This window comes from Pseudobutyrivibrio ruminis CF1b (assembly GCF_000424005.1).
GTDB classification, from domain to species: Bacteria; Bacillota; Clostridia; order Lachnospirales; family Lachnospiraceae; genus Pseudobutyrivibrio; species Pseudobutyrivibrio ruminis_C.
The window spans coordinates 57,672-115,342 of sequence record NZ_AUJB01000011.1 but is presented as its reverse complement, the minus strand read 5'-3'; the positions used below and the strand labels follow the sequence as shown (position 1 = coordinate 115,342).

Genomic DNA, 57,671 nt, shown 5'->3' with positions numbered 1-57,671 from the left:
GAATCCGGTAAGAGTCACATACTTATCAATAATCACTTCTGCGATTTTCTGCCCCTTGATAGTGAACTCAATCTCTCCGTCTTCCTTCATGACGATGATATTGTCTTTACGAAGGTTCGACATGGCTCTGGAAACACTGGCTCTGGAAAGTCCTAGTTCTTTAGCCAAATCAACAGAATGAAGATGGGCTTTATCTTGCTTAAGTATATATATGTTTTTGATATAATCCTCTGATGCCTTGTTCATTTTGTCCCTCAATCACATTTATCTACTGTTATTTAGATGATGTGGAATTACAAGATGAGCATCCACTGCATCCTGAACATCCACAGCCGCAGGAAGATCCACCCTGCTTCTTTGTCTTAATCATTGAACGAATAATGCCAGCAACGATTAAGATAAGCACTGCTAAAACAACTATTGTTCCAATATTTTCTGTAATCCATGAAATCATATCTATTACCTTCTTAATTATATCTAAGCAATCTCAAGCTTTGATGCCTCTTTGTACTTCTTGAAGAAAAGCATGTAGATAATGCCTGCTAATAATACAATTGATACGATAAGACCAACAATATTTACATTACCTGTCAATGCATTTCCAAACTGTGTAATCATTAATGCTACTACATAAGCGAATCCACACTGGTATGCGATTGCAAACCATGTCCATGTTGCATTGTTCATCTCTCGCTTAATAGCACCGATTGCAGCAAAACATGGTGCACAAAGGAGATTGAATACGAGGAATGAGAATCCTGTAATACCTGTAAATGCCTGTGAAAGTGCCTGCCAAGCAGTCAACTCTCCACCACCATAAAGGATACCCATAGTACCTACGATGTTCTCCTTAGCTACAAGACCTGTGATTGATGCAACAGCTGCCTGCCAGTTACCCCATCCAAGTGGAATGAAGATCCAAGCGATAGCATTACCAATCTTAGCAAGGATAGAGAACTCAAGCTCATCCTCTGCAAGCATTCTGAATCCATCCTCTGCGAATCCGAAGTAGCTTGTAAACCAAACAACGATTGTTGAAAGTAAAATGATTGTACCAGCCTTTTTGATAAATGACCAGCCACGCTCCCACATTGAACGAAGTACGTTACCAAGTGTTGGCATATGATATGCAGGAAGCTCCATAACGAATGGTGCTGGATCGCCTGCGAACATCTTTGTCTTCTTAAGCATTACGCCTGAGATAACGATTGCTGCCATACCAATAAAGTATGCTGATGTTGAAACCCAAGCTGAGCCACCAAAGATAGCTCCGGCAATCATTGCAATGAATGGAACCTTGGCACCACATGGAATAAATGTAGTTGTCATGATTGTCATTCTTCTGTCACGCTCGTTTTCGATTGTACGGCTGGCCATAACACCAGGAACACCACAACCTACACCAACAAGCATAGGGATGAATGACTTTCCTGAAAGACCAAACTTTCTAAATACTCTATCAAGAACGAATGCGATTCTTGCCATGTAACCACATGCCTCAAGGAATGCAAGCATAAGGAAGAGTACAAGCATCTGTGGAACGAAACCAAGAACTGCACCTACACCAGCTACAATACCATCAAGGATAAGTCCCTTAAGCCAATCAGCAGTACCTGCTGCATCAAGTGCTGACTCAACAAGAGCAGGAATACCTGGTACCCATGTACCGTACTCTGATGGATCTGGCTCATCGCCGATTTCTTCAAGAGTCTTTACAGCAGCTTCATAATCAGAAATACTTGCTGTCTCTTCTGAAATTTCAAGTGTCTCCTCATCCTCTACTTCGTATGTGAACTCATCAACAGGAGCACTTCCATTTTCCTCTACAAAAACGTCATATCCATCAACGATAGCTGATGCTTCAGCATAGCTTTCTGAGATATCACCATATCCGCCATCCATACCGAAGAGGTGGAAACCATCACCAAAAATACAATCGTTTGTAAAATCAGTAGCAGGTGCGCCTACACCTACCATTGCTATCCAGTAAACTAAAAACATTACTGCTGCAAAAATAGGAAGACCAAGCCATCTGTTAGTTACGACCTTATCAATCTTATCTGATACTGAAAGAGAGCCTTCGTTCTTTTTCTTGTAGCAAGACTTGATTACCTGAGCGATATAAACATAACGCTCATTTGTGATAATACTCTCCGAATCATCATCCATTTCTGTTTCAGCAGCCTTGATATCTTTTTCAATATGCTGAAGCTTGTCAGCTGGGATATTTAACTGCTCGAGAACCTTATCGTCACGCTCGAATACCTTGATAGCATACCATCTCTGCTGCTCGTCTGGAAGATTGTGAACAACTGCTTCCTCGATATGAGCGATTGCATGCTCAACTGGACCTGAGAATGTATGAAGAGGAACTGTCTTGCCATTCTTAGCGGCCTTGATAGCTTCCTCTGCAGCCTCTGCTGTCTTGTCGCCCTTAAGTGCAGATATATCAACAACCTTACAGCCTAACTGACGAGATAACTCATCAATATGAATCTGGTCGCCATTTTTCTTAACGATATCCATCATATTTACGGCTACTACTACTGGAATACCAAGCTCTGTAAGCTGTGTTGTAAGATAAAGATTTCTCTCAAGGTTTGTTCCATCGATGATATTTAAGATAGCATCTGGACGCTCGTTGATAAGATAATTTCTGGCAACAACTTCTTCCAAAGTGTAAGGTGAAAGCGAGTAGATACCAGGAAGATCAGTGATAACTACGTCATCATGTCCCTTAAGCTTACCTTCCTTTTTCTCAACTGTAACACCAGGCCAGTTACCTACGAACTGATTTGAACCTGTAAGTGCATTGAATAATGTGGTCTTACCGCTGTTTGGGTTACCTGCAAGTGCAATTGTTATGCTCATAATTAATTCTCCTCCACTTCTATCATTTCCGCATCAGCCTTGCGAAGTGATAATTCATAGTTTCTAACTGTAACCTCGATTGGGTCACCAAGTGGTGCAACCTTGCGAACGAATACTGGTGTATTCTTAGTAATACCCATGTCCATAAGTCTGCGCTTAACAGCGCCTTCACCATGTAGCTTTACAACAGTAGCTGTCTCTCCGATTTTTACATCTCTCAATGTTTTCAATGATTATTCCTCCTCTTACTAGATCATAATTTTTCTAGCCAGTTCATCGCTGACTGCCACTCTGCTCTCTTTAACCTTTACGATAAGATTCTCGCCAAGTGTACTCACTACGCTAACCTCTCCGCCTACGTTAAAGCCTAGGTGTTCCAAATGTTTTTTCACCTCAGGGCTACCACCGATTTTTTTAATTATCTGAGGTTCCCCTGGTTCTGCATAAATCAATGGCATCATACATTTCCTCGCTTTTATTTATCTAATTTCGATTAGTAGATACTAACCGTATACCCTAAAATATGGTTAGCAGTTGCTAACAACCACTAACCATTACTAAGTATAGTTAGCACGTGCTAACTTGTCAAGTATAATTGCATATTTATTTAAAGTTTTTTCTTCTTAACAAAATTGCACCACCAACACCTGAAATTGCCAATACTAAAACAATGATAAAAATGATTATTCCAGTATTTGATTCTGCCTCTGCTGCAGCTGGTACAACCTCTGGAGAAATATCAACAACTGTATCTTTTGCATCCTCTTCTGATTCAGCCCCTTCTGAAACAGCATCCTCCGCAGATTCATCATCTTCATTTTCAAGTAGTGATTCTGTTTTTACCACTGACTCTGAATTTCCATTATTCTGTAACTTAACATTAGATTTTGCTGTAATCTTTTTTCCTGCCATAGGCACCTGTACTTCTGGAATAAGAGCTGTATTGTTATTTCCAAGCTCTGCAATTTTAGTTGTAGAGCTTACCGCTGACGATGTTCTATTTGATGTATCTGAAGAGCTTTCTGATGATTTTTCAGTTGAGCTATTTATAGTATCAGATTGCTTGTTATCCTCTTTCTTTATTTCTTTGGCTGTTAGTACTGCAATACCGTTCTTTACACCCCAGTTCTTAAGGCCTGCTGCACCCCTGTTGTAGTAAATACTCATAATACCACCAAGCTCGTTATCAGCAGTCTCAAGTTCGCTGACTACATTCTTTACATTCTCATTAAGCAAGGCAGCAAAGTCTTTTGAACCAATTTCTTCTTTTGGCTTCCCAAAAGTAACATCTTTACTGCTTCCCGTACCATCTGCGCCAGTGTAAACAGCTTTAATCTCGCTACCATTTTCGATAATTTTTGCATCCTGATTGAAGTAGCAATTTCTATCATAGGCTATGTTGGCAATTCTGCCGTCCATAATACCAATATCTACTGTTGGGCGATTTGAAGTAACATTTCCCATAGCGTAACAGTTGTACTGAAATGCTCCAGCCATTCCTGTAAATCCACCGATGTGAACCTTGTTGTTTGTATTTGCATTACCATATACATCACCAAGAGCATAACAATTTAATACGTTTATACGATTTGTTACTGAGAACATTCCACCAGCATAAACATCACCTTCTTCGGTAATTGCTCTGATACTTACATCTGTATAGCAATTGGTAACCTCGCCTCTAAGCATACTTGCTGCCAGACCTGCACCACGAGATGCAATATCATCTGCTTTTACAGAAATCTTACCTGTCACAGAACAGTTATCTATGAAGACACCATTCTGGCCAGTACCTACAAGACCTGCTGTGTATGTGTCATAAGAAACCTCATTGTTGATATAAATATCACGAAGGTTAATATTCTTTAATTCAACCTTTAAAGTATCATCACCATATGTAAGATTTGTCTCGTAATCTCCACCTGTAAATCCAAACATTGCAGCGGTGTACTGGCTTGCTGGATTGCTTCTTGTTCCAATTGTTAAACCTGTAATTGTGTAACCATCTCCATCGTAGTTTCCTCTGAAAGGATAAGCTGAATACAATATAGGATCACCCTTAATCTTTGCTTTAATTGCAAATCCTATTGGAAGCCATTCTTTATCAGAAAGCTTTATATCTGCTGTCTGCTTAAAGTATTTGCCCTCCCATGTTTCATCAGCATTAATTGCCTCAGCTAGATATCGAAGCTGTTTTTCATTTGAAATTAGATAAGGACTTTCTTTTGTGCCGTTACCTCCTGCAAACTGTTTTTCATCTCCTGGGCCATAACCTGTTCTATCTCCATAGATAGCCTTATCCTTAGCACGTGCAAGAGCCTTCTCATAGTTTTCAGAATCAGATTTACTTCCAGAAATTATACTTTCTGAAACAAGCTCATTATTTTTTACTGTAATTTTTACAGTAACCTTTCCAGCATTATCTCTTCCATACCAGTCTCCATCTCCCATAACAATAGGAGTAACTGGTACCTTCTCCTCTTCTGGCTGAAGGTATATCGTATTTACGAATTCATCTGAAAGAGTAACTATATTGTTTTCTAATTTCCACTTTCTAAAGCAATCATTCATCAAACCATATTTTGAGAAATCAATTCCAAAGGTCTCAAAATTTGAATTAAGCTTTTCTACCAATTTGCTATATGTTTCAGATGTGAAACTCTCAAGGCTTCCTACTACACCACCTTCGTATGCCACTCCTTCTTCATTTACACCACCAACTGTTTTAGTACCGTAAGGCTGAACCTGTGCTTCTTTTCGACCTGCAATTTTCATTGTCTTTTCGATATCGAAATAACTCTGATATGCTTTACCGATACCCGTTACCCAGCCAGTAATTGCTCCTGTGTAAATACTATAATGCTCTGATTCTGTATCACCTCTACCATAACAGTTAACCAAATCTCCGGCATTTACACCCACGATAGCACCTACCGCTGACATACCTTCTATCTCATTTTCAATATCACGAGCCATACTTCCAAAATATGTTCCAGTAGAGTAACAGTTCGCCACAAGACCTCTGTTTGTCATACCTGCGATTCCACCAACTGAAGCAATTGATTCTCCATACTCTACCTTTGAACGTAAACTTACATCTGTATGACAATTGATGATTGCACCCTTATACTGTCTGGCTGCTATACCACCTACATAAGCATTCTTTTCAGCAGTTGTTGATTCAATAGTTCCCTGCACGGAACAGTTATCAATAACTGCGCCCTTATAAGAAACACTGTCACTAAGTCCCTGCATATACCCTACAATTCCACCTACAAAAGAGGCATCTTCACGATATGCGTAAATTGCAACATTTGTAAGATGTAAATTCTTAACAACAGCGTCTACACCAATATTTCCAAAGAGTCCAAGAGCATTTGAAAAATCGTCCACATTCTTACTAAGTCTTCTTGGATTTGACTTTGTTCCTTCTCTCAAACCATTAATAGTATGTCCCTTACCATCAAAAGTTCCATTAAAAGCATACTGACTACCACCAACTGGCTCCCAGTTATCTATTCCGGAAATATCAATATCCGACATAAGTTCCACATACTTATTGTCATATAAAACAGATTCTTCTAAAGATCCTGCAAATGCTACAAGCTGCTCTACATTTGAAATCTGATAAGGATTCTCTTTTGAACCATCTCCTGCTTCAAAGATTGATGAATCTACATCCTTATTTTTCCACTCATCACCTATAGTGTTAGTAGTACCATCTGTCTTTATGGTCATTTTAGAAACAACATTTTCTGTAGTTCCCATAGCAGTACCAACGATTCCACCTGCATTAACACTTGTATCACCTTTTGCGCTAATAGTTCCTGCTGAAGTGGAATCAATTATTTTTGAGTTCATCTTGGTAAGACCTGCGATTCCACCAATATCTGCCATCACCCCATCATTGAGTTCTGCAATGATATCTACATCAGAATAGCAACTCTTTACCTCTGACTTAACCATCATGTTACCGGCTATTCCACCCACAGAAATAGCCGTTGAGTCAGACTTTACATTAATCTTTCCACTTACCTGACAGTTTGAAATTATAGCTGTTCTCTTTAAATCTCCAGTAATAATACCTGCATTCAAGCCATAGTCTGGTGTGGCCGTGATTGATGCGTTCATTACCTTAAGATTCTTTACCACAGCACCTGCCTTCAAAGCTGTGAAAAGACCTTCGTCAGATACATTTTCACTATTAATTGTCATGTTATAAATTGAGTAATTATTTCCATCGAAGGTTCCGGCAAAAATATCAAAACCATCAGATGTTCCTATAGAATTGAAGTTCTGTGAAGACGATAAAGTTATATCATTTGTAAGACTTACATACTCACCTGCATATGAATTTCCTTCATCAACGTTCTTGGCAAAAAGCTCTAACTGCTTCACATTGCTAATAAGATAAGGATTTTCTTCTGTTCCTTCACCCTTGATAGTATCATCAGAGTCTGTTGGGTTCTCTGGGTTTTCTGGATTCTCCGGATCCTCTGGAGTACCTGGATTTTCTGGTTCCTCCGGCTCTTCAGGATTGCTCTTTTTCTCAGCCTGTGAAAAAGCATCCTTTACTGCAGCCTTTATGGCATTAGAACTAATAGTAGCTCCGCTGATTCCGTCTATTTCATCAATCTCCGAAAAGGTTGGCTGTTTTTCGTTTATTGTAGTAAATAAAGCTGTAGCCTTAGCCCATAGCCCTGGGGTTTCCTGCTGTGAAACTTCAGATGCTTCTACCACCTTTCCATCCTTTAATGTGACTGAAACGGATACATCTCCATTCTTGCCAGTTGCGACACCAGTGTAGGTGCCATCTTCGTAAGAAATTATTTCTTCCGCTGAAACGACGACATTTGCGGAAAATGAAGACACAAGTAAAGCAGCTGCCAAGGCACCTGCTTTTACTTGCTTACATAATCCCTTATTTTTCATACATGCTCTCCTTTTGGTTTTATATTTCTGATTAGAGTTATGCACATCTAACCGCTAATTCAAAAGAATAACACAAGTTAGTTAAATCTACAATAAGTTTTTTATGCCAATTTCCACCCATCAGTGACCATCTGCTTATTAAGCATATGAGCATACACTCCCTTGGTTCCGTGAAGCTGCTCAGGTGAGCCCTGCTCTGCCACGATACCATCTTTCAGAACAACAATCTTGTCTGCACCATCTACTGTACGCATACGATGGGCAATAACAAGAACTGTCTTGTTCTGAATCAAAGCTGAAAGCGCCTCCTGAATAAGGGATTCATTGTCAACATCAAGGGACGCTGTAGCCTCATCCATAAGAATAATTGGTGCATCCTTAAGGAATGCTCTGGCAATGGAAATACGCTGACGCTCACCACCTGATAACTCTGAACCATTCTCACCAATCAATGTGTTATAGCCATCAGGTAACTTCTCCACGAACTCATCACAGTGGGCAAGCTTTGCTGCTGCCATAACCTGCTCATCTGTTGCATCCTTGTTACCAATTCTGATGTTCTCCAAAACTGAGTTATTGAAAAGAGTTACATCCTGGAAAACGATAGAATACATTGATAAAAGTGTTTCTGGATCAATCTTTGATACATCCATTCCGCCAACAGTAATCTTTCCACTGTCGATGTCCCAGAATCTTGCAGCAAGTCTTGACACTGTAGTCTTGCCACCACCTGATGGTCCAATAAGTGCTGTTACTTCACCCTGCTTTGCCACAAAGCTTACATCACGAAGAACAGCCTCGCCCTCCTCGTAGGAGAACTTAACGTTCTTAAACTCAATATCATATCCGTCATTAGATAACTGCGAAATGCCTGTCTGTTCTGGATGTGAAAGGATTTCATCCATTCTTTCACACTGAGTATCTGTTGCGATAAGTGCTGCAAAATTCTGTAATGAAATCTGAAGTGGTTCATACATTCTTGACACTACAAGAAGGTACATGAAAAACGTAATTACGTTAATCTCTCCCTTTATAAGAAGTGATGATCCAACAACCGCTACAGTTCCTATTCCAAATTTTAGAATCATCTGCGCATTACATACGAATGCTGCATTAGCAAACTCGGATACAATGTTGTGAGTCTCCACAGCCTTAATCTTTTTTGTAAGTCCAACCATGTATGCTTCCTGTGCATTGTATGCTCTTAAATCTCTGACAGTCTCCAAAGCTTCCTGAATTCCATCAAGGCATGCAACTTTATATCTGCTTCCTTTTCTGTTAAGCTTGTGCATCATTGTTCTGGAATAGAAAACTATGAAGAATGAAATTGGTACTACCCACACTGCTGCAAGAGCCATTCTCCAGTCAAAGAAGAATAAGCTGATTACGATAATGACAGTAGATATCATGGCGCCAACCAATTCTGGAAGCCAGTGAGATGAAGCCGTCTCAATAATTGCACAATCCATCATGATTGTGTTAGTCAGGTCTGCTAAATCCTTTTTCCCAAAGAAGGAAAGTGGAATTCTTCTAAGCTTTTCAGCAAGGCTTCGTCTTCTAACGCCACTTTCTATATATGTAGAATAGAAGGTTGCACCGTACTGGTAATACTGAGATATAAATACTGCTGCAAGGCAAATCAGAATTCCTACAATGTAAAACACAGGTCTTTCAGCAGGAGATTTTCCACTTAACAAATCAGATGAAAATGAAAACAAAACTCCTACTGGTAGCATCTGGGCAAGATTTCCAATTGTACAAGCCACAAATGCTGTTACCATATCCTTTGCACCTTTTTCAGAAAGGGCATATTTGTGTTGTAACTTTTCTTCTAATCTCATGCTCCCTTACCTACCTTCCAATTGATTGACTTGTTATACTCTGACCACATGTGGTTGTAAATTCCAGCTTCTTTTATAAGACTTTCATGTGTACCGCTTTCTACAATTTTTCCACCAGAGAGAACGCAAATTTTATCTGCATCCACAACAGTTGAAAGTCTGTGAGCAATCATAATCACCGTCTTGTCCTTAGAAAGATTTGCAAAAGCCTGCTGCACCTTTGCCTCATTATCTGGATCCGCAAATGCGGTAGCCTCATCTAAAATAAGAATTGGTGCGTTCTTTAAAAATGCTCTTGCAATGGAAAGTCGTTGTGCTTCTCCTCCGGAAACATACACACCTTCTGTTCCAATCATTGTGTTAACTCCCTCTGGGAATTTTTCAATGATATCCATACACTGGGCATCCTTTAGTGCCTGCACAACCTGCTCATTAGTAGCATTAGGATTCCCCATTCTGACATTTTCCAAAATAGACATTTTCAAAAGCTTACTATCTTGGAAAACGTAGGATACATTTTGCATCAAGTCTGGTGTAGCAATATCCTTTACATCCACGCCCCCGATTTTGATAGAACCGCTTTTCACATCCCAGAATCTTGCAATAAGTGAAGCAAGTGTTGTCTTTCCACCACCAGATGGTCCTACGAATGCGATGTGCTCACCAGGATTAATTGAAAGACTAATTCCGTCAATGGCATTTCCCTTTTTATCATCATAGGAGAAATTAACATTATCAAGAACTATGCCTGCATCCTTAGGTGTCTGTGGATTGCTAGCCTCAGGAAGGGGCTCGACAGCAAGAATAGAATCCATTCTGTTTAATGCATCCATTACAATCATCTCGCTCTCACCTGAGTAAGCCACCTTCATAAGTGTGACTGTAAGGATTGGTGTGATGATAATATAGAAAAGGATGTTAAATATAAACGTATTTGCGATACCCTCTCCACCAAAGATAAAGACACAGGCAACAAGTGCTGCAAAAACTGCATTTGCCAAGGTTACAAAAGCAGTCATAGGAATTCTTACCGCTGTGGTATAACCAACTGTCCATGCCTCATATTTATCAATGGCTTCTTTGAAACGCTTGAAAGAAAATACTGTCTGTCCAAAGGTCTTAACAACAGGAATACCTCTTACATACTCTACTGCCTCTGATGTCATCTCTCCTAATGCATCCTGATATTCTGCCATAGCCTTTTTCATCTTATCGCCCATCATAAAGCCCATTGATAAAAATGCTAGCAGTGCAGGAATGAGACAAATTAATCCAATTCTCCAATCAAAATAAACCAGCATAAAGATTAGCCCCACTGGAGTAACATAGCTTACTGCTTTATCTGGAAGTGAGTGAGCCAAAAATGTTTCTGTAGCAGCGCTTGAATCTGCCACAATCTTTCTAATCTTTCCACTTCCCTCCGACTCAATGTATCCCATAGGAAGCTTCATGATATGTTCCATCATTGCAACTCTCATATTTACCTGAACTCTAAAGGCAGCAATATGAGAGCACATCAAAGCCGCTATGTATACCAACATGGAAAGGAGGGACATCCCAACTGCGGTCCAGCCATATGCCTTGATGTGAACTGCCTGTGAAAAATCAGATCTCACCTCAATTACCTCTCTGATAATTGCCCATATGTAGTAGAATGGCGCCAACGCTAAAAGTGCTGATATAGCTGCCAATATCCATGAGGCAATGGTAAGATACTTGTGGTTCTTCGCATATACGAATAATTGTTTTATTACCCCTTTGCTGTCTTGCTGTTTCATTGTTTTTCTCCTTATATTCTTTTTATTAAGAGATGCTGCTCATCTCCCACATTCTTGAATATTTTCCAGCCTTTTCAATAAGCTTTTCATGAGTGCCAAATTCGGAAATACCTTTGTTGTCAATTAGGAAAATCTGATTGGCATTTCTTACAGTCTTTAATCTATGTGCAATAACAATCAGCGTCTTTCCTGTTACCAATTCGTTAATCGCCTCCTGAATTGCCTTTTCGTTATCTGCATCAACCGAGGCCGTTGCCTCATCCAAAATAACAATTGGTGAATCCTTTAAAAGACATCTGGCAATAGATATACGCTGTCTTTCTCCCCCTGAAAGTGTTGCACCTCCTTCTCCTAAAACAGTGTCAAAGCCATTTGGTAATTTTTCAATAAACTCCAAACATCTTGCCTTTTTCGCCGCCTCATAAACCTCTTCCTTTGATGCTGTTGGTCGTCCAATAGCAATGTTGTTATAAACAGTATCCTGGAACAGATAAACTCTCTGGAAAACTATACTGATATGATTCATCAAATCAGATATAGGCACATTTCTGATATCCACACCTCGAATTTTTATGCTGCCAGACTTTACATCCCACAATCTTGCAAGAAGACTGGCTATAGTAGATTTGCCACCACCTGATGGGCCAACTAAAGCTATCATCTCATCCTTCTTCACAGAGAATGATACGTTCTCGATTACATCTTTTTCGTCATAAGCAAATGTGACATTATCATATTCAATCTCGTTGCCATCATATTTATCAGGAATTACTTTTGTGCCATCATCAGCCATTTCAAGCTCATCAAAAATAGCATCAATTCTATCTAAGGCTGCGTCGGTAATTGTTATTCTGGCAATCTGCGCATAGAAAGATTTCATGGCAATAAGCACATCAAACATAAACATGATAATACCTAGAAGATATACTCCTGTAAGACTGCCCTGAAGATATAAATAGCTGGCCAATCCTAATATTGCAGTGGTACCAATTCCATATGTCAAAGCACAAGACAAATCCCATGGTGCATAATCAAATTCAAATTTTATATTCTCTTCACAGCTCTTATCAAAACTTAATGAAAGATCTTTTGATTTTTCTCCAAGCATGTTATATGACTTGATGATTCCAATTCCCTCAGCAAAATCAATTACTGCTTTTGCCTGCGCCTCCGCACATTCCTGTCTAACTACGGAATGATCCAGCGTATTTCTCAACATCCTTCTACCGATAAAAATGTGGAGCGCAACAAAGATAACTGTCAGTATTCCAATCCTGTAATCAAGATAAAACATCATGGCTGTCATAACTGCCTGGGATACCAAAAAGGCTACAAGCTCTCCCATAACTGTCATACAGTTTTCTTCGATGAAACACATATCGGTTGCTAGAACAGAACTAATCTTTCCGATATTTCCTTCAGTGAAATATCCCATTGGAAGCTTTCTTAAATGTTCGCCCAGCTCCAAACGTTTATCCGCAAATACCATATATCCAGCTGCAGATTGTAAGACGTTTGTGATATGTTCAAATAAAGCCTGAAGTAAAACACATGCTAGTATTGCACCTCCAAGCATATAGCACTTTCTTACATCCATTATTCCTTCCATGAAGAAATCAATAGTTATGAAGCAGATAAACATTGGCAATCGCATCAGGATACCTTTTATTATGGATGTTAAATATGACCATCGAATTCGAGTTTTGTATTTACCAGTGGATTCAATGAGTCTATGCATTATCTCTATCATGCGATACCTCCAATCTTCCATGAGCTAGCAGATACAGATGCCTCCCAAAGTTTTGTATATTCAGGACAGCTCTCTATCAGTTTTTCATGCTTGTCAGCTGCAATGCATCTGCCCTCCTTCATAACACAAATCTTATCTGCATTTTTAATGGTAGATAATCTATGAGCTATTACTAAAACGGTCTTATCTTTAATTATTTCAGCAATTGCTGCATTCATTTTCTCCTCGTTTTCAGGATCCATAAATGCAGTTGCTTCATCTAAAACAATAATTGGTGCATCCTTTAAAATCGCTCTGGCAAGAGCAATGCGCTGGCGCTCACCACCTGAAAGCAACTTTCCAGAATCACCAGCCTGTGAATCGAGTCCGTTAGGAAGCTTTTCAATAAAGTCCGTGCACTGTGCCCTTCTGGCTGCATCTTCAACCTGGGCCCTTGTAGCTTTAGGATTTCCAATGAGAATATTTTCATAAAGACTTGTGTTAAACAGGAACTGCTCCTGGGCCACATAGGCCACTTGATTATTAAGCTCTTCCAGTGATATATCTGTAATATCCTGATTTCCAATTCTTATTGAACCGCCATCAAGGTCATAATAATGAACCAAAAGCTTTGCCAAAGTAGATTTTCCACTTCCAGATTCTCCTACAAGCGCTGTAGTAGTGCCTTGTTTTAGTGAAAGACTAACACCATGGATTACCTCATCGTCACCATAACCGAAGCTCACATCACAGTATTCCACATCAAGATTTTTGCCCCTGAACTTGTTATTATTGCTCTTCAAAGGCTCATGACTAAGAAGCTTTTCAAGCTCATCAATCTTGTAATTTAGCTCTGGGAACTTTCCACCAAGAGTCATAGCTTTTATAATCGACGGGCCAACTGCAAAGGACATACATAAAACAAGAATGAATTTATCAAGGGTAAGTGTTCCATGAAGAATCATCAGTGAACCTACTGGCATGATAAACATAAAAATACATGGGAAAATACTCATGTAAAGCGCCATCCATGGCCAACATTCCTTATACCAATCGAGAGTAAAATCTCTATATGAAAGTACCTTATCTTTGAAGTTCATATATGATTCGCCATCTCTGTTAAAGACTTTTATAACCTCCATTCCGTTTACATACTCGATGATATTGTTATTCATGTCGGCAGCGGATTTATAATACAAATCCATTTTTGCCATACCTCTTTTCATCATCATACCCATCGAAAGGATCCCCAATATAATTGGCACAAATGTAAGCAATGCCAATCTCCAATCAAAAACAAACATTAAAACAAGGATTAACATTGGGATGAAAATATTTGCTATACCCTCTGGTATAGCATGAGCCAAAAGAATTTCAATTAGCTCAATGTCATCATTAAAGACTTTCTTAATTCGACCTGTTCCAATATCCTCTATATTTCCAAGCGGCTGATTTTCAAGTTTCCCCTGAAGGGCGACTCTAATATTTTTTAATACGTGGTAGGCACTATAATGCGAAAAGCAAAGTCCTTTGTTATAGAGATATGCATACAAAATTTCACATACCAAAATGCCTAAAACTCTTGGCGCGATATAATCAACTGTGAGCACTTCATGTCGGCTAAGGGGTCCTAACAGCTGATATAGGATAAAATATGGTAACACGCTGGCCAACACACCGAAGCCTGCTAAAACTGCAGCTATTATGGTGTATTTTTTGTATCCACCAATATATGGTGCTACTTTTTTGAACATTATTTTTTCTCCTCTCGGCTATGCCATAGCAATATCTTTTTTCTCTAAATGCTTTCTTAGGATTACGTATCCCAGATAAACACCAGCTACCGATAACGCAAATACGATAATTGTTGATACCAATCCCATTACTCCAGAAGTGTACTTTATCATTTCATCCATCGCTTCAGGGGTTTGCCCTCTTGAAATCCATTCTTCTCTGTAACTATCAAGGAAGAACCAGGATGGAATTATGGCTCCCCAAGCCTGTCCAACATGAAATATTCCTGATGCTAAGGCAACCTTAAACACTGGTTGGTTGTTATCCTTTGATGCAATAAAATCTGCTATCAAAGCTCCCACCATGGAAGTCACTACCCATGGTAGATATCCTGCTCCCATGATGGAAAACAGAACCATACAAATTGCCTGCATCAACATGAACTGACCAAACTTTCCAATCTTTCTGCTAATGAAAAAGAAAATAGAGCCTGTTAAAAGTGCGCATATTCCGCAGCTAATAGAATGACCAAATGGACCAAGTGGTGCTATGATAACCATTGATAACATGTAAAAAACCATGTACAGTGCAGATAGCAAAGCTATCATTATTACGTCTTTAATCTTCAACTTTTTCATTACATCTTTCCTCCTGCATATGCTTAAAAATATTATTTAAATCAGATAAAGAATCCTCTGTCAGAACAAAATCTTTCTTTATGGTTCCTTCATCCAAAAATACTACCCTGTCTGCAACATGTCTTATGAATTCATAATCATGAGATATCACAAGTACTCCTGCATTTATTTTTAACTTCAGTATTTCTTTCACCACGCTGTGCATAGAATACACATCAAGTCCACTTGTAGGTTCATCAAATATAATTAACGTTTTCTCGCATAGAGTCGCCATTGCTATCTGTAATCTTTGCTTCTGTCCGCCGCTTAAATCAAATGGATGTTTATGTCTGTATGGAAGCAAGCCTAGATTATCAAGACAATTTTTTATGCTCTCTATGTCATTTTTCACAAGTGTTAGTTCATTAATTACTGAGGTTCCAAAAAGCTGGTAGTCAGGATCCTGCATAATAAAAAATGGCAACTCATCAGTATCAACAGTTCCTGATGTTGGCCTGTATGTTTTACACAGTAGCTTTGCAAGAGTAGTCTTACCTGCACCATTTGGTCCTACAAGAACAGTCACCTCGCCTTTGTGAAGCTCAAGATTTATATCCTCCAAGATATTTTTAAAGCTAACATTTTTCATGCTAGCAACAACACTTTCATAATCAATTCTTTTCCTGAAAGGTATATCAAGTGAAAAAATATTAAAGCTTCTTGTGTCATATCCACTACTTTTGAATTCATCTTCCGAATCATATAGCTTTAACTTACCTTTATCTAAAAATAGAACTTTATCTATAATTCCGTTAAGATAGAAGAATCTGTGGTCTGCCACAATTATCGTATATCCGTTATTTCTCATCTCCTTGATAATCTTGCCTAGGAGCATTGCGTTACCATAATCCAGATTTGCTGATGGCTCATCAAACAACAGGATTTTTTGATTCATGGATACCGCTGATGATAAAGCTATCATTTGACGTTCGCCACTGGAAAGAGTATAGATGTTTCTATTCATAAGCTGGTGTATGCCAAAAGTTCCCTGTAATTCTTCTAAACGTTTTTGCATATCAGCTTTTTTATACCCATAATTTTCCATTGGAAATACAAGCTCTGCAGTGGTGTTCTCAGTAAAGAACTGTGATCTTGGATTTTGAAAAACCGAACCTATTATTTTGTTTATCTGATGCATCTTTAATTCTGAATAACTGTCTCCATTAATTGATAGTTCTCCTGAAAGTTCACCTTCTGTAACAGTTGGAATTAAACCATTCAGACACTTTAATAATGTTGATTTTCCACAACCACTATTTCCTGTTAGTAGAATTACATCACCTTCGTTTATTGAAAAATTAATATCAGAAATACCTTCCGAACTTTCCTCGTAATTAAAGGTTAAATTATTTGCTACAAGTACATTCTTTTCCATAAAAATCCTCCAGCTAGTCCAGTCACAAATACTAGTAGCACCGCAGCATCAGACACTCTGATTCGTTCCTCATAGTAAGAGGTACGTTTCACAGGAACATCTATCCCCTTCACAAATCCTGCCGCGGTAACCTCCTCTGCGAGAGCTGCGCACCTGAACAGCTGAGGTACAATAAAATATTGAAAACTCTTTATCGGATGCTTCCATGTAAAACTGATTCCTCTTAGACGCATGGACTCTAATATATAACTGAATTCTCTTTTAAAAGTGGGGATATATTTAAGTGTGATTGTGACAGCAATTACCAGCACTCTTGGGATATGGATTGTTTCTAACGCCGATAACAGCTGTGCAGAATTATATTTACGAACTAAAATAGATGCCAAAGCAAGACATGGAACTGATTGTACTAAAACTATAAGAAATAGCCCTATAAACTGAAGCTTCTCATTATTTACCGTCATATAATATATGCCCATCATTCCAAAATAAACTATGAAGAGGACCGCCAGACTCTTAAACCTACCCATGAGAATTAAAAGCATACTGGCAAAAACAAAAAGAAAAGCTTGCAGATATTTTCCACTTATAAATATATACATGGATGGCGCTATAATATTTATTAGAATTAAAACTATTGGATTTAACCTCAATGACTTCATAACTAACATACTCCTCATATTAGATAAGCCTATCTTCTGTTAGTCCATACTAACCTTTCAGATAGAATCTACCCCATAAATTCGAGTTTGTCAACAAGAATTATGTTATAAAACGATTTTTGTCATTCAAAAAGGACGCCCTCATAAGGAGGACGTCCTGATAAAAAAGCGTTATTCTACGCTCTTTAGAGCATCTGTCATTGGTATTCTTTTGATTCTGCGCATATCAAGCAGTACTACTATCAAATAAGAGACTATAACCATAATTACCATCTTAAGATAGTCCTTTGGTCCTGAATAGAATTTAAACCATCCATTCATCTCATACATAATGATTTTCCAGAATTCACTAATAACAAAAGTACTAAGATTTGCTGTAATGGCTGCAAATATCACAACCATAATTGTTGTAAGTCGGATGAATACACTGTTAATTTCTCCAGAAGTGTAACCTAATACCTTTAGCATGGAGATTGAGACTGTATTCTTTTCTATGATGATTTTTGTAAGCAATAGTATCAAAAGTACCGCTATGGCCATACATGCGTATGAGAAATAATCCATGTATCCACCCATGGAATGATCAAGCTGTCTTACCATCTTTAAAATATCATCCACGGTAACTTCTGTAAGAATGTTATTCTCATCTAAATCATCCAGCTTTTTCTCAGACATGAAACCTGTAAAATGGTCATCATCATAGTCAAAGATCTCATTAAACTTGTCATTTGGCATAAAGATTGCCACTATTCCAGGCTGATTGTAGATTCCCTTAATTGTAAAATCATAGGTGTCGCTGGTGTAGTGTTCCTTTAAGGTAATCTTCTGTCCCTCCTGAAGAGAGAACTTATCAGCAAAAGGTTCAGACACCCATACCTCATACTTATCAGCCTTATAAGGAAGATTAAAATATTTGCTGTTATTCGTATATCCGTATGCTGTTACTTCCTCATCAACATGCACTCCATCTATTGTAAGAAGAATTCGGGAGCTGTATTCTTCGGCAGATTTCTCATCAGTTGTAATCTTATTTCCATCTGCATCCACAGATTTTTTAAGAATATACTGATGGTCAGCAATCATATAATCAATGGCGTTGTTCTGATAGTTCTTTAGTGTGGCTGGCAGACCCACTGCAAAGCTAAGAGAAATCATTACAAACCAAATTCCAATAAACAGGGTGAAATAGCCTGTCACATTCTGCATTAAAATTCTAAGTCTAAAGCGATTTAAAAAGCTCCAACGTGGCAAACGAATAGCCTTTTTTCTTTTTGATTTACTCAAATCTCTTCTTAAGAACTGTAATGGCGAATACTGAAGCTTTCCAGAAATAACCACAAAGTTTATCACTATTACAAGTAATACCGGATATACGGTAGTCTTGATAAATGCATCAGAATTCCACAGTGTCTCATAAGTAGGCAGACTATAGGAATTGTAATACATGTTTACAACTACGTTTTTAAAGTAAGAATATCCCAAAACATTACCGATAAGAGCTGCAAGCAAAGTTACTATTATAGGAACTGTCACGTAATGTCTTAAAAGCTCTCCCTTTGTGTAGCCCGAAGCTCTTAAGGTTCCGATTACCGATGCTTCATTTACGATAGTATTACTTACCGCAATGGCAAAAATAAATGCGATAACTGCTATAAGGATAATAAGTAAAACTTCTCCCATTATCTTATCTTTTCCAATATCATCCAGGGAGAAATGAATGGCCTCATTAAGATATTCAGGGAGATATCCTGTAACCTCATTTAGGTGCTCGAAATCAGGATTATCCTCGTCTCCTCCAGTAGCAGCAAGCTTATAAAGTCGCTCAACGATATCATCGGATTTTAATTTCTTATCCTCGGTATCCTTTGGCTTGTCATTATACGTAAATGCGTATTGATAAACTGTAGCGCCTTTAATGCTGTCAAAACCTTCCTGAGTTACAACAGCCACGTCAAAGGTTATGGCATTGAACATAATCTCGCTATTATCCTCGTATAATGCACTGTAATCAGAAAAGGCTACCAGACCAGTAATCTTCATATTGTTTCCATCAACTCTGATGTAATCACCAATCTTTACACCAACATTTTCAGCGTGCATTCTGTCTATAGCAATCTCATCCTTAGCTTTTGGAAATTCACCTTTCATAAGGCAAATCTTATTTACCTGTTCTCTGTTTACAAAAACTCTGATGTCAGATTTCTCTGCGTTTTTCTTATTTGGGATGCGTTCACTTACCTGCTTATAATACTGCTTATAAGTGGTAATACCCTCGTCTTCAATGGCATCGATAAGCTTGTCTGTAGCCTCGTCCCTTAAGTTAAAATATCCATCTGCGATATTGTATTTCTCAAAGGATTCCTTACCTGCTGTCTCCATACTATTGTTAGCCACAAACAGACCGCAAACGAATCCTATGGTGATTACCATAATTCCAAATAGGGCAAAGTATTTTTTCCATTCTCCAAGTAGCTCTCTTGGAATTCTTCTAATAAGTGGTGATCTCATATTATCACCCCCTTACCAATCCAAATCAGCTGCGCTAATCTTGTTCTCGTTTACTATGTTTTTACGGACAATACCGTCACGAAGCTTGATAGTATGGTCAGCCATGTGAGAAATCGCCTCATTGTGAGTAACCATAATTATCGTATTTCCGTATCGCTGGTTTACGCTTTCGATAAGTCCTAGGATTTCCTTTGATGTGTTGTAATCAAGGGCTCCTGTAGGCTCATCACAAAGAAGAATATCAGGATTCTTTACAATGGCACGGCCAATAGAAGTACGCTGCTGCTGTCCTCCTGAAAGCTGGTTTGGAAGCTTATAGCGATGTTCAAAAAGCCCCAGAGTGTGGAGCAAGTCATCAATATCAAGTGGATTGTCTGAAAGATATGCACCAACCTCAATGTTCTCCTTCACATTAAGATTTGGAATAAGATTGTAAAGCTGGAATACATATCCAAGGTGCTTACGTCTGTAATTGGTCAGCGCCTTTTCATTCATGTCCTCAAGCTTCTCGCCATCAATTGAAATGTAACCAGAATCTGCACTATCAACTCCCCCGATGATATTTAGCAGTGTAGATTTTCCTGAACCGGATGGTCCTAAGAGTACACAAAACTCCCCCTTAGCCACCGAGAAATCTGTTCCCCTTAAAACTTCCTGCCTACTGTCTCCCTCTCCATAGGCTTTAAAAATCTGTTTTACCTCTAAGAAATTCTCTGGCATAATAAGTCCTCCTTTCCAAGTGCGTCATAGTTAGTCTTAACTTACCTCTGAACGTATGATAATATATTCATATGTTATTTGCAATAACAATTACAAAAAATTCACATATTGATATGTGGATAGTCACAGTTAGATGCTATCATTATTAGGGGTTTATATAGAAAACACGTGTGGTGATATTATGGATTTATTCAGATTTAGTGATGATATTCAGAGTGCTTATGAGCAATTGCCTCATGCTCTGGCAATCTATCAACTTATTGATAATAGAATATTTGCTCGAGTTTTGTCTGATGGCTACTGTGAGACCTTTGGTTTTGAAAGTAGAGAGCAGGCTTATAAAGCTTTGGAAAAAGATGTGTTTTATAATATCCATCCTCAAGACGTATCTCTAATTGAAACTGAAGCTTACCGTTCTCTGGAAAATAGAGATACCTATGACATTATCTATCGCTCTCGTACTGCTGGTATGAAAATAGATGCAGAATTTAAAGTTATGCATGCCATTGGAAAACACGTGGACTTGGAAAACGGAGTGCACCTTATTTACATATGGTACACAGAGGCAGGTGACCAAGTTACAAAAAAGATTATGGATCTTCAGGAATCTGTTACTTCTCTTCTATCTAACATGCCTGCCATGACTTTTTCGAAGGACCTTACTACAAGAAGATATATCGCCTGTAACCAGGCGTTTGCTGATTATGCCCATAAAGAGACCCCTGAAGGTGTTGTTGGGCTTACTGATTTTGAAATTTTTGATGAGGCCACGGCTCAGCATTTTGTGGATGATGACAAGAAAGCTTTGTTAATGAATAAACCTTATATTTTTTATGAGGATGTTCCTGACGCTGCTGGAAACCCACGACGTTTTCAGACTACAAAGCTTAAATTTATGGATGCCACTGGAAAGACCTGCCTGCTTGGACTATGTCAGGATGTAACCGATGCCATGGTAATCAAGGAGGAATATAACAAGAAACTGGAAAATGCTCAGAACAGAGCTAACATAGACGCATTAACTGGTATAAGAAATAAAACTGCCTATGTAGAATTTGAGGCAAAGCTAAATAAAACCATCAATGATAAGGGTTGGGCTCAGTTTGCGATTACGATATTCGATGTCAATAATCTTAAGACTATCAATGATACTTTAGGTCATCAGGCTGGAGATGAATACATCTGTGAGGCTTGTAAAATAATATGCACAAAATTCAAACACAGCCCTGTTTTTAGAATCGGTGGAGACGAGTTCATCGCCATCTCCCAAGGGGCGGACTATGAGAACATCGATGAATTATTAAACTATTTCGCTGAGTGCAATATGGAGGCCACGAAGACCGGAGGCATTGTCATAGCCTGTGGCATGGCAAGATACAACAATGAAGGAAATGTATCCGCCGTATTCAAAGCCGCCGATGAAAAGATGTATGAAAATAAGGAGTACTTGAAAAAACTGGAATAAAAAACTGGTAGTCAGTTGGCTACCAGTTTTCTTAGTTTATAGCTTCTTCAAACTCTTCTTTTCTATCCATAAAGAACTTATAGTATGCCTGCACATTTTTCAGATTGTGCCAGTCATTAGGGCCGGCAGGGTCTTTATCCAAATCATACACATACGCATTTTTTATAGATAAAATAAATGGCGAATGAGTGGCAATGATAAACTGGCATCTGAATGCCCTGACAGACTGTTCCAGAAAATCTACCAGCTCAAGCTGCATCTCAGGAGACAAACTGTTTTCTGGCTCATCTAAAATATAAATGCCATTTTCCTTTATCTTACTTGTGAAATATCTAAAGGCTGACTCTCCATTAGAATACTCACGGACATTGTCCATCAGAGTCTTTCTTATAAATTTAGACTGAGTCTGGGATTTTGCTGCGTTGCGCTTTCTTAGCTCATCTATATCGTCAATTGATTTGAGCTGGTATGAATTGTACTTATAGTCCAGGTACTCTTCCAATCGCTCTTCCCTTTTAGTGTCTATTCCCTCATTTAACCTTCTAATATCCAGCATATAATCAAAGATATCATCGGAAGTGATAATCAGCTTCTCTTCCATCTGGGCATTAGCATAATCCATGTCACAATATCCCAGATAATCCTCGTAGAAATTAGAGCGATTGTATGGCGCCATCCTTTCAGCGCCAATTTTCTCAGCTATAATGTTTAGCATTGTGCTCTTGCCTGAGCCGTTGCCACCATAAAGGATAGTGACGTCCCTAAACTCCACTTCATCTATACCCTTCTGAGGCAATATCATAAAAGGATAAAAGCTGTCGTAGCAAGTTCTTTTTATATCATTTAAATACAAATCCTCAGCAATTCCTGAGGCAAAGTAAAAATTCTTTAAGTATACCAATTTGTATATGTCTCCCTAGCCGTTCGCAAACTTATGTTCTGTATTACATATTATCATAGACAACTATTGGTTGCACTACTTTTTTACACATAAAAGAAGATGTAAAACCTTCTTTACATCCCGTATTTTCGCGGTTTGTAAAGGATCTTTGATAGATAATGCGGTAGAATTCCGCTATTCTAAAATCACAAAGCAACAGACAAAAGGAAATCGAAATTGCCTTTTGCCATATAACAAATTCTTAAAATAATGGAGGATAAAAAATGAATTTCAAAAACAACTCAGAAAAATACTGGATCGTGCTTTCAATCGCATTAATGTTAATATTCTTATTTGATGGTATGTGTAGTGCAATAGGATATTTTCTATTTAGCTACAGCTTTTATGTAGCTTCGGCTGACATGAAGAATAAGAAGAAGAATGAATCTGAATTAGTTGAAGACAACCAGTAAATAAATTAAAGGCTATTGCGATTTTGCAATAGCCTTTATTATCCTCAACAGATAGAATTCTTTTGATTGAGTGCAATTTATCATAAGAAGCATCTGGCATGCAGGTATTCTCGTTAGCTTTTGATAAATTTTCAATTAGATTTTGGAAAGTTGCATGAATTATATCAATGTCCAATGGAATAATGCGGGTTTAGAAGATCTTTTTTGATAAATATTCTTTAATCAGATGAAAATCTGAGATATTTTATCAATGGTTAACGAAGATATGCGGGCTCCTGGGCTCTGTTTTGATAAACAAGCAAGAAACCTGCGGAAGATGGGGTGAAAAGAGCAACAAAAAAAGCAACCACCATTTGGTGATTGCTTTTTAATCAATGCGGAAGGCGGGACTTGAACCCGCACGCTCGCAATGAGCACAAGATCCTTAGTCTTGCTCGTCTGCCAGTTCCGACACTTCCGCATTTGCGTTAGTGACTGATGTCTCTTAACGACAAGAAGTATAATATCAAAGGAACCCAACATAGTCAACGCTTTTTGACAAATTAAACTGACGAACTTTATAAGAATAAATCAGAAAATTCCGACCTCTTAATCTACCACTCCGTTGAACAATAAATACTGGTGCCAAGGCTCATAGCAAGAGCCCTTTAAATGCACTCCGTCACCTGAAAGTGAGGCATCAAGATTACCCTCAGCATCATCAAGCATGTCGTTGATATTAAGGTAAAAAACATGCTGATAATCTATCAGATCAAACAGGGCTGCATTTCTAACATTAATGTTTCCATTATTGTAAAGTTCATCCCCTTCGCTCTTCTCTTTTGTCACATGCATAGTGCTGTTGATAAAGATAAGTGCCTCTGGCTGAATCTCACGGATTCTGTTAATAACATCTGCATAAGCATCATGATATGTCTCGTTTGTTCCGCGGCCTATTTCATTGATTCCGACCATAATATAAACCTTTGAGAAGGAAATCTTGGATAAAGCATCAAAGATAGTCTCCTTTGGACCATTTTCCACATCAATCCATGCATCCTTTTGCAGATTATAAATGGTAAGAGATTTCTTAGCGAAAAATGTAGCTCTCGAATCAATCTCAGGACAATACTGTGACAGACCTACCATTCGGGAATCGCCAATAAAAACAGCATCATCAAAGTAATCATCTTCAACCTTTGTAAATGACTTAGGCTCAACAACCTCAATCTTTGCCTCAGGCTGCTTTTCTTCATCCTTAGCCTGCTGCTCCTCAGGCTTGGAATCCTCTGCTTCCTCCACAGGAGTCCATGGAAATACACCTGCTGTTACGCCCTTTAACATAGGGGCCATAACAGGCTCCTTATCCACGCCCGCAGAATATTCCTGATATTTTGCAGGGGTGTAAATGTAGCTGCACACCGACAGCCCCACAGCAGATACCACTATTAAAATAATCAATAAATAACCTTTGATCTTCATAACCAAATCCTCTAGAATCTCAAATACATAAATGGATTACCAGCTGAATTTGCAAGACTAATAATTGAAATCCAAAACATTACAAATAAAACTAGTGTTACTAATATATTTTCCTTGTGCTTTCTGTAAAATGTCTGCACAAAAGGAATAACCAAAACCAATCCCATCAATAAATATGGCCAGTAAGATGGCAATAAATAGAGAATATCATTCTTATTTACTGCGATACCATTATTAATCACAGGGAAAAGTCTAAGGCCATATGTGCCAAGTTTACGCACTGAATGAATTGCAAAAATCACCCATGTACAAGGAATAAGAACCCACACATTGAGATGCCCTACAATCTTGTAAACTTTCTCCCACTTAGAAAGAATAAACTTTTCCACAAGTATTATCACAAGAAGTGCCATTGCCCACAAAACAAAGTTGACAGCCATTCCGTGCCAAAGACCTGTGATTAGCCATACTACAAGCAGATTAAATATGGTACGACCTGTGCCCTTTTTACTTCCACCAAGAGGAATGTAAATGTAATCCCTAAACCAGCTTCCCAGTGTGGCATGCCAGCGTCTGTAGAAATCTGATACGGAATTAGCCGCGTATGGCTGGATAAAGTTTTCAATAAATGGGAACCCCAACATCACGCCAAGACCTGCCGCCATAAGCGAATATCCCCAAAAATCAAAATAAAGATTCATGGAATAGGCGTAAGCTCCAAGCCATGCAAGTGGTGTGGAAATACTCTCATATCCGATAGTCTTGATATCTGACCAAAGAACTGCCAGATGATCTGCTATCATGACCTTCATAAAAAGACCAATAACAAAATACTTTAATCCATCCTCCACCATGGCAAGAATGGCCTGAAAACGCTGCCCCTTTGATGGACGTTCTTCTGCTGGTACAACTGCCCAGGCACTATTATTTTCCACATATGAAAATCTGCTGATAGGTCCGGAAATAATCTGTGGAAACATGGTGAAATAAGCGGAAATGTTCCTAAAGCTAACTTCCTTAATCTGCTCTCTGTACAAATCCACCTGATATGAAATCATCTTGAAAATATAAAAACTAAGTCCCAGAGGAAATGCGATTCCAAGCTTGAGTCTGCCTGCCACCTTGAAAAATGATAATAGGCCTGCGTTGAAAATAATAATAACTGCCAGAGCGGCCTTTTTCTTCTTTTCAACCAGTTTGGCAAATCCATAATTAATAATTGTGGCTCCCACAAGAAGAGCTACAAACTTCCAATCATTAACTACATAAAAGGCAAGGCTGGCAACAACAAGAAGCCAAGGTCTGAGCTTGGCTGAGAAAACATAATATATTAATAAAAATAGAGGCATTGCTCTAAAAATGAAATTCAAATCTGAAAAGGTCATAATATCTCTCCCTCATTCATAGCTATAGTATACCCCAAGAATATGGCCTATTCCACAAATTTTAAATTACCTTTTTATTACGAAAATCGAGTAGGAGGAATTTCTCACAAGTGAGAAATTCCGACCTCTCACACCACCGTGCGTACCGTTCGGTACACGGCGGTTCAATCAACTTAACAAGTAACACACCTTTCGGTGTAGTAATCTAACATTGAGACTAATCCAAATGAGGCTAGTCTCTTGTTGTTTATTGCTACATTCACCGCTCCCTTGCTGCAAACATAGGCTATTCTTTGACCTGTGTATGCAACACGTCTTGCAGTATCTCTGTCAATTCCAAGTTTTACAAGATTCTTTTCACGATTTTGTGGAGTTTTCCAGTTTTTCCAAATGCATATGCGGAGTCTGTATCGGATGTGTTTATCCAACTTCATACATAAAGTTTTCATACTTCCTATCTTGAAATAGTTAATCCAACCTCTGATGAGCTGATTAAGTTTCTCCACTTTATAGCTGTTACTGACGCCCCAACTACGGCAGGTAAGTTCTTTCATTCTCTTCTTAAACTTCGCTACTGATTTTGCATGTGGTTTTGCCTTAAACTGGTGTGCCCTTGAATCAAAGTAGAATCCAAATCCAAGATATTTAAGTCCTTGTGGTTTGTCCACTTTACTCTTGGTCATGTTGACCTTGAGACCTAGTTTCTCCTCAATGAATCGCGAGATATTTCTCATGACTCTATTAGCAGACATTTCACTTCCAACCATGATGATACAATCATCTGCGTATCTTACAAAGTTAAGCCCTCGCTTTTCCATCTCCTTATCAAGTTCATTCAACATGATATTCGCCAGTAATGGCGAGAGATTTCCTCCTTGTGGTGTTCCCACAATGGAGTCCTCGTACTCATCATCGATTATGATTCCGCTGGCTAGGTATTTTCTAACGATAGAAATAACATCTCCATCTTTTATGGTTCTACCTATGATAGTCATAAGTTTATCGTGATTGACTGTGTCGAAGAACTTTTCCAAGTCAATATCTACAATCCAGTCATTACCATCATTCATCATATCGAGCGCTGTTAGGATTGCTTGCTGTGCACATCTATTAGGTCTGAATCCATAACTGTGGTCATGGAATTGTTCCTCATAGATTGGTGTTAATACCTGTGCTATGGCTTGTTGTATGAATCTGTCTGTTACTGTTGGTACTCCTAGGTTTCTGACACCACCATCAGGCTTTGGTATCTCCACTCTTCGAACCGGCTGAGGTTTATACTTTCTTGTTCTCAACTGTTCCTTGATGATATCGCCGTTCTTTTCTAGATGTTCTTTGAGTTCTGTGTACTTCATTCCGTCCACTCCCTCTGCACCTTTGTTTCGTACGACTTGCAGATATGCACTATTGAGATTAGCACTAGACAGTATCTGCTCCATTAGACTACTTGTGTCCATGCGTTCTTTCCTTTTCGCCTCGCTTGATTTGACCACCCTTTTCCCGATTGATTACGGCAGATGTTGTCATCCCTGCAACACGAGACATACTCAAACTTGTTGATTGTTCACCCCTTCGCTCCATCTCCATTACAGAGACTTCTTTGCTACTATGGGTTCGGCTGACTTCTCACAGTTCGTTGTTACTAGGCTAATGGAACCTCTGTGAGACCTCCACGCTTAAGGTGCACGCTCTTTCTCTCCATATATCCGCCACATTTACTCTGCTACTACAAATGTGATAGTTATTAGACTTTGTTGCTATATGCCAACTTATCTCTCGTAGCCTAGCCTTATATGTGATTCCTGTCCGTCGGACCAGAGATTTGCTTACAGCTTCCTTCAGATTATCTGAGAACTCAGATAATCTGAATTATCCAAGTTGAATTATTATCCGAGAAGTTCTTGAGTTTGAACGAATAATTCAGTATTTTCAGACTTCTTCTCGGATAAGTTTTCTCCGATTATAATGCAGTATTATAGTACATTTAGAAAGGAGAAACTTATGGATTTTCAAATCTGCACTCAAGCAATCTTTGAATCACAAGCAGAGCGATTTCTGAAAGATTTTTTGGAAAGGGGGTACTCAAAATCAACTATTAGTGGTTACAAATCTCATCTTAACAGGCTAAAAAAATATGTCTTTTCATTGCCTGAACAAACATACACGGAGAAATCTGCCCATGTATTTATTGTAGATATTCTTCCAACGCTAGCTGTTAGTGAAAGCACCAGAAAACATATCCAGACAGCAATCCGACACTTTAATGATTATCTTTTACATAGACCATATAAATTTCGAATAAATAAAAGTGCACAATTACCACCGTTGATTTTTCGAAATATAATAGATGACTATGTAGCTGACATGGCTGCACAGGGATATAAACCTGCTACTATTGAAGTTAGAAAAATCTTTGCAATTCAGTTTTTGGTGTCTATTTATGAACAAGGCATTCGTTCACTAAAAGAAGTTTCCGGAACCCATGTAGGTTGCTCCGTTCTTTCAGCAGGTTCTGTGGAAGGCATGTGCCAGAAACTACCACATTTTTTAAGATACCTGCATAAAAAAGGATTAACGGATCTTGAACTTCAAAACGCCGTGCCCTCTGTGATTTCCGAAAAGAAACTGCCGTCTGTTTATGATACCCAAGAACTGGTTCAAATCTTAGCTGGAATTAATACTACGACTCTCATTGGTAAACGTGATTATGCAGTCTTAATTATTTTAATGACTTATGGTTTACGGGTGAAAGATCTCATTGAGCTTAAAACAGAAAATATAGATTTTCAACACGGTTATATATCTTTCAAACAGTCCAAGACTGGAATGCCGTATTGCGCAGAGCTTCTTCCACCAGTAAAAGATGCTCTGGAATCTTATCTGTCAGAGGTAAATCCACTGTTGGAAAACAGAAAACTTTTTTACAGTACCCAAGCTCCTTACCAACCATTGAGCAGAGGTGCTGTATGGAGTATTGTTTCGGGAAGGATACATTCTGCTGCTGTTGTTGCTGATGGCAGACATCAGGGACCTCATGCCATGCGTTCCAGTCTGGCAAGCGGACTTATAGCTGATAATGTCCCATATCCAATCGTGCAAAAGATTCTGGGGCATACCGATCCAAACGCTACCAAAAGATATGTTGCTATTGATATCGAACAGTTACGAAAATGTTCGCTCGAATGTCCGATTGCAACAGGGAAATTTCTATCCTATCTGGAAGGCGGTGAATGGAAATGAATCAATACCGTAATTCGTTATACGAAGAAATGCAACAATACCTTGAGCTTCGTCACAAAGCAGGGCATTATACAAAAAATATAGCAAGTTTATTCAGAGAACTTGACTGTTATATTCCAGACAATGCTGAAAAGAAGCTCTGCCTAAGCAAAGAAGTTATTTTTGAGTGGGATAAAAATCTTTTATGCTCACCGGCAACAAGAAAACGGAAATATATAGAACTAAGAGGATTCGCACGGTTTCTGCAGGCAGAGGGAATCATATGTTACATTCCAGAGACACCAAGGAAACCATCAAGTACCTATGTTCCATATATATTTAATGAGAACGAGTGGAATAGAATTATTATGGAAGCGGATAAACTTGCAGATTCATTAAAACGGGCAGGCACTGATATGCCGATTGTATTTCCAATGTTGATTCGTATACTGTATGTTTGTGGGCTTCGGGTATCGGAGGCATTATCTTTACAAGTGAAGGATGTTGATTTTACTCAGAATTCCCTGAATATCCAGAAAGCGAAAAGAAAACGTCAACGTCTAGTTCCAGTAAAGGAGAGCACTGCCGTTCTTTTGTATAAGTACTTGATAAGACGGGGGATGCTTTCCATGCCAGAAGTATATATCTTTGCATGTGAAGGTGGGAAACCTCCCAGTCAAAGCTGGATACAGCGTTGGTTTACAGTAACGCTTGAAAAAAGCGGCATCCAGCAAATACGCCAACATCCAGGAGAAAGAGGTATCTGCCCCCATTGCATAAGACATACATTTGCCTTTCGTTCTTTTCAGAATTCCGGAGATACGTTTGAAAACACTGTTCCATTCCTGTCTACTTATCTTGGACATGAAAATATCATGGAGACAGACCGGTATCTGCGTTTTTCTTACGAATTATATAATGAAGCGCACGAGAAGATATCCCAATACACGGAAGGCGTGTTTCCGGAGGTGACCAGATGAAGAAACAAAATGTATTCTTAGAGGTTCTGTCTGATTACCTTTCAAAATACATCACTGTCACAAAAGGATTAAGCCAGAACACTATCCGATCTTATACATATACATTTCAGTTGCTTTTTGCCTTTTTGAAGGAAACAAGGACACTGCCCCCGGAAAAAGTCAACTTCAATACTTTTGACCAGAATACACTTGAAGCATTTCTTGTATGGATGGAAGAAATGCGCGGATGCAGTATCAATACGAGGAATCAAAAGCTCAGTGGATTATCTGCTTTTGCGAAATATGCTATAACCAGGGAGCCTGTCATGGCTGCCGGATTCTACAGTGCGGTAAATGGAATACCAAAAAAGAAATCCGAAAAGACAATTCCTGTTTATTTTACCAAAGAAGAGATCGAGTTACTGCTACATATACCAAGCGGAATCAAAAGGATTGATATTAGAAATCGCACTTTACTCAGTGTCCTATATGCAACAGGTGCAAGGGCTCAGGAATTGTGCGACATTAAAGTCGGTGACATACACTTTGGAGATAAAACGTCCGTAAAACTTGTCGGCAAAGGCAATAAAGCAAGAAAAGTAACTATTCCTACGCAATGTGCTGTATTATTAAGAGATTACTTGTCATCTGAAAATAAACTGACTTCTTTGGAAAGCCATGCTTTTTCAAGTCAGACAAATGAGCATATGACAATCTCCTGTGTGGAGGAAATCGTAAAAAAATATGTGAGATTGGCTAAACAGGAAAACCCATCATTGTTCCGCGAAAAGAACTACTCTCCCCACTCGTTTCGCCATTCGATTGCAGTACATATGTTGGAAGCAGAGATACCACTTCCAGTGATAAAAAATTTTCTCGGACATTCATCCATAGAGACAACAATGATTTATGCAACAGTTAGCGATGAACTTAAAAATAGATATCTTAAAGAGAATGGAATTGTGGCTGCTCTTATGGTAGAAGAAAAGAAGAATGAAGCAAAACACTCTTATCCTGGTCTGCACTTTTTGAACAGAATATAAAAGTTATCCGGGAAAAAAGTTTGGAATTCTAAGTAATACAACATCACCAGATTTTTTCTCGGATAATATTTCTACTTGGATAATTCAGATTCCACCTCACGATGGACACCCTTGCTGTTCGGCTATACACTTCCCACTATCTGGGCGTGTTTGGGACTTACACCCGTTAGAGCGCGCCCATGGCGCGCAAACATATAAATAAGACAGCCCATTTTTAAGGCTGTCTTAATATTTTTATCTCAATGAATCCTGGTATTTATCTATTACCTTGTAAATTTCCTGATTTGGATCATCCACCATCTTAATTTCTGTATCAAGCTGAATCAGCTTATCCTGTGTGGTAGAGCGCATCTCCCATCTAGGAAGACCCTCTCCGTTTGGATCTCCAGTCTTGGCAAAGTTCACCCAATATTTCTGCATTATCTCAGAAAGCTTATAATCTTCCTCATCATAAAGTCCTGGATGTCTCCAGAGATTTCCATAAGCGTATGGTAACTCTCCTGCATGATAATTAGAAAGAATATTGTTTGTCTTTGTAAAATAATATTCGTAGGTAGGTTTGCCCTGCTCAATCAGATAATTGTTCCATAAATAATGAGAATAACTGAACCAGATTGCCGAGTAAGCTGTGTTAAGTGCTCCTTTGGCATCTCCAAGGGAATCTACAATGAAATGCTGGTCACGCTGTGGAGTGTCGGCCGGTACTACCTTTGCCATCTCCTCTGCCTGTTCTCCAATATCTTCCGCCAAAAGCTCCACATAATTATCCGCTGTAGCCTTTGTTGTCAACAGGAAAGCATCTGACTCCTTAACGTTGAATCCGTTAAGAAGAGCCTTCTCGTGATTGTTTCCTTTCTCATATGTAAGATATGGCTGCTCAACTATGGCATAGCCGTCCACTGTCATCGCCGACTGGTCGCTATCGGTCTTAAGAAGTTCCCATGCTGAAATATCTCTCAGCTCTGCTGAAGAAGATACACCAAAAGTATCACGTACTTTCTGGCCTTCCTCTAAAGCCACATCATATGAACGGAATGTATGGAATGGCTCAACTGCGCCGATTCCACTTGATTCTGCAATAGCGTAATTAAACATGCCTTCAGTAAGTGGTGAAACGCACAATGCATTGACACTTGATGATCCTGCAGATTCTCCTGCTATAGTAATCTGATTAGGATCTCCGCCAAACTGCTCAATATTCTCACGCACCCATTTCAGGGCTGCAATCTGATCCAAAAGGCCATAGTTTCCTGTAGTGCCATTTGGAGACTCAACTTTTAAATCATCTGCTGTGTAATAACCAAATACTCCAAGACGATATGCAAAGTTTACGAATACAACACCCTGCTTTGCCAAATCCTCGCCTCTGTACTCAGAATAAGAAGACTGACCTGTTGTAAGGCTGCCTCCGTGAATATAAAAGATTACAGGCTTAAGCTCATTATCCTCAGTGGCAGGTGCCCATACATTAAGATATAAACAATCTTCGCTCATCTCCTCAAGATACTCGTCACCAAACTTAACCTGATAATCATGCCAGCCAAGAATATGTGACAAGCTATCCATAAATGGATTGCTGCGGGCCTGCATGGCCATAGGGCCAAATTCATCACATTTCCTTATTCCACTCCAGCTTTTTGGATCTTGAGGTTCTTTAAAACGCAAATCACCAACAGGAGGTGCTGCATATGGAATACCTGCATAAACTCTTACTGTCTTATCCTCATTGTAAACGCCTCGAAGATTTCCCTGCTTGACCTGAACAACTTCTGTAATTTGTGGATTCTTTACTTCTACGGCTGGAACATTTTTGATTTGTGGTCTTGTGAATAACATATTTACAACCAAAACTAAAATAAAGCATCCCCATGTTATTAACTTAGACTTGCGGGATACAATATTCTGCTTCTTAAGCATATATCTTTCTGCCAGCATGATAATAGCGGCAAGAATACCAACTATCCATCCTATTACCATGTTTTTGGAAAGCTCTAAAATAACTAAATATAATAATGTGATTATTATTACGGATATCGAAAAAAACATATTTAACCCTTTCTTCGATTTTACACAATTCAATTTTGCATTAACTTTCTAAATATCATATCACATAATTCTTTTTTGTAAATAAAGAACCAATAAAAATTTTATAAAAAAAATGTGAATTTAGTGTTGACTATGGGGCGGGTCTTTGATATTATACTTCTTGTCGCTAACAAGGAAGAACTTCATTGAAGACTTGCCTTCGGCAAGGAAGTTCTGGGCAAGTAATTTCTTTCAGAAATTACTTACATAGCACGCGGAAGTGTCGGAACTGGCAGACGAGCAAGACTAAGGATCTTGTGCTCATTGCGAGCGTGCGGGTTCAAGTCCCGCCTTCCGCATGATTTTGAGAGCAACTAAGCATAGTTGCTCTTTTATTTTGACTTTTTACAGAGCAACCATTTTTGGTTGCTCTTTTTTAATTCACATTTTCGTAAATCTGTGGTATAATCCCCGATGTTGTTTATTTTTCATTAATATAATTAGCATTATTTTTATAGCAAAAGGAGATGTACCTATGAAATGTCCATGTTGTGGAAATGAAGTTTGCCCATTTAACGCCCTATTAAAATATATTGTTGATCAGGAATCAGCTTCAACAAAGTCTGATTATAATACTGAGAATGAGAACACTAAAAAATCACAGTGATATCCCAGTTACTTCACAATTAATACATACCTTTTGATGTATATTCTTATTACACACCTTAGGTGGTATGAGATTCATTTTTGGGAGATTAATGTTTTCTAATTACTTTCATAGTCTAACTAAAAGGAGGGATTTGCTATGAATGAAGAAAGCATTAAGAGAATGGAATCAAAACTTGCGAGAGCTTACAAAGAAGGTCATTATAAAGAGGATTTAGAAAAGATGATTGAGCCTAAGCCTTCGCTGGTACAGAAGATTATAGGAATTTTTAATAATTAAACAAAAACTAAAACAGAGTCTCAAAAGGGACTCTGTTTTTTCGTCTTAACATATCTCTGCTGAATCTAATACTATTGTAAATGGTCCATCGTTCAGGAGGGAAACCTTCATATCAGCTCCGAACTCTCCTGTCTCAACGTGGTATCCAGCCTCATGACACTGGCTGATAATATACTCGTACATTTCATTGGCAAAATCTGGTGCTCCTGCATCTGTAAATGATGGGCGATAGCCTTTCTTACAGTTTGCATAAAGAGTGAACTGAGAAATCAGAAGAAGCTCCCCTCCCACATCTGTAAGTGAAAGATTAATCTTATCATTCTCATCATCGAAAATACGAAGTCCTAAAAGTTTCTTTACCATCTTGTCGGCAATTTCTTTTGTGTCTGAATCTGACACTCCTATCAAAACAAGAAATCCTTTTTTGATGGCGCCGATAGTGTTGCCATCTACAGCTACTGATGCTTCATTTACACGTTGAATTACAAATTTCATTATTGATTCTCCTCTGGGCCGTGAACTGTTCCGTATAGCTTTAAATTAGTGTTCTGACGCTCTATTTCAGCGTTATAGCGGTCAGAAACCAGCTTCCAATATGAGTCAAGCTCTGCCTCACCTCTTCTGTCAGGAACCTTAAATTCCTCTGATAATACCTTTCCAAAATACTGAGACATTTTCTCTGCTCCAGCAAGGTTTAAATGAAGACCACCATCATATGTATCCTCATTCCAGTCAATTCCCATCTCATCCTGTAAATCAAGGAAGTTGATATAAGGCAAATCATTGGCAGCAGCATAGTCCACTATCTGCTCCTCCCACTGGCTGTACCAGTATGGATAAAGAGTAGGCGCCTTAACCAAAATAAGCTGCACATCATTGTCCTTGCAAAGCTTTGTGAGCTTGTCTAGGTACGTATATGCGTTAGAGCCAAACTGATAATCAGCAAGTGGCTTTCCCTCTGGAATATTCTCCGCAGGTTTTACATCCACACGCATGTAATATCCGTTGAAAGTGATCTTATCCCTGTGACCAAGGTAAGTAAGATCATCTGAATCCAAATCGCTCCAGCGTCTGTGATATCTAAGCAATGGGAAGACATAATCAATAAAGTGCTCTTCCTCTGTCATAGATGCGTTGATGGAGCCAATCTTGCTTGAAGACCACTTCATACCATCGATTGTCATACGATTGTAAGCTTCCTTCTGTGGCTCATTGTATTTCATGGAAAGAACATTGAATACAATAATATCTGGATGCTCTTTTTTGATAGTTTCCTCTGCAAGATAATAAGACTGCCAGATTAACTGCTGGGCACTTCCACGTATATACGAATTGATACCGAAGTTTTCCCAGAGATAAACTGGAGAAACATTCTCATAGAGCTCACAGTCGCCAATGAAGACTACGTTGTGATCTGTAGGGTCATCGTAGTACTCTTCTATCATTGCACCTTCTAGAACACCAGACATATACTTTGGTTCAAGGAGTTTGGTGGCGAAGGCAAGACCAGCGACCGCTATGAATATAGTTAATATAATTGCTAAAAGCTTTTTCATATTAATACACCTTAAAATTGATTATAAATAAACTGGCTTGCGGAATATCCGATTCCGTACGCCCCAAAGATTAGTGTAGCCATAAATAAGCCATACCATGCAATAAAGCGAACTGGCGCAGCCTTTGCTGCAATCTTTTCACGGACGCTTCCACTTCGCTGTACAAGGCTGACAGCCACAAGAACAAGCATGCCAATAAACACAACTGCATAATCATATGATTCAAGTCCCATGCTAATAAATGCGTCTGCATTAAGCTGAGACAGGCTTGACTTAGTGAAGATACTTCCAAACATTTTAAATGTAAGTGGTACATCTCGGTAGCAGTCAAACATACGAAGTGATGACATGATAAGTACTGTACGGATAATCTGGAACAATTTCCATCCGAAGGTTCCATCCACTTTTACCTTGCTGTGGAACCATCTGTAGAAAGGCTCAAGTTCCTGGGAAATCATGATAACAACGAAGTTGCCAAGTCCCCATACGATAAAGTTCCAGCTGGCTCCATGCCAGATGCCTGTTGTGAACCAAACGATAAAGCTGGAAAGATAAACAGGTACTCTCTTTCCAAGGTTATTTCCAAGACGGGCACGGGACTTCTTTGAAAGCTTCATCATAAACTGGCTGGCACTGATTGGATAGAAAATGTAATCAGTGAACCAGGTACCCATGGTGATATGCCATCTGTTCCAATATTCCTTGATATTCTTTGAGAAATATGGGCGTCTGAAGTTTTCAGTAACCTTAATTCCCATAGTCTCAGCTACACCGATTGTAATATCAATACCACCGGTGAAATCTGCATAAAGCTCAAGTGCATAGAACATAGCACCTGCGAAAGCATAGAATCCATTGTAAGTATCAGGTGACGCGATAATTGCCTGAACTGCCACAAGAATTCTGTCTGCAATGACAAGCTTTTTGAAGAAGCCCCACATGATGCGCTCCAAACCAAAAGAAACTGTCTTCCAGTCAAATCTGTGCTCCTCAAAAAGTGTCTGACTTAAATCAGCATAGCGGCTGATAGGTCCCTGCACCAGCTGAGGGAAGAAAGATACGAACAACGCAAACTTAAATGGGTTCTTCTGAGCTTCAAACTTTCCATTATAAACATCGATAAGATAACCCATAGACTGGAAGGTATAGAAAGAAATACCCATAGGGATAATCAAATCTACAAAAGAAAGAGTTCCCTGATTGCCAAAGGCACCTATTATTGAGTTGATGTTTGAAATGGTGAAATTGGTATATTTGGTAACTGCCAAAATACCAAGATTAAAAAGAAGGCAGCAAAGGAAAATCTTTTTCTCGTTGGCATGCTCTTTGGCTTTTGCCGCCTTGCGCTCTTCCTTTTCCATTTCCTTTTTGTGTTCCTTGAACCAAATGTCAAAGGACTGCTTTTTGTCGGAAATGGCTTTTGCTGCAAGATAAGTACTGACTGTAGTAATTGCGATGAAAATCAAATATCTTGGATCTGCCATGAAGTAGAATGCATAACTCGCAATAAGTAGGAAGGACCACTGGGCCCTTCCTGGCAAAAGATAATACATTATAAAAACTACTAATAGGAATCCAAGAAATTCGTAGCTTGTAAATAACATTTATTAATCCTCGTCATCTAATTTAGCTTTGATTAATGCATAGATTGTCTCAGCAGATGCAAAATTCTCTGGTGTAAGCTCTGCTGCGCTGATTGTTACATCAAATTCCTCGTTAATCTCAGAAATAAGAGAAACAATATCAAAGGAATCAAGGATTCCTCCTGTTACAAGATCCTTTGCGGTAGTGAAATCTACCTCTGGATGTAAGTCGCTTAAGATTTCGATTAATTCATTCATTTTATAATCCTCCGTTATTTACTTTCATACATTTTTGTAAGTGTTACTCTGTCTATCTTGCCGTTAGCTGTGAAAGGCATTTCCTCGAGACGATTTACCTTGTTAGGTAACATGTAGCGAGGAAGCTTTGTCTTTAATGCCTTGATTAAATCGCCTTCTGTGATGTCACCTACATAGTAGAGAACAATTTTGCCCTGTTCCTTTGCGTAAATACAGCCTGAAAGCTTAATCTCTGGCACAAGGTTAACATTTGCCTCGATTTCTCCAAGCTCGATACGGTGACCCATGTGCTTAATCTGGAAATCCTTACGTGAGTGGAAAATCAGCTCACCGTATTCATTGATGTGACCGATATCACCTGTTCTGTAAATGATTTCTGGATATGCTGTATTAAGTGGGTTCTGCACGTATGCTTCGCTTGTCTTTTCTGGGTTGTTGTAATATCCCAATGTTACAGATGTACCGCGGATGCAAATCTCACCCTGCTCTCCATCTGCAGCAAGAGTGTTATCTTCTTTTAATAGAAGAATCTCTGTGTTCTTGAATGGGAATCCTACAGGGATGACCTCGTCATCTGCAAACTCTCTCTCAACAGGATAATAGCAGCACATTCCTGTACCCTCTGTAGGGCCATAGAGATTGAAGAACTTTGCCTCAGGCACTGCTGCTCTCCAAAGTCTGAACTGCTTTATAGGAAATACCTCACTACCGAAAGCGATAGTCTTAAGTGTGTGAGGTACGACTGTGTCAAATGTTGCAAAAGCACTAATCATAGTAAGGGCTGAAACTACCCAGCATACAGTGTTAATGTTGTGCTCGTTAATGTATTCCACAAGCTTAATGGGAAACATGAAGTAAGAATGTGGAATAAGGTATGTGGTAGCACCAAACTTTAATGTAGGATAAAGCTCCTTTAAGCATGCATCAAAGTATAATGGTGTCTGGTTTCCAAAGATTGTGTCCTCATTGAAACCAAGTGTTTCTGAAAGCTGCTCGATATAATCGATAACAGAACGATGACATGCACAAACACCCTTTGGAACTCCGGTAGAACCAGATGTAAATACGATATAAATTGGGTCTGTATCGATGGCTTTCTTACGAACAAGTGCAAGCGCATCAACATCTGGCTTCGTATTTACGATATCTGAAAAGAGTACGATATCTGCCTTGTAATCAAATCCCTCTGCAATACCTACAGTGCTGTCGTCACAGATAATTACTCTAGGCTTGCAGTTATCAAGAATCAGATTGATTCGAGTGGCTGGCATCTCACTGTCGATTGGTACATAGTAGCAACCAGCATTGATAACGCCAAAGAAAGTAGCGATTGTGTTTGGACTCTTCTTCATGAAAACGATTACCGGCTCACGCTTACAACCGCGGTTCAATAATCCTGTTCCCACCGAATCCATAATTCTTTTTACGTCAGCAAATGAGAGGCTCACCTCATCATCTGCATATGCGATTTTGTCTGGGACACGGGCCAGACTTCCCTCTAAATAATCTAGTACATTATTTTGCATTTATAACACCTCTATCTAGTAATCAGATTGTCGCATTCTGGGCGTGGCTTGGCACATTTTTTAACGCAGTCTGCCGCCAGCACATCCACAATATCAAGGACCTTTGGTCCTACTTCATAGTCTCGCTTTACAATGGAAAGCTCTGTGCAGCCAAGAATAATGATATCTGCACCTGCTTCCAAAAGCTGCGACTTAACCTGAAAGAATTTCTCCATATCAACAGGCTTTCCAGCCTTAACATCATCATAAATAATGCTCATTACCTGCTTCTGACCTGCATCATCTGGATAAACACAGGTAATATCATAATCCTTAAACACAGAATCAAACAAGTGCATTGAAGCAGTGCCATCCGTGGCCATGATTCCCACCTTTGTAATGCCTTTCTCATATAGATACTGGGCTGCCTCCTTTATTCCATTGCTGACAGGAATAAACACACTGTCTGCCAGCTGGTCGTGGAAATAATGAGCCGTGATACATGGCATGGCTATGTAATCCACATTTGCATGCTCCAGATTATGAGCTAGCTCGGTAATCTTTGGCAGTGGACTCTCATCGCTTGTGCCAAGGATGTATCCGGTTCTGTCCGGAATAGATGGACAGTTGTATATTATCATTTCGATGTTTTCCTGATCGGTGGCTGCATCTGTCAGCTCAATGATTCGACGCATAAAATATGCAGTCGCCATAGGGCCCAGGCCTCCGATGATTCCTAGTTTTTTACTCATTGAAATATGTGTACACCTCTCGGTCGTAATTGTGAGAACGATAATGCTCACTTGAGTAAGCCATCAAATCCTCATCTGTAATATAAAATCCCTTAAAAGTCTTATCTGTACGTGGGGTGGTGTCAAAATGTCTCCATCCCTCTCCACAATCTATAACATTCCAGTAATGATGGCGGGTAGCTGTAGGGATAATCTCAATATCCTCATTTTTGATACCTGCCCTGGTGAGTAATGCTTTTGCTACAGCGAAGTAATTGTAGCAGTCACCGTGGCGATTCTTCAATCCGTCGTAAGCGCCCTTTAACCAGTCGCCGTGGTCTTCACTCTCGCTGTATCCAATGTTACCCTGAATCCATACATAAATAGCATGGGCTTTATCATAGTCTGACATGTCTGGCTTGATAATATCAGCTAGAACAGCATCTGCCAGCTCATTTACCTGATCCTCAGAGTATATCACCTCGATAACAGTGATGGTTCCTTCCGCCAAATCCATATTTCCCATGGAATCGGTGGCAGTATATATAATAGGATATTCTCCTGGAACATCTATATTGACATGGCTGCTGTCCACCTCAATCTCGATGTTAGTATCAACATTATCTGTAACAACTACGCCAGTTTTAAAGCTGACGCCCTGTCCTGCGTATACAATCTTATCCAGCTGACCTTCAATAATAGGCGGAGTGATATCGTATTCCTCCACAAGATGTAAAACTGTATCTGCTGTAGTTCTGTTTCCAGATGGGTCCTCAGCTGCAATTTTAACAGGAATATCACCGTAACTGTCGAAGTTTATTGACTCAGCATAATAAATGTTTACATCATTAGACAAGTCGCTGACTGACTCCACAAAATCCTTTGCTTCTGGTATCTCTTCCCGTGTACGGGTGAGGGGCTGCACAGTAAGCTCTGGCGCCACTGTATCCTGTACCTGCAGTGTACATTCATATGTAAATGGCTTTGAAATAATGCCAATCTTATATTCGCCTGCTAAGTCTGTGGAAAATATTGTTTCGGGAGTAAATTCCGCCTCCTTTGACTCATCCTTAAGGAAATCTCTGGCCTGAACTGGTTCCCCCAACTCCACCACACAGGTGCCGTAGACACGATTAGAATAATCATAATAAAAATAGGCTCCTACTCCGGCAAAGGCTAAAAATAAAGCCACTACGCCTATGAAAATAAGAAGCCTATTTTTTCTTTTTCTCTTATTCTTACGTCTTCTATAATTGACCGTTGATTCCATAATTATTATCTCCCGAGCGTGAAGTTACACTCGGATATAATTTTAACAATCATGGGGTATAGAGTCAAATTTTACACTACTTTAACAATGTATTTAAGATTCCTCTGAACAGCTGCGCACCTGTATTTCCACCAAGGGTCTGACCGAACTTACCTCCCAGCTGCTTGCCTACCTTTTTACCAACCTCACGGCCCACTGTTCCGGCAACAGTAGTTCCAACAGACTTGGCTGCACGCTTCTTGCGGTTTGCCTCTTTTTCCTTTTCTCTGGCCTCAGCCTTAGCTGCCGCTGCTTCTTCCTTTGCCTGCTGCTTTGCAGCTGCCGCTGCCTCTTTTGCCTCTGCTGCTTCCTTCTCCTCCTGCTCATTCTTTCTTCCAAGCATCTCGTATGCAGAATCAGGATCAACAGCTACAGCATACTTAGAATAAAGGTTGCTTGATTTGATAGCATTATCTCTAACAGAAGCGTCGATGCCGCCCATCTTTGACTGTGGTGGAAGGATAAATACCTTTTCAACGACAGATGGTGTGCCATCCTCCTGAAGGAATGATACCACTGCCTCGCCTGTTCCAAGAGCTTCGATAACATCAGCTGTCTTGAATGCAGGATTTTCTCTAAAGGAATCAGCTGCGGCCTTAACTGCCTTCTGGTCTGAAGGAGTGTAAGCATGAAGGGCGTGCTGCACCTTATTTCCAAGCTGAGCCAATACTCCATCAGGAATATCCCTTGGGTTCTGTGTGACAAAGTAAACACCTATACCCTTTGAACGGATAAGCTTTACAACCTGCTCAATCTTATCTAAAAGAGCCTTCGGTGTATCTTTGAAAAGAAGGTGTGCTTCGTCGAAGAAGAATACCATCTTAGGCTTGTCCAAATCTCCTACCTCTGGCATTGTCTCAAATAACTCTGATAAGAGCCAAAGAAGGAATGTAGAATAAAGTGTGCCGTTATTGATAAGGCTCTGGCTGTCAAGGATGTGAATCATGCCTTTGCCTGAAGCATCTGGTGTAAGCCAGTCTCTGATATCTAAGTCAGGCTGTCCAAAGAACTGGTCTCCTCCAGCCATTTCAAGAGCTACCACTGCTCGCTGGATTGCACCAACACTTTGCTTTGCAATATTTCCATACTCAGCAGTATATTCCTTATTATTTTCAGCCACCTCATTAAGCATAGCCTTTAAATCTTTTGTATCATATAAGAACCAGCCGTTCTCATCAGCAATTTTAAATACGATTGTAAGAATATCTTTCTGGGTCTCATTTAAATCAAGTATTCTTCCCAAAAGAAGTGGTCCCATCTCAGAAATAGATGTGCGAACCTGAATTCCATTCTTTCCATAAACATCCCATATAGTAGTAGGGTATTTCTGGTATGAGAAACCATGCTCTGCCAATCCAAATCTCTTGATACGTTCCTGCATATTCTCGCTGTCAACACCAGCCTCAAGCATTCCGGCAATATCACCCTTTACATCAGCTAAAAATACAGGTACCCCCATGTCTGAAAATGATTCTGCAAGAACCTTTAATGTAACAGTCTTTCCGGTACCTGTGGCACCTGCTATAAGACCATGTCTGTTTGCCATCTTCGGTAAAACAAAAACTGGTGAACCATCCTCGGTATTTGCAATCCAAATCTTACCATCTCTAACCATAATAACCCTCCCGAATTATTCGACTCTGAATATAATCTTGAGTATTATTATAACAAAAAGAGGAGGTGTTTACACCTCCTCAACATAACTTACAAAGTCCAAATTATTCAGTTCATCAAGCAGCTTTTGATGGGAATGTTTATTTCCAAAATCCAGTTCCACCATAAGTGCTGTATCTTTACCCGATAATGTTTTATCTTTTGTTTTATTAATGCTGGTAATCTGATAGCCCATCTCTGCAAACTTCTTACGAAGCTGTTTTATTCCATTGGTCTCCTCAACCTCGATGTACATGCTGACATATCGGCTGTTTTCCTCAATCTGCTGTGAAACTCTCACAAGTACAAGATTCGCAAGCATTACCAGTGCAAAACATGATAATCCAACTGTGATATATCCAGCTCCAAAGGCCATACCCATGCAGGATGCAACCCAAAGTGAAGCTGCTGTTGTAAGACCCTTTATCTGATTTCTTCCAGTAACAATAATGGTACCTGCGCCAAGAAATCCTATTCCACTTACAACTCCGGCAGGTATACGGCTTACATCTGCATCAAACCCTGGCATCCCAGCCAGATAAAGATTTAAAGCTGTTGCAACTGCAGAGCCAAGACTTACCAGTGAGAATGTCCTTATTCCCGCACTATGTCTCCTGACAACACGCTCCCAACCAATTAAACTGCCACAAACTGCAGCAATAATCAGTCTTAAAATAACCGCCATTTCATTCATACTCTGCAAATAATCAACTAGTGAATTAGTCATATGCTATTTATTCTCCGTAGCCTTCAAATGTCATTCCCTTGTCTGCTATATTTTCGAGAGTTTCATCAAGAAGCATTGGTTTACCAAAATAATATCCTTGAGCTCTCTCGCAATTGATACTCTTAAGGAACTGATAATGTTCTTCTGTCTCAACACCCTCGCAAAGAGGCTTGATACCCAAATCCGATGCACCCTTTATGATATAGCTCATAAGCTTTCTGGTCTGTGGATTATTATAACTTCTAAGGAAAATCAAATCCAGTTTCAAAACATCGAATTCATACTCCGCTATAGTGTTAAGAGATGAATATCCACTACCAAAATCATCTACCCAGACCTCATATCCGGCATTTCTAATCTTTGCAACCTCATGCTTTATGAGACCGGTGTTATCATTAAATGCACTCTCAGTGATTTCCACTTCAATCAGATTTCTAGGAATCTCGTAAATCTCACAGAAATCATCCAACAACTTAAGTACATCACATACATCAAAATCAAGTCGGGAAATATTTACGGAAACAGGGACTACAGGAAGTCCCTCATCCATAAGCATTCTCATATCCTGACAAACCTTCTTTACCATAAATTCATCAACCAGATGAATCAGATGGAAATGTTCAAGAGTTTCAATAAAATCAAGTGGCGAAAGCATTCCAACAGATGGATCAACCCAACGAACAAGTGCTTCCATTCCACAAACCTGACCTGTGGCAACTCTGATAATAGGCTGATAGAATACCTTAATAAAATCAAGTGCTATAGCCTCATCTATATGATCAATAACGTACTGCTGACGTCTAAGTTTATCTCTTAAAATGTCATCGTAAATACAATAATTTAAATCATGTCGATTCTTTATGCTGTTACAAGCAAGTCTAGCATGGTCACAGGCCAATCCAACTTCCGCGCGCTGGTCATCAAGAATATAAATACCAGCCTTGACTCTAACTTTCTTGTTAACATCATCAGCAAGAAGCATACGCTTATATACTTCTTCCACGTTTTCTATTACTGAATCCTTATTTTCGTTAATATATACTACGAAATGGTCATCAGAAAATCTTGCGACTGTACCTGAATAAAATACATCCTTTATAATTCTAGCCAAATCGCAAAGCAATTCATCACCCATTTTGAAGCCATGACGCTCGTTATATAATTTGAAATTAGGAATATCAAAGTGGATGAATGCACTCTCCTGTCTTGATATTTCTGCTGAATTTAAAAGCATCTGCACCTTATGATAGAAGAAGGACATATTAAATAATCCTGTCAGCTTATCTGTCTCTCTATCCGCAGCTAGTACTTCTGCTTCTGCGTAGGAATTACGGGCATTGTTTAGATATTCATTCTGATCAACATCTACAATAAATACATAGAAGAAACTCTTTCCATTCATCCAATGAAGGAGATGTCCAAAATCTTCTATATATCTTACTTCACCTTGCTTGGTTAAGATTCTATATCTAACGTAATCATGACGTTTTTCACCAAAAACAGTCTGAGCCTGAATCTGATTCTCTATTTTGTATAAATCCTCAGGGTGAACCAATCCTTTAAATGTACCTCCGACGAATTCCATAAATTCATCAAAAGTTTCGCAGCCAAAAAGATTGATGACATTTGAATCTGCAAAAAGAATCTTCTCGTCACCTTCAGCCTCATATATGAAAAAACCTCCCGGCAATCCAGTTGGAACTGCGCCCACACCGGTCTCGATATATTCCTCTTTTCCCATAATGCCCCCACTCGGAATAATAAACATTTACCAATGATTATTCGACACCTACACATAATATATTTTACATCATTAGTAAATCCTAAAAGGCTTTTTCACAAAAAGTTCAGTAATGTGGCTATTTGATGACTTTTCACTATTGAGTACCAGCAATGTGATTGATAAATTGCTGTGCTGTGCGACCTGACAGGCCACCCTGTTCAAGCTCCCAAATCTTTGCTTTGGCTATAAGTTCCTCCTCTGGCATTGTAATTCCAGCACGCTTTGCAAGCCCCACTACTATATCGATATATTCCTTCTGCATTGGCTTGCTGTAGCTGATTGTCACACCAAATCTGTGAACAAGTGAAAGCTTCTCCTCCACTGTATCAGAGTGGTGACGGTCATCAGTATTAGTCTGATCATTACGATCGTTCCAGGTCTCCTTAATAAGATGTCTGCGGTTAGATGTGGCATAAATCAGGATATTATCAGGCTTTGTCTCCACACCACCTTCGATAACAGCCTTAAGGAACTTATACTCTATCTCGTGCTCCTCAAAAGAAAGATCATCCATGTAAATAATATATTTGTAATTTCTATTTTTAATGTTGGCAATTATCTTTGAAAGATATCTAAACTGATGCTTATAAATCTCTATCATTCTAAGACCTTGGTCGTAATACTGATTTACAATGGCCTTAATACTTGTAGATTTTCCAGTACCGCTGTCGCCGAAAAGCAGCACGTTATTAGCCTTTTTACCCTGGACAAAACTCTCGGTATTTGCGATGAGCTGCTGCTTTTGATATTCATAGCCAATCAAATCATCCAGCACTACTTCATCCATATTGTTGATTGGGACAAATTTAATATCATTATTTCCGATTTCTTCCAATCTGAAGGCTTTGTTCAGACCGAACATTCCCACACCATAAGCCTTATAAAAATCAGTAATTACATTAAAGAATTCCTTCTCATCCTTTGCATTTTCAAGGGATTTTGAAAGATTTCTAACCTTTTCACTAACATTTCTGTTGTACATCTGCTGATTCTTCTGAACAGCACTGTAATTGGTAAATACTGAAAAACTCTGGATTCCAAGCTCCTTTTCAAGTGGGGAAAAATCGTAGTCAAAAAGCTCCTTTAAAATATTGAAATCATTTTCCACCAGATGATTTACAGAACCTGGCTTAACATCAGTTTTTTCTGTAACCAGAGAAAATGGATTCTCGTTTGTAATAATATAGAAGGCAATGTAATTGTGCCAGAGATTATCATCAAAGCCGTAATCTGTCGCAAGCATCAGAAGTTCCTTGGAAATCGCGTTAATCTCGCGGGTAATCTCTCGCTTGTTATAATCTCCTGATTCTACTGAATCTATTGCTCTTCCAAGCTTGTAAAGAATGCTTTCCTCAGTTAAATCTCCATACATAAGTAGTCTCGAAATCTTCTCGTACATAACTGCCTCCTAAAACATGTTGCCAATAGTATAAAACAATAGTAACACTTTAGCATGTTAAAGTGAAGACGGTAACAAAAAACCTCAGAAACAATTTCACTTGCTTCTGAGGTCTGTAAATTTCATTATTCAGCTTTCCATAAACCATGAAGATTGCAATATGCATATACAGCAGCAACTGCATCATCGTCTGTAAGAGCAAACTCAGCACATGGCTTATCTCCAGGATTGAGAACCTTTCTCTGGCCACCCTTCTTTGTCTCAAGAGCAATCCACTCAATAAAGTGCTCTTCAGCCATTGGATGCTCCACTGAACCGACAGTAACTGTAACCTTATTTCCTTCAACTTTGAAAACAGGTACATGTTTCTCAACGGCACCATCAGAAGTACCAGGAACAAGCTCTTTCATCATCTTTCCGCAGCATGACATTGGAGCGCCAGACTCAAAAATCATACCTACGAAATTTCCACATGATTCGCATACATAAAATTTCATAAGACCCCTCCTATAATACTTTTCCCATTGAAAATACTAGATGTTTACCTTCTATTTTACATAATAGCATTTTACACAATTTATATAAACAGATTTTCTGTGAAATTACTGTTACATAGATATAATCTCCTTTGTTAATTGGGAATAAATAATTCTATAAATTCTTTTCTACCTGGAACCCATGCCTTCTCGTAAATATGAGTAAAATGATTTTTCACTGTCTGCTCTGAAATACCTAACATATAAGCAATTCTACGATTTGAAAATCCTGATACCTTCATAAAGCCCAATTCCAGTTCACGCTTTGTTAGTCCAAATTTCTGGGCTACTGCAAGATATTGCTCTTTAGAGATATTGATATTATTCTCCAAAATCCATTTCCTCATTCATCTTGTGCTCAGCATTAAGCTTCAGTGGCAAAAGGAAAAATTCAAGAATCACCGCATACAACCCCGACAGAAAACATATTGCAAGATTAGCTCCTATGGTAGATAAATCATCCAGCTTTCCAAGTAGTAAAACTCCGGATATGATAATTGCAAACAATGCTGCAAAAACTGTTAATTTCTGAGCAGCTTCCACAGCCCCAATAATATTTTTCAATTCTAGTAAGCTATAAGGCTTTAATCCCACAGAAAAAGCCTTTGTAAAGTTCTTCCACTCTCCCATTATCAAAAGACCTGGTATAAGAACTAACGCAATTAGAAGAAAAGATGGTAGATCAATAAACCATAATATGGCACTAGCGCCCCAATTCCCACCTATAATATTTAGTGCAAATACGGCAACAAATAATAGTAATTCTCCTAACAGAACTAATCGAATATTCCTTTTCATGGCAACTCCTTTCACAATCAGGTTATCCTTGTCCTACCTTAACCGTATCACAAGCAGAGTTTAAAAAATATAGTACCTTTTTATTTACGCATTCATAATCTGGTACTGCTCAATGAATCGTGAAGTTATTTAATTGAAAAAAGTGTATTCTTTTCAAACAGGCCAATGGCAAAGCCCATTTTCATGAAAAGTGGCACATTCTCATAGGCCTTAAAGCTGGTTCTATCCAATAATTCCTCTAATGTAAGTTCCTCATAGTAACCGTAAGGATTTGCCACGGTAATTTTATCATTTGGAATATCTGCTCCAATGATTAATGAGTAGTGCAATGTCCACTCGTCCCCATACAAAGCTGCCCACTCAAATGGAACTGGCTTTCCTGAAGACAGAGTATCATACATAATGTCAATGAACTCAGTATTCTTCTGATACTTATGAATCTCTGTGTCATATTCAGTGAACTGCTTATTCATCTCCTCACAAAACTTGTTTCCTGTAGAAGTAACTATGGTTCCATATTCATCATACAAACTGTCTTCTGTTATGTTTTTTCCGGCCCATGTAGAGAACATCTCAATAACAGCATAGCCACACGATACATGCTGTGTAATCACATCGATGTTTTCAATTTTTACAGGATTCTGGTACTTAGGATTTGTATAGACTGATGAATAATCATTCTGAATCAGCTTTGTCCTAATACCAGATACTAATAATGCAATTAGTGCCACACAGATAATTCCGCATAAAACAAAACCTAAAATTTTAAATATTCTTTTCATTAAATCTCCCAACTGCATCTTAATCATCCCATGTGTAACGCTATAAACGGAAATATAATATCCCGTTGTCTTTGGCAGCATCACATAGAAGTTTTAATCCCTCTGTTCCATATCCACGATTCCGATTATTGAATGTAGTCGGGCGCTTTGATTTTAAATTATCTATAATTCAAGCAGTAATCCAGCTCCACATCCTTACCTATATGCTCAGGAGACCATGGGATATAATAATCTACAGGTACCCCTTTATGCGCAAGCCCTTTGCCATAATCAATTCTTTTGTCTCTAGACGTCGGATAAACAAATCTAAAATCATCAAAGGAAACCACATTACAATTTGAAAAATCTGTAATTCCCATAGTAGGTCTTCCAACTATAGTCACTTTAGGAGAACATGACATAACCTCTGCGAATGCATCCCCAGAAGAACCACAGCTTTCATCCGTAATAATCAATACCTTTTCAGGACCTTTTTTCCCTATAATTCCACTTGCAAATTCGTCATCGTCATCAAGAAATCCTTTGCCCATATTTTCAGTGTTATTGGCAATCATTGTATTTAGCATTGCTGTCATTTCTTCTGGTATATCCCCAACCAAATATTTTTTTAGATTCTCGATTCGATCTTTACAATTTCTAACAGAATAATTAATTTCAATAGGATATTCTGGCTTATAATAGTCTGTAACGAATTCTCCTTCTGGAAAACAATACTCTAGGAGCGGTACAAATGCAGAATCTGCACCTCCACCATTTCCACGGACATCCACAATTAGTTTTTTACATTTTTCCAGAATGCACTTACATTTGCTTAATAACTGATTTATCGCGTCCAAATCAGCAAAATCTGCAAATCTTAGATAAAGCGTATCATCATATTCTTCAAAAGAATAACATTCCGTCTCTCTCCCCTTTGTATTATGAATAATAGAAATATCTTCTTTTGAATCATCTGGATGAATAACAGTTAAAACGTTGTAAAACTTTAGCACTGCAGACCAAATTTTACCTTCACGCTCCGCTGTTTCCCCCATAAAAAATGTTTTTTCTCTTTGAAATAATTCTTTTATTGAGAACCCATCGATTGCAACTATTTTATCTTCCGAGACAAGCCCTGTATCTTTATTTGCCTTTATCACGTATAGTACATCGTCCTGCCTCATCACTGAAAAACCAATTTTTTCAAGACTGAAATCTGTAAATAAAAGATGTCCTTCTACACCAAAAGTAGCCAGATATTCCTGTACCAGATGTAAAAAATCCTTTCGATCCATGTCATCAGATATCTGGCTTTCATATTCCTGAGAATTACCCGTTCCGTAATCTTTACAGGTTGCGGAATCTTCTCGCATAATTTCAACTATTTCTTTAAATATTTCTTTATTAGTCATCATTTACTATGTTCAATTTCCCCTCCAATTAATTTGCATACCCAATTTACTTTATAACCTGCAATTTATAAATGCTGCATCCACCATGCCTGGCTTATTCATTATTTCAAGTCGTGCCCCATCGTTAAATGAAATGAAATATGAACGGTTATCGCTTTAACTTTTTAATGAAATTTACAATCAGTATTATTATCCCAATCCACAGTACAATATTTCCGACTGTCCATAGAACATTTACTAAATTTAAATTTATCACTATTTACACCTCTGGTTGTCCTTCTGCAATCCACTTTTCTGCTTCTTCTCTATTAAAAAATGTAATTACATTCTTATCTGGATATTTGGAAAATAGTTCCATCAACTTTGGTTTGTTCTTATGCTCGTAGTTCTGAACCAGTTCTACAAGTTCTGGATCAAGCTCATTTTCTGTCCATGGCATATCAGGACGCTCCTGACCTACTCTTCCGGTAATTCCATCCATGCAAACTTTTTCTCCATAATCCAGGAAAAAGATGGTATCGCAAGCTTTAATACGGTTTTCATATGTTCTGCTGTAATCACCATCTATAATCCAAGTGTCACGCTTCACAACATCAGCAAGACTCGCATCAAACTCGTCTCTTGAAATATGTGTCCTGTCAGCATTCCACCAAATATTATCAAGATGATATAAAGGAAGCTTAGTCTTCTTCTGAAGTTTTATGGAGAATGTACTTTTCCCGCTGCCGGAGCAGCCTAAAACTAATACTTTCTTCAATCTATCCTCCTTAACCTGGAATATATTCCAATTTTATGCTCCAACGTTCATCCCGACAAACTGCCGATTTGTCTTAGTCTATTATCCCGAAAGTTAATCTATTCAGAAATACTTAATTTTTTTCTTTGTAGCAACTGTTTGTAATTATACCTATATCTACCATCCTGTTCAATATTATGTGCATTAGTCTTGTCCCACCATTCCTTGAATGTTTTAAAGGCTTTCGGCACACAAAAAAGACCCGGTACATTGTACCGAGCCTTTGAAATCTGCCATTGCAGATTGATTATCTCTTTGAGAACTTTTTCAATCAGCTAGCCTCACTTCTCATAAGCTTATTCAGTAATACTTATTGTTACGTTAACGTCCCCGGAACCAAGCCTTTTTTTCATTTCTTCCGCAGATGTATTTTCAATATGCCCGAGCTTTGTATAAGCCCAGCTATTTGAACCGTAAAACATTACCAGCTGATTACCTGAATACAAAACAATGTCCCCGGCACTTGTAGTCATCTGCTTATCATTACTTGGAATAGACTGACCAATAGAGCCAACCTGCTCAAAGTCGCCATACATAGACATATCAATGATGATAGGTTTATCTTCAGCCAGATTCTTCAGAGCTTCTACTGATTCATTTTCTTCCCAGATTACCTGTATCTCTTCATCATTTATAAAAAGCTTTAGCATATTTTCCGTCGACCTTTCATCATCAGTAATAACGTCTTCTTCATCCTTTAAGTAATCTTCCGTTGCCGTATTACTGTTCGTTTTAGCATCAGCTTTAACCTGTGACTGTATTGTTTCTACATAATTGTCTTGAACAGAATCAACCTTCGAGTAAACATGTGCATTCTCATTATATCCACATCCAGTAAAGAGGTTTACAGCCATCACACATAATGCTGTAAGCGTTTTACCTGTATTTTTACAAAAGAGATTTTCCAAACTCATACGCCTCCCGCTTTTCCTCTTCTTTGCCTTCTGCTTCACCCATGTCATCTTTCCTTATTTAAGATATTCATTGAAGAAGCTCTCAAGTTTGTCAAACGGAATATAATCCTTATCTCCTCCATCATACAGATCTGTATGAACTGCATCTGGAATGATCATCAGTTCTTTATTATCAGCATATTTGCTGTCCTTTATCATGTCGGCATAAGCGTCTTTACTGAAGTAGCAGGAGTGAGCCTTCTCGCCATGTACAAGAAGCACTGCACTTCTGATTTCGTTGCTGTATTTAAGGATTGGCTGATTCACGAAGGATTCACAGCCTATCACATTCCATCCATCATTGGAATTAAGGGAACGGGCATGATATCCACGATCAGTTTTGTAGTAATCAAAATAGTCTTTTACAAAGAAAGGTGCATCTGCAGGTAGAGGATCTACAACACCTCCCGCACGCTTATATTCTCCATTCTTTAAATCTTCAAGACGCTGAGCGCACAAAGCCTTTTTCGCTTCATATCTCTTTTCTTCACTGTCATCGGCATCAAAGTAACCTTTTGCATTAACTCTTGTCATGTCATACATGGTCATTGCAGCTGTAGCTTTGATTCTTGTGTCAAGAGCAGCTGTATTGATAGCCATTCCGCCCCATCCGCAGATTCCTATGATTCCTATTCTTTCCGGATCTACCTTTTCATTAAGTGAAAGAAAATCAACTGCAGACATAAAATCCTCTGTATTGATATCAGGTGATGCCATATATCTTACGTTGCCGCCTGACTCTCCTGTAAAAGAGGGATCGAAGGCTATTGTAAGAAATCCTCTTTCTGCCATAGTCTGGGCATATAATCCTGAACACTGCTCCTTAACAGCTCCAAAAGGTCCTGATACTGCAATAGCCGGAAGCTTGCCATCTATATCCTTTGGTATATACATATCTGCCGCAAGAGTTATCCCGTAGCGATTTGCAAATGTCACCTTGCTGTGTTCTACCTTCTCACTCTTTGGAAAGGTCTTATCCCACTCTGTTACTAAATTAAGTTCTTCTGTTCTAATCATCATTTGATACCTCCGTCATCTCTGCTTCATTTCGTTTTCGATTTTTCTTAGCATGAAATCCATGCAGTCAACTTTTCTTCCACATTCGTGGTATTCGTCCATAGCACGGCATCTTTCTTTTTTCAGAAGCCTTACCATTTCATCGATACTGCCTGACTCAAATCTTTCCAGGATAGTGTCTGTTGCCTCATTACAGCATCCCGCATCTGAAAGGCTTTGCTTTAGATATTCTTTATCCATGAGTATTCCTCATTTCCATGTAACTATTTCACTTACAATTCTATTGTATGAGCTTGTAAGATTTTTTGCTAATAGTTATAATGAATATCATATTATTCCATTTTGGCATATCATTTAGCAATGAGCAGTACAGGAAAGGAAGCACCATGGAAATCAGGACTTTAAGATATTTTTTAGCTGTAGCAAGAGAAGAAAACATGAGCAGAGCCGCTGAGATACTGCATGTGACTCAGCCAACTTTATCCAAACAATTAAAATCATTGGAAGAAGAATTGGGTAAGAAGCTATTTACAAGGCACAGTTTCAGTATAAAGCTGACAGAAGAAGGAATTCTTCTCAGAAACCGTGCAGAAGATCTTGTGAGCATGGCTGATAAAATCGAGCAGGAATTTGTTTCACTTGATGACATAAGCGGAGGCGATCTTTACCTCGGACTTGCAGAATCTTATCAGCTAAGATTCCTTGCAAGAGCAATCAAGACCTTTAAAGAAAGCTATCCCAATCTCCATTATCACATCACAAGTGGTGATACAGAGCAGCTATCTGAAAAAACAGAAAAAGGGCTTCTTGATTTTGTTGTTCTTGTTGAGCAGCCGGACATCAGAAAGTATGAATATATAGAATTTCCACAGGCTGATACCTGGGGACTTATCATTCCTGAAAATGACCCTCTGGCAAAAAAGAAATCCATTCGTTTGGATGACCTGATAGGATTACCTCTTTTCTGCTCAGATCAGGCTTGGAACGGAGATATAAAGAAATGGGCCGGGAGCAGATTTTCAGAGCTACAGCTTGAAGGTTCTTTCCGTCTTTCCTACAATGGCTCTATTTTCACAATGGAAGGTCTTGGGTATCTTCTCACCTATGATCATCTTATTGATACATCAAAAGACAACGGCCTTGCATTCAGACCGCTGTCTCCTAAGCTTGAAAACAAAATATATTTCGCATGGAACCGCTATCAGGCATTTACACCTATAGCAGAAAGATTTTTATCGCACCTAAAAGTTCTAGTGTTATAACCCATCTCTTTGAGAACTTTTTCACTGCCTTAAGTGCTGTGTTTGTGGCATTTCTAGGACGAGTTGCTGTTTACCTGCTGCGTACGGTAGAAAGCTCAGGGCTACTGTATGCTGCTGGTGGCAACTCTGTTATTGATATAATGGCATATTTATAGGCTTTTTCAAGTTTCCTCCAGAATTCTCAGTCCTTCCTTATAATCCTGTCCCAAAACTTCCTGTGTCTTTTGGAAGTCATACTTCTCATGTAGCCTGTCATGAACCCTTAAGAACTCTTTCTTTCCGTATTTCCTTATATATAATGCCTGAGCCTTTGCTGCATTTGCTCCCTCATTTGATGGAATATAGAATCCTTTATTGCAATTTTCGAGCTCATCACACTCATAACATCCGTCCAAATCTTTTTCCTTACAGCATTTCACATTCGGACATATTCTGTCCTCAGCACAGGTAGCAAAAGAGCAGACATTGTACTTCGTTCTGCAGGATCCGCACCACTCTGAAAGGAAACAGTGATTACAGGAAAAGCCACAATAAGCAACAGGATCAACACCCTTTCGTGCTATCTTGCAGAGTTTATTCTTGATGCGGCGCATGGCTTCGATATGCATGATCCAGTGACGACTAAATGGCATCTGAATCAGTCCTTTTATATCCTTTCCGCACCAGTAATCAATCAGCCAAAAGGCATTCTCATTCTCACTGACACATTTACTGCGGATAAGTTTTTCCTTTACATCGCCGCCGAATTTTTGCTTTAAATCCTTGTATGTCAGATCTCCAAGAATCTGATCCGTAGACTCCTTTACAGCTTTTACATACAGATAAAGTTCTTTAATATTCAGTTTTTCTGAAAACTCTGCAATATCGTTCCCCTGAAGTTCATTACCCGTAGTAATAATAGGTGCGCCAATGCGATTATGAAAGTCTTGTGTAAAAAGGATTTGACTATCCCCTGCTATCATCTCATGGGCAACTATATCTTCAATCCTGAAAATATGCCATATAGAATAGGCAAGGGTTTTACTGTGATATCCATCTGCACCCGCAAATGGCATCTGGGCAAAGGCCTCATCCGGGTATCCACTCACAATCTGAGTAATCTGCTCAAACATTTCCTCGCGGAAAGCCAAAAGCTTCTGAATAGCATCTTTAAAGGTTGCTTCCTTCGTCAGCAATTTCTGTATTTCTTTATTGTTTTCTGACCATGATTTATCCATAATCTATCATCTCTCATCGGTTAATTCAGCATTATTCCATAGTTCTTTCTTACATTTTAATAAAGTCATATCAAAATAGGCAAGCCTTACCCTTAATCTTTAAGCCCAAAAGTGGACCACTACCCCCGTCCCCAGGGAGTCTTTTTATTGCTACTTTATACTATTGCTTTAGTTCTTTTGCCAATTAAACAATAGTATGTCACCATGAGCATCAGAAAAGCGCCTATCCATGCAGATACTTCAGAAATGGCAATTCCCTTAAATCCGTTCCTTCCTACCAAAAAGCCAAAGATCAGTCTCATAATGACTTCGAGCCCGCCTGAGAGCATTGGTATAAAGGTATTGCCCAACCCCTGAACAGAGTATCTGTATACAAAAAGCCAGCCCAGGGCAAAAAAGCTTATTCCCATAATCGGCATGAAATCGGTACAATAACCGATTATCATGTTGTCAGTCAGCAGCATCCTTGCCAGGCTTCCGGGCACAAATATCATAAGGAGCGATATAGGCACATTCACAAGTGTAGAGAGCATCAGGCCCTGTCTTACTCCTGTGCGTATCCTGTCATATTTGCCAGCGCCCTTATTTTGCCCCACAAAGGTCATCATGGAAAGACCTACGGACATTCCGAACTGCTCAAAGAGTGATGCAAATTTCATGCAGGCTGAATAGGCTGCCACATATGCGCTTCCCATAAGATTTACGAAGTACTGCAATACCATGGCCCCTGCAGCTGTGACCGAATTCATAAGTGCCACAGGAAGTCCTATTTTCATCAGTTCAACCAATATATTCTTTTCATCTGCTATTTCTGACGTGTCTTTTCCCAGACTCATAAAATCGATGGTTCTAAGCTTTTTAAGACACAAAAGGTATGATACAAACTGAGAGACCACTGTTGCCACTGCTGCTCCGACAACTCCTGTGCCAAAGGCCATTATGAAAATAATATCAAGCATGATGTTCACGAGTGATGAACAGATCATAGCAGTGAGGGGCGTTCTGGAATCTCCCATTGACTGGAGAATTGTAATCTCAAGGTTATTCATAACCGTCACTACTATTCCCAATAAGATCACAGCAAAATATCTATACGAATCGTCAAAGATATCTTCAGGAGTGTTCAAGAACGTCAGCATCTTATTGAGCAAAGAAACGCATACAACAGTAAAGGCTATTCCAAACGTGATACTGAGCTTCTTGGCTGCTCTGATGTATGCATTCAGCATAGCCATATCGTTTTTTCCAAAGCTCTGGGCAAAGGTTATGCCAAATCCTCTGGTCATCCCCACAACAAATCCAAGTATAAGGAAGTTAAGTGTCCCGGTTGCCCCAACAGCAGCCAGCGCCTGATCCGAGATTCCCTTGCCAACTATAATGCTATCCACAAGACTATATAGTTGTTGGAAAAGATTTCCCCATAATAAGGGCAAAAAGAACAGTATGATCTGTTTCATACTGTTTCCTGAGGTCATATTATGTGTGGTCTGTTCTGTATTTGTCATTGCCGCTCTCTTTGGTCTTTCTCTTGATGTTAATTATTTAATAGTTAAGATCATTTAAGTATCCAGGCTATTCCCAGAAAGAAACGCCAGCTTTCCATCTATTTTTTTATAATAACTATAATGTGATGACATTATTTTCCCCCTAAAACACTACCTTCAATTCTACACTTTCGACGGAAAAAATGACAGATATTTCCTTAACATCAAAGTAACATATAAACTCAACA

Annotated in this window: 50 protein-coding genes and 2 tRNA genes (1 of these 52 only partly in view); 9 read left to right on the top strand and 43 right to left on the bottom strand. The window is 38.9% G+C overall.

Going from position 1 to position 57,671, the window contains the following annotated elements; all coding sequences use genetic code 11:
• The 15 genes from G592_RS0110280 to G592_RS0110210 all read right to left on the bottom strand — a co-directional run.
• Nucleotides 1-246 carry the 5' portion of a metal-dependent transcriptional regulator gene (locus tag G592_RS0110280; RefSeq protein WP_028247749.1) on the bottom strand. The gene continues 126 nt to the left of window position 1, outside the view, so the window shows 246 of its 372 coding nt (coding positions 1-246); it begins with the start codon at nt 244-246; its stop codon lies beyond the left edge, outside the window.
• Between the two features lie 28 nt (nt 247-274).
• Complete coding sequence (locus G592_RS0110275; RefSeq protein ID WP_028247748.1) at nt 275-454, bottom strand: FeoB-associated Cys-rich membrane protein; 180 nt, start codon at nt 452-454, stop codon at nt 275-277.
• 23 nt (nt 455-477) lie between these two features.
• Nucleotides 478-2,871: a ferrous iron transporter B gene (feoB, locus tag G592_RS0110270; protein ID WP_028247747.1), complete on the bottom strand. Its 2,394-nt coding sequence runs from the start codon at nt 2,869-2,871 to the stop codon at nt 478-480.
• A gap of 2 nt (nt 2,872-2,873) precedes the next feature.
• Entirely contained in the window at nt 2,874-3,101 is a 228-nt protein-coding gene (locus G592_RS0110265) for a FeoA family protein (protein WP_028247746.1), read from the bottom strand.
• Between the two features lie 18 nt (nt 3,102-3,119).
• Nucleotides 3,120-3,332, bottom strand: coding sequence for a FeoA family protein (locus tag G592_RS0110260; RefSeq protein WP_028247745.1), 213 nt, complete (start codon nt 3,330-3,332; stop codon nt 3,120-3,122).
• 142 nt (nt 3,333-3,474) lie between these two features.
• On the bottom strand, nt 3,475-7,803 hold the full coding sequence (locus tag G592_RS0110255; protein ID WP_028247744.1) for an FMN-binding protein: 4,329 nt from the start codon (nt 7,801-7,803) through the stop codon (nt 3,475-3,477).
• A gap of 101 nt (nt 7,804-7,904) precedes the next feature.
• Nucleotides 7,905-9,644 carry an ABC transporter ATP-binding protein gene (locus G592_RS0110250; RefSeq protein WP_028247743.1) on the bottom strand — a complete coding sequence of 580 codons (1,740 nt, stop codon included), beginning with the start codon at nt 9,642-9,644 and terminating at the stop codon, nt 7,905-7,907.
• Nucleotides 9,641-11,422, bottom strand: a complete 1,782-nt coding sequence (locus G592_RS0110245; protein ID WP_028247742.1) for an ABC transporter ATP-binding protein — start codon at nt 11,420-11,422, stop codon at nt 9,641-9,643. The genes G592_RS0110250 and G592_RS0110245 overlap by 4 nt, the downstream gene beginning before the upstream one ends.
• A gap of 25 nt (nt 11,423-11,447) precedes the next feature.
• The gene (locus G592_RS0110240; RefSeq protein WP_028247741.1) at nt 11,448-13,172 is read right to left on the bottom strand and encodes an ABC transporter ATP-binding protein; all 1,725 of its coding nucleotides are present in this window, start codon (nt 13,170-13,172) and stop codon (nt 11,448-11,450) included.
• Nucleotides 13,169-14,905: an ABC transporter ATP-binding protein gene (locus tag G592_RS0110235; RefSeq protein ID WP_028247740.1), complete on the bottom strand. Its 1,737-nt coding sequence runs from the start codon at nt 14,903-14,905 to the stop codon at nt 13,169-13,171. The genes G592_RS0110240 and G592_RS0110235 overlap by 4 nt, the downstream gene beginning before the upstream one ends.
• 18 nt (nt 14,906-14,923) lie before the next feature.
• Nucleotides 14,924-15,523, bottom strand: a complete 600-nt coding sequence (locus G592_RS16250; RefSeq protein WP_081660394.1) for an MptD family putative ECF transporter S component — start codon at nt 15,521-15,523, stop codon at nt 14,924-14,926.
• Nucleotides 15,504-16,937: an ABC transporter ATP-binding protein gene (locus G592_RS0110225; protein WP_028247738.1), complete on the bottom strand. Its 1,434-nt coding sequence runs from the start codon at nt 16,935-16,937 to the stop codon at nt 15,504-15,506. Before G592_RS0110225 ends, G592_RS16250 begins: the two co-directional genes overlap by 20 nt.
• The gene (locus G592_RS0110220; RefSeq protein ID WP_028247737.1) at nt 16,916-17,599 is read right to left on the bottom strand and encodes an energy-coupling factor transporter transmembrane component T family protein; all 684 of its coding nucleotides are present in this window, start codon (nt 17,597-17,599) and stop codon (nt 16,916-16,918) included. The genes G592_RS0110225 and G592_RS0110220 overlap by 22 nt, the downstream gene beginning before the upstream one ends.
• 171 nt (nt 17,600-17,770) lie before the next feature.
• The gene (locus G592_RS0110215; RefSeq protein WP_028247736.1) at nt 17,771-20,107 is read right to left on the bottom strand and encodes an ABC transporter permease; all 2,337 of its coding nucleotides are present in this window, start codon (nt 20,105-20,107) and stop codon (nt 17,771-17,773) included.
• Between the two features lie 12 nt (nt 20,108-20,119).
• The gene (locus G592_RS0110210; RefSeq protein ID WP_028247735.1) at nt 20,120-20,827 is read right to left on the bottom strand and encodes an ABC transporter ATP-binding protein; all 708 of its coding nucleotides are present in this window, start codon (nt 20,825-20,827) and stop codon (nt 20,120-20,122) included.
• Between the two features lie 181 nt (nt 20,828-21,008).
• Between G592_RS0110210 and G592_RS17080 the strand changes: the two genes are divergently transcribed.
• Nucleotides 21,009-22,292, top strand: coding sequence for a diguanylate cyclase (locus G592_RS17080; protein ID WP_028247734.1), 1,284 nt, complete (start codon nt 21,009-21,011; stop codon nt 22,290-22,292).
• 31 nt (nt 22,293-22,323) lie between these two features.
• Here the strand turns inward: G592_RS17080 and G592_RS0110200 are convergent, their stop codons facing one another.
• On the bottom strand, nt 22,324-23,193 hold the full coding sequence (locus tag G592_RS0110200) for an AAA family ATPase (RefSeq protein ID WP_028247733.1): 870 nt from the start codon (nt 23,191-23,193) through the stop codon (nt 22,324-22,326).
• Between the two features lie 263 nt (nt 23,194-23,456).
• Here G592_RS0110200 and G592_RS0110195 point away from each other — a divergent pair, with 263 nt between their 5' ends.
• Complete coding sequence (locus G592_RS0110195; protein WP_028247732.1) at nt 23,457-23,645, top strand: hypothetical protein; 189 nt, start codon at nt 23,457-23,459, stop codon at nt 23,643-23,645.
• A 375-nt stretch (nt 23,646-24,020) separates the two neighbouring features.
• On the opposite strand, the gene G592_RS0110190 is transcribed toward G592_RS0110195, so the two are convergent.
• From G592_RS0110190 to ltrA, 4 genes are all read right to left on the bottom strand, one after another.
• A tRNA-Leu gene (locus G592_RS0110190) sits at nt 24,021-24,105 on the bottom strand.
• A gap of 128 nt (nt 24,106-24,233) precedes the next feature.
• Nucleotides 24,234-25,106: a GDSL-type esterase/lipase family protein gene (locus G592_RS16240; protein WP_051194867.1), complete on the bottom strand. Its 873-nt coding sequence runs from the start codon at nt 25,104-25,106 to the stop codon at nt 24,234-24,236.
• An 11-nt stretch (nt 25,107-25,117) separates the two neighbouring features.
• Nucleotides 25,118-26,491 carry an MBOAT family O-acyltransferase gene (locus tag G592_RS0110180; RefSeq protein WP_028247731.1) on the bottom strand — a complete coding sequence of 458 codons (1,374 nt, stop codon included), beginning with the start codon at nt 26,489-26,491 and terminating at the stop codon, nt 25,118-25,120.
• 173 nt (nt 26,492-26,664) lie between these two features.
• Nucleotides 26,665-27,948 (bottom strand): group II intron reverse transcriptase/maturase, encoded by a 1,284-nt coding sequence (gene ltrA / locus G592_RS0110175; protein ID WP_028247730.1) that lies wholly within the window; start codon nt 27,946-27,948, stop codon nt 26,665-26,667.
• Nucleotides 27,949-28,492: 544 nt separating this feature from the next.
• Between ltrA and G592_RS17075 the strand changes: the two genes are divergently transcribed.
• Genes G592_RS17075 through G592_RS0110155 form a run of 3 tightly spaced genes read left to right on the top strand, consistent with a single transcriptional unit; the run spans nt 28,493 to nt 31,712 of the window.
• Nucleotides 28,493-29,731 (top strand): tyrosine-type recombinase/integrase, encoded by a 1,239-nt coding sequence (locus G592_RS17075; RefSeq protein WP_028247729.1) that lies wholly within the window; start codon nt 28,493-28,495, stop codon nt 29,729-29,731.
• Nucleotides 29,722-30,690: a tyrosine-type recombinase/integrase gene (locus G592_RS0110160; protein ID WP_028247728.1), complete on the top strand. Its 969-nt coding sequence runs from the start codon at nt 29,722-29,724 to the stop codon at nt 30,688-30,690. Before G592_RS17075 ends, G592_RS0110160 begins: the two co-directional genes overlap by 10 nt.
• Nucleotides 30,687-31,712 carry a tyrosine-type recombinase/integrase gene (locus G592_RS0110155; RefSeq protein ID WP_028247727.1) on the top strand — a complete coding sequence of 342 codons (1,026 nt, stop codon included), beginning with the start codon at nt 30,687-30,689 and terminating at the stop codon, nt 31,710-31,712. The genes G592_RS0110160 and G592_RS0110155 overlap by 4 nt, the downstream gene beginning before the upstream one ends.
• A 234-nt stretch (nt 31,713-31,946) precedes the next feature.
• On the opposite strand, the gene G592_RS0110150 is transcribed toward G592_RS0110155, so the two are convergent.
• On the bottom strand, nt 31,947-33,758 hold the full coding sequence (locus G592_RS0110150; protein ID WP_028247726.1) for a carboxylesterase/lipase family protein: 1,812 nt from the start codon (nt 33,756-33,758) through the stop codon (nt 31,947-31,949).
• 253 nt (nt 33,759-34,011) lie between these two features.
• Here G592_RS0110150 and G592_RS0110145 point away from each other — a divergent pair.
• From G592_RS0110145 to G592_RS17560, 3 genes are all read left to right on the top strand, one after another.
• Nucleotides 34,012-34,096: transfer RNA gene (locus tag G592_RS0110145), tRNA-Leu, on the top strand.
• A gap of 176 nt (nt 34,097-34,272) precedes the next feature.
• Entirely contained in the window at nt 34,273-34,404 is a 132-nt protein-coding gene (locus G592_RS17960) for a hypothetical protein (RefSeq protein WP_278244639.1), read from the top strand.
• A gap of 138 nt (nt 34,405-34,542) precedes the next feature.
• Nucleotides 34,543-34,683, top strand: coding sequence for a hypothetical protein (locus tag G592_RS17560; protein ID WP_155942192.1), 141 nt, complete (start codon nt 34,543-34,545; stop codon nt 34,681-34,683).
• 45 nt (nt 34,684-34,728) lie between these two features.
• Here the strand turns inward: G592_RS17560 and dtd are convergent, their stop codons facing one another.
• From dtd to G592_RS0110035, 20 genes are all read right to left on the bottom strand, one after another.
• Complete coding sequence (gene dtd / locus G592_RS0110130) at nt 34,729-35,178, bottom strand: D-aminoacyl-tRNA deacylase (protein WP_028247725.1); 450 nt, start codon at nt 35,176-35,178, stop codon at nt 34,729-34,731.
• Nucleotides 35,178-36,239: a hypothetical protein gene (locus tag G592_RS0110125; RefSeq protein ID WP_036952590.1), complete on the bottom strand. Its 1,062-nt coding sequence runs from the start codon at nt 36,237-36,239 to the stop codon at nt 35,178-35,180. The genes dtd and G592_RS0110125 overlap by 1 nt, the downstream gene beginning before the upstream one ends.
• A gap of 11 nt (nt 36,240-36,250) precedes the next feature.
• Nucleotides 36,251-37,843, bottom strand: coding sequence for an MBOAT family O-acyltransferase (locus tag G592_RS0110120; protein ID WP_028247723.1), 1,593 nt, complete (start codon nt 37,841-37,843; stop codon nt 36,251-36,253).
• 3 nt (nt 37,844-37,846) lie between these two features.
• Nucleotides 37,847-38,080: an acyl carrier protein gene (locus G592_RS0110115; RefSeq protein ID WP_028247722.1), complete on the bottom strand. Its 234-nt coding sequence runs from the start codon at nt 38,078-38,080 to the stop codon at nt 37,847-37,849.
• Between the two features lie 14 nt (nt 38,081-38,094).
• Complete coding sequence (locus tag G592_RS0110110) at nt 38,095-39,606, bottom strand: amino acid adenylation domain-containing protein (protein WP_028247721.1); 1,512 nt, start codon at nt 39,604-39,606, stop codon at nt 38,095-38,097.
• An 11-nt stretch (nt 39,607-39,617) separates the two neighbouring features.
• A complete protein-coding gene (locus G592_RS16230; protein ID WP_036952586.1) occupies nt 39,618-40,337 on the bottom strand; it encodes an aspartate/glutamate racemase family protein in 720 nt (239 codons plus the stop codon).
• Nucleotides 40,330-41,586 carry a transglutaminase-like domain-containing protein gene (locus G592_RS0110100; protein ID WP_028247720.1) on the bottom strand — a complete coding sequence of 419 codons (1,257 nt, stop codon included), beginning with the start codon at nt 41,584-41,586 and terminating at the stop codon, nt 40,330-40,332. The genes G592_RS16230 and G592_RS0110100 overlap by 8 nt, the downstream gene beginning before the upstream one ends.
• A 76-nt stretch (nt 41,587-41,662) precedes the next feature.
• On the bottom strand, nt 41,663-43,240 hold the full coding sequence (locus G592_RS0110095; protein ID WP_028247719.1) for a helicase HerA-like domain-containing protein: 1,578 nt from the start codon (nt 43,238-43,240) through the stop codon (nt 41,663-41,665).
• A 69-nt stretch (nt 43,241-43,309) separates the two neighbouring features.
• Nucleotides 43,310-44,005, bottom strand: a complete 696-nt coding sequence (locus G592_RS0110090) for an MgtC/SapB family protein (RefSeq protein ID WP_028247718.1) — start codon at nt 44,003-44,005, stop codon at nt 43,310-43,312.
• 7 nt (nt 44,006-44,012) lie between these two features.
• On the bottom strand, nt 44,013-45,746 hold the full coding sequence (locus G592_RS16225; protein WP_051194866.1) for a GGDEF and EAL domain-containing protein: 1,734 nt from the start codon (nt 45,744-45,746) through the stop codon (nt 44,013-44,015).
• A gap of 136 nt (nt 45,747-45,882) precedes the next feature.
• Nucleotides 45,883-47,187 (bottom strand): ATP-binding protein, encoded by a 1,305-nt coding sequence (locus G592_RS0110080; protein WP_028247717.1) that lies wholly within the window; start codon nt 47,185-47,187, stop codon nt 45,883-45,885.
• Nucleotides 47,188-47,312: 125 nt separating this feature from the next.
• Nucleotides 47,313-47,684, bottom strand: coding sequence for a desulfoferrodoxin family protein (locus G592_RS0110075; RefSeq protein WP_028247716.1), 372 nt, complete (start codon nt 47,682-47,684; stop codon nt 47,313-47,315).
• Nucleotides 47,685-47,818: 134 nt separating this feature from the next.
• On the bottom strand, nt 47,819-48,055 hold the full coding sequence (locus G592_RS0110070; RefSeq protein ID WP_036952582.1) for a helix-turn-helix transcriptional regulator: 237 nt from the start codon (nt 48,053-48,055) through the stop codon (nt 47,819-47,821).
• The gene (locus tag G592_RS0110065; protein WP_143001205.1) at nt 48,045-48,536 is read right to left on the bottom strand and encodes a hypothetical protein; all 492 of its coding nucleotides are present in this window, start codon (nt 48,534-48,536) and stop codon (nt 48,045-48,047) included. Before G592_RS0110065 ends, G592_RS0110070 begins: the two co-directional genes overlap by 11 nt.
• 110 nt (nt 48,537-48,646) lie before the next feature.
• Nucleotides 48,647-49,303, bottom strand: a complete 657-nt coding sequence (locus tag G592_RS0110060; protein WP_028247713.1) for a C39 family peptidase — start codon at nt 49,301-49,303, stop codon at nt 48,647-48,649.
• Nucleotides 49,304-49,461: 158 nt separating this feature from the next.
• A complete protein-coding gene (locus G592_RS0110055; protein WP_028247712.1) occupies nt 49,462-50,697 on the bottom strand; it encodes a S41 family peptidase in 1,236 nt (411 codons plus the stop codon).
• Nucleotides 50,698-50,953: 256 nt separating this feature from the next.
• Nucleotides 50,954-51,451: an adenylate kinase gene (locus G592_RS0110050; RefSeq protein ID WP_028247711.1), complete on the bottom strand. Its 498-nt coding sequence runs from the start codon at nt 51,449-51,451 to the stop codon at nt 50,954-50,956.
• Between the two features lie 335 nt (nt 51,452-51,786).
• A complete protein-coding gene (locus G592_RS17850) occupies nt 51,787-52,404 on the bottom strand; it encodes a cyclophilin-like fold protein (protein ID WP_155942191.1) in 618 nt (205 codons plus the stop codon).
• A gap of 54 nt (nt 52,405-52,458) precedes the next feature.
• Nucleotides 52,459-53,460, bottom strand: coding sequence for an alpha/beta hydrolase (locus G592_RS0110040; protein WP_028247710.1), 1,002 nt, complete (start codon nt 53,458-53,460; stop codon nt 52,459-52,461).
• Between the two features lie 15 nt (nt 53,461-53,475).
• The gene (locus G592_RS0110035) at nt 53,476-53,700 is read right to left on the bottom strand and encodes a hypothetical protein (RefSeq protein ID WP_028247709.1); all 225 of its coding nucleotides are present in this window, start codon (nt 53,698-53,700) and stop codon (nt 53,476-53,478) included.
• A gap of 146 nt (nt 53,701-53,846) precedes the next feature.
• Between G592_RS0110035 and G592_RS0110030 the strand changes: the two genes are divergently transcribed.
• Nucleotides 53,847-54,722 carry a LysR family transcriptional regulator gene (locus tag G592_RS0110030; RefSeq protein WP_028247708.1) on the top strand — a complete coding sequence of 292 codons (876 nt, stop codon included), beginning with the start codon at nt 53,847-53,849 and terminating at the stop codon, nt 54,720-54,722.
• Nucleotides 54,723-54,883: 161 nt separating this feature from the next.
• Here G592_RS0110030 and G592_RS18010 read toward each other — a convergent pair whose 3' ends face one another.
• Complete coding sequence (locus G592_RS18010) at nt 54,884-55,939, bottom strand: DUF3795 domain-containing protein (RefSeq protein WP_081660387.1); 1,056 nt, start codon at nt 55,937-55,939, stop codon at nt 54,884-54,886.
• Nucleotides 55,940-56,094: 155 nt separating this feature from the next.
• Nucleotides 56,095-57,444, bottom strand: coding sequence for an MATE family efflux transporter (locus G592_RS0110020; RefSeq protein ID WP_028247707.1), 1,350 nt, complete (start codon nt 57,442-57,444; stop codon nt 56,095-56,097).
• Between the last annotated feature and the right edge of the window lie 227 nt (nt 57,445-57,671).

Excerpts from the sequence above, each read along its gene's own strand:
- G592_RS0110275 (WP_028247748.1), bottom strand. The coding sequence starts at position 454 with ATGATTTCATGGATTACAGAAAATATTGGAACAATAGTTGTTTTAGCA.
- feoB (WP_028247747.1), bottom strand. The coding sequence starts at position 2,871 with ATGAGCATAACAATTGCACTTGCAGGTAACCCAAACAGCGGTAAGACC.
- G592_RS0110260 (WP_028247745.1), bottom strand. The coding sequence starts at position 3,332 with ATGATGCCATTGATTTATGCAGAACCAGGGGAACCTCAGATAATTAAA.
- G592_RS0110255 (WP_028247744.1), bottom strand. The coding sequence starts at position 7,803 with ATGAAAAATAAGGGATTATGTAAGCAAGTAAAAGCAGGTGCCTTGGCA.
- G592_RS0110250 (WP_028247743.1), bottom strand. The coding sequence starts at position 9,644 with ATGAGATTAGAAGAAAAGTTACAACACAAATATGCCCTTTCTGAAAAA.
- G592_RS0110245 (WP_028247742.1), bottom strand. The coding sequence starts at position 11,422 with ATGAAACAGCAAGACAGCAAAGGGGTAATAAAACAATTATTCGTATAT.
- G592_RS0110240 (WP_028247741.1), bottom strand. The coding sequence starts at position 13,172 with ATGATAGAGATAATGCATAGACTCATTGAATCCACTGGTAAATACAAA.
- G592_RS0110235 (WP_028247740.1), bottom strand. The coding sequence starts at position 14,905 with ATGTTCAAAAAAGTAGCACCATATATTGGTGGATACAAAAAATACACC.
- G592_RS16250 (WP_081660394.1), bottom strand. The coding sequence starts at position 15,523 with ATGAAAAAGTTGAAGATTAAAGACGTAATAATGATAGCTTTGCTATCT.
- G592_RS0110225 (WP_028247738.1), bottom strand. The coding sequence starts at position 16,937 with ATGGAAAAGAATGTACTTGTAGCAAATAATTTAACCTTTAATTACGAG.
- G592_RS0110220 (WP_028247737.1), bottom strand. The coding sequence starts at position 17,599 with ATGAAGTCATTGAGGTTAAATCCAATAGTTTTAATTCTAATAAATATT.
- G592_RS0110215 (WP_028247736.1), bottom strand. The coding sequence starts at position 20,107 with ATGAGATCACCACTTATTAGAAGAATTCCAAGAGAGCTACTTGGAGAA.
- G592_RS0110210 (WP_028247735.1), bottom strand. The coding sequence starts at position 20,827 with ATGCCAGAGAATTTCTTAGAGGTAAAACAGATTTTTAAAGCCTATGGA.
- G592_RS17080 (WP_028247734.1), top strand. The coding sequence starts at position 21,009 with ATGGATTTATTCAGATTTAGTGATGATATTCAGAGTGCTTATGAGCAA.
- G592_RS0110195 (WP_028247732.1), top strand. The coding sequence starts at position 23,457 with ATGAATTTCAAAAACAACTCAGAAAAATACTGGATCGTGCTTTCAATC.
- G592_RS16240 (WP_051194867.1), bottom strand. The coding sequence starts at position 25,106 with ATGAAGATCAAAGGTTATTTATTGATTATTTTAATAGTGGTATCTGCT.
- G592_RS0110180 (WP_028247731.1), bottom strand. The coding sequence starts at position 26,491 with ATGACCTTTTCAGATTTGAATTTCATTTTTAGAGCAATGCCTCTATTT.
- ltrA (WP_028247730.1), bottom strand. The coding sequence starts at position 27,948 with ATGGACACAAGTAGTCTAATGGAGCAGATACTGTCTAGTGCTAATCTC.
- G592_RS17075 (WP_028247729.1), top strand. The coding sequence starts at position 28,493 with ATGGATTTTCAAATCTGCACTCAAGCAATCTTTGAATCACAAGCAGAG.
- G592_RS0110160 (WP_028247728.1), top strand. The coding sequence starts at position 29,722 with ATGGAAATGAATCAATACCGTAATTCGTTATACGAAGAAATGCAACAA.
- G592_RS0110155 (WP_028247727.1), top strand. The coding sequence starts at position 30,687 with ATGAAGAAACAAAATGTATTCTTAGAGGTTCTGTCTGATTACCTTTCA.
- G592_RS0110150 (WP_028247726.1), bottom strand. The coding sequence starts at position 33,758 with ATGTTTTTTTCGATATCCGTAATAATAATCACATTATTATATTTAGTT.
- G592_RS17960 (WP_278244639.1), top strand. The coding sequence starts at position 34,273 with ATGAAATGTCCATGTTGTGGAAATGAAGTTTGCCCATTTAACGCCCTA.
- G592_RS17560 (WP_155942192.1), top strand. The coding sequence starts at position 34,543 with ATGAATGAAGAAAGCATTAAGAGAATGGAATCAAAACTTGCGAGAGCT.
- dtd (WP_028247725.1), bottom strand. The coding sequence starts at position 35,178 with ATGAAATTTGTAATTCAACGTGTAAATGAAGCATCAGTAGCTGTAGAT.
- G592_RS0110125 (WP_036952590.1), bottom strand. The coding sequence starts at position 36,239 with ATGAAAAAGCTTTTAGCAATTATATTAACTATATTCATAGCGGTCGCT.
- G592_RS0110120 (WP_028247723.1), bottom strand. The coding sequence starts at position 37,843 with ATGTTATTTACAAGCTACGAATTTCTTGGATTCCTATTAGTAGTTTTT.
- G592_RS0110115 (WP_028247722.1), bottom strand. The coding sequence starts at position 38,080 with ATGAATGAATTAATCGAAATCTTAAGCGACTTACATCCAGAGGTAGAT.
- G592_RS0110110 (WP_028247721.1), bottom strand. The coding sequence starts at position 39,606 with ATGCAAAATAATGTACTAGATTATTTAGAGGGAAGTCTGGCCCGTGTC.
- G592_RS16230 (WP_036952586.1), bottom strand. The coding sequence starts at position 40,337 with ATGAGTAAAAAACTAGGAATCATCGGAGGCCTGGGCCCTATGGCGACT.
- G592_RS0110100 (WP_028247720.1), bottom strand. The coding sequence starts at position 41,586 with ATGGAATCAACGGTCAATTATAGAAGACGTAAGAATAAGAGAAAAAGA.
- G592_RS0110095 (WP_028247719.1), bottom strand. The coding sequence starts at position 43,240 with ATGGTTAGAGATGGTAAGATTTGGATTGCAAATACCGAGGATGGTTCA.
- G592_RS0110090 (WP_028247718.1), bottom strand. The coding sequence starts at position 44,005 with ATGACTAATTCACTAGTTGATTATTTGCAGAGTATGAATGAAATGGCG.
- G592_RS16225 (WP_051194866.1), bottom strand. The coding sequence starts at position 45,746 with ATGGGAAAAGAGGAATATATCGAGACCGGTGTGGGCGCAGTTCCAACT.
- G592_RS0110080 (WP_028247717.1), bottom strand. The coding sequence starts at position 47,187 with ATGTACGAGAAGATTTCGAGACTACTTATGTATGGAGATTTAACTGAG.
- G592_RS0110075 (WP_028247716.1), bottom strand. The coding sequence starts at position 47,684 with ATGAAATTTTATGTATGCGAATCATGTGGAAATTTCGTAGGTATGATT.
- G592_RS0110060 (WP_028247713.1), bottom strand. The coding sequence starts at position 49,303 with ATGAAAAGAATATTTAAAATTTTAGGTTTTGTTTTATGCGGAATTATC.
- G592_RS0110055 (WP_028247712.1), bottom strand. The coding sequence starts at position 50,697 with ATGATGACTAATAAAGAAATATTTAAAGAAATAGTTGAAATTATGCGA.
- G592_RS17850 (WP_155942191.1), bottom strand. The coding sequence starts at position 52,404 with ATGAGTTTGGAAAATCTCTTTTGTAAAAATACAGGTAAAACGCTTACA.
- G592_RS0110040 (WP_028247710.1), bottom strand. The coding sequence starts at position 53,460 with ATGATTAGAACAGAAGAACTTAATTTAGTAACAGAGTGGGATAAGACC.
- G592_RS0110035 (WP_028247709.1), bottom strand. The coding sequence starts at position 53,700 with ATGGATAAAGAATATCTAAAGCAAAGCCTTTCAGATGCGGGATGCTGT.
- G592_RS0110030 (WP_028247708.1), top strand. The coding sequence starts at position 53,847 with ATGGAAATCAGGACTTTAAGATATTTTTTAGCTGTAGCAAGAGAAGAA.
- G592_RS18010 (WP_081660387.1), bottom strand. The coding sequence starts at position 55,939 with ATGGATAAATCATGGTCAGAAAACAATAAAGAAATACAGAAATTGCTG.
- G592_RS0110020 (WP_028247707.1), bottom strand. The coding sequence starts at position 57,444 with ATGACAAATACAGAACAGACCACACATAATATGACCTCAGGAAACAGT.